Origin of the sequence: Streptomyces sp. H51 (genome assembly GCF_035656535.1) — a bacterium.
Lineage (GTDB): Bacteria > Actinomycetota > Actinomycetes > Streptomycetales > Streptomycetaceae > Streptomyces.
Map to the genome: position 1 here is coordinate 169,864 of NZ_JAYMHD010000048.1, position 56,719 is coordinate 226,582.

Genomic DNA, 56,719 nt, shown 5'->3' on the forward strand with positions numbered 1-56,719 from the left:
GGCAGCCGCCATCCGGCGCCGGCCAGCACGGGCAGCAGCGCGTGCCAGGCGAACGCGCCGAGGACCACGACCGCCCGCAGGGTCGGCCGCAGCAGCTCCAGCTCGCGGGCGAGCCACGGACGGCACGTGTCGCGTTCGGTCGTGGTGGGCCGGTTGGCCGGGGGAGCGCAGTGCACCGGCACCGTGATCCGCACCCCGTACAGCTCCATCCCGTCGTCGCGGTGCGCGGCGACCGGCTGGGAGGCCAGCCCGATGTCGTACAGGGCGGCGTACAGCGCGTCGCCGGACGGGTCACCGGTGAAGATGCGCCCGGTGCGGTTCCCGCCGTGCGCGGCCGGAGCCAGCCCGACGATGACCAGCGACGCGTCCGCCGGGCCGAACCCGGGCACCGGACGCGCCCAGTACTCCCAGTCCCGGAACGCCCTGCGCCTGACCCGCGCGACCTCCTCCCGCCAGGCCACCAGCCGCGGGCACGCCCGGCAGGTCGTCACCGCCGCGTCCAGCTCGCCCGGTGAGCGCGTCCGAGGCGCCGTCCGCGCGGGAAAATCAGGTGCCTGGGCCGAAGGCCGTCTGCCGGGCATGTGCCCTCCTCGTCGATACGCCGTTCCGGACGCCGCCCCTGCCGGATCGGCCCGACCGACCCGGCGGCATCCCGGCCGATGCGCACGACCGCTCGATAAGATGGACGGGTCGGGTCCACGCGCTTCGCGGCAGCGACTGGAGCTGCCTGTCCGGGCCGGGAGTCCCGACCGATCTGGAAGGGCACGGTCATGGCCGAACAGATCACCTGTCGCAGAATCTACGAGGAAGCCACGCCGCAGGACGGCAGGCGCGTGCTGGTCGACCGGATCTGGCCACGGGGCATGCGCAAGGAGGACGCGCATCTGGACGAGTGGCTGCGCGATGTCGCACCGTCGAACGAACTGCGCAAGTGGTACGCCCATGAACCCAGCCGGTTCGCCGAGTTCCGCCGCCGCTATCTGGCGGAACTGCGCGACGCCGGACACCGCGAGGCGGCCGGACACCTGCGTGACCTGGCAGCGCACGACAAGCTCATGCTGCTGACCGCCACCAAGGACGTCGACCACAGCCAGGCCGCCGTCCTCGCCGAATGGCTGACCCGGAACAGGTGACGGCAATGCGAGCGAACATCGTCCGGCACGAGAGCATGACCGTGAGCTACACCGTGGTGAACGGCTGGACCGTCGTCGAACTCGACGGCGACGTGGACGCCCACACCGCCCCCATGATCCGGGAAGCGGTGATCAAGCTCATCGACGACGGACACCACCACTTCGTCCTGGACCTGGGTTTCGTGCCCTTCATGGACTCGATGGGGCTGGGCGTGATCGTGGCGATCACGAAACGCATCCGGCAGCACGACGGCTCACTGCGCGTCGCGTCCGCCTCCGGCCGGACCCTGAGGATCTTCGACCTCAGCGGCCTGCGTGAGTCCTACGAGATCTGCCCCTCGACGGAGGAGGCCACACGAACCGCCCCCTCGTTCGGCAGCCTCGCACACTGGCCCCATGTCGCCGACTGAGGGGCGCATCGCCTTCGCCGTGCACCGGCGTACGACGGGTCCCACGGCGTTTCGGCCTGGCGGTGCCCTCGGAAGAGGGCTTAGCGTAATCCACAGAGCAGTCGTGGTTCCGAAGTCGTTCGCCCGCGGTCACCTTGCCTGCGGGCGCTTTGCCGTGCAGCCCTCTCCGGACCAGGGCGATCACCTCCGGACCCGCAGCACCGTGCGGGCCCGAACACCCTCGAAGGAGACAGACATGGCCAAGGGCACTGTGAAGTGGTTCAACGCGGAGAAGGGCTTCGGCTTCATCGAGCAAGAGGGCGGCGGCCCGGACGTCTTCGCCCACTACTCCAACATCACCGGTCAGGGCTACCGCGAACTGCGGGAGGGCCAGCACGTCGAGTTCGACGTCACGCAGGGCCAGAAGGGTCCCCAGGCGGAGAACATCCGCGTCGTCTGATCCGGCGGTCCGGACAAGCCCGGCACGAAGCGTGCCGGGCTTTCCGTGTCCGGCCCGGCAGGGCGCCGCCCGCAGGCGAGCGGAGAGACCGCCCGGTGCGCGGGGCGGCGAGGACCGCTCGGGGTTCCGGTGTGCCCGCTGTCGTCAGTGGGGTCCGGTCTCTCCCATCGCGTGCAGGGCGAGCGTGGAGTGGGCGTAGGCGCCGCCGGCGCGCATCTCGGCGGCGACCCAGATGGCCTCCATGATCTCTTCCGGGCTGTTGCCCTTCCGCCGCGCGAGGCGGGTGTGGCCCTGAATGCAGTACGGGCACTGCGTGACGTGGGCGACGGCGACGGCGATCAGCTGCTTGGTCTTCTCCGGCAGCGCCCCCTCGGCGAACACGGCCCGGCTGAAGTTCTCGAACGCCTCGTTGACGGCCGGAGCGAGCCGGGCGCGGCGCCGGCCGATCTCCGGGGTGGCCGGGTGGTACACGGCTTCGGTCATGGTCTCGCCTCCACATGCTGTTGCACGACGCGTCTTCCCGTCCTACCACCGGGCCGGACGTGTCGCTCCGGGCGCAGCGCGTCCGCGACGCGTCCTCCGGGCGCTGACACGCGGGGTGAGGCACCGATCGGCGCAGAGCGAAAGAGGTCCGGTCGGGTGATTCCGAGGCACTCGGGCGGGCGGCCGCGTCCGAGCCGGGCCCGGCCCGCCGGCGGTGAATCATGGAACGCCGGCCCGAGCTCTTCCACGGCCGGGGCGGCATCCGGGTCGCGTGGCCGTCAGCGTGCCGGGCCGTCGGAAGGGGCACGCAGGACCAGCAGGGCGACATCGTCGTCGAACACCTGCCGGCTCCGGCTGATCAGGGTGTCGCACAACTCCTCCAGCGGGGCCGCGGACAGACGCGCGGCCTGCTCGGCAAGGTTGCCCAGCCCGGTGTCGATGTCCTGGTCACGGCGCTCGACCAGCCCGTCGGTGAACAGCAGCAGCGTGCTGCCGCAGGGGAGCGGGTGTTCGTGGCTGAACCGGGAGACGCTCGCGTCGATGCCCACCGGGATCCCGTGCCGGGCGGGCGCCAGGTAACGCGCATCGCCGCCCGCGCCGACCAGCAGCGGCGGCAGGTGCCCGGCGTTGCTCCAGCCGAAGCTGTACCCACCGCCTCCTGCTCGGCCGCGCTCGATACGGCCGAGGACCAGGGTGGCCGTGGGCGGGTCGGTGAACCTCGTCAGCGCCTGGTCCAGCCTTGACATGACCAGGCCGGGCGGTTCGCACCGGTCGAGAGCGATGGCGCGCAGCATGTTGCGGACCTGTCCCATCAGCGGGGCGGCCTCGACGTCGTGGCCGGTCACGTCGCCCACCACGACACAGGTGGCGCCGTCGGGCAGGACCATGGCGTCGTACCAGTCCCCGCCCAGCCGCACCAGTTCGGAGGCGGGTACGTAGCGGGCCGCGGCCTCGAGCGGCGAGAGGTCGGGAAGCACGGGCAGCATGCGGCGCTGGAAGTGCTCGGTGGCGCGTTTGAGGTGCTGGTACAGGCGGGCGTTCTCCAGACTGACGCCCGCGGCGCCGGCCAGAGCCGTCAGCAGGTCCTCGTCGTCGTCGTCGAAAGGCGTACCGTCCAGCTTGTCGGCGAGGTAGAGGTCGCCGTAGACCGTGCCGCGCACCAGGAGCGGGACGCCCAGCAGCGTCCGCATCACCGGATGCCCGGGCGGGAAGCCGATCGAACGGGGGTGCGCGGCCACGTCCGCCACCCGCAACGGCCGCCGGTCGTCCACCAGGGTGTGCAGCAGCCCGTGGCCCTGCGGCAGGCCCATGGCGGCGCGGGCCGCCTGCGGGTCGTCGATGCCTACGGTGACCAGGTCGATGACCTTGCCGCTCTCCGAGAGCACGCCCAGCGCCCCGTACCGCGCGGCCACGAGGTCGGTGGCCGCTTCCACGATGCGGTGCAGCACCGTGCGGGTGTCCATGTCGGTGCTGACCGCCCCGATCGCGTCCAGCAGGCGCCGCAGCCGGTGCCGGTCCAGCGCGAGCTGCGGCGACCACGCGGTTCCCCGGTCCCCGGCCTGGCCCCGCCCCCGCTGCTGCCACGGGCTGTGAGCCATGGTGCTTCCTCCCGGCGCCGTCGGACGCCGTCGTTGTTCCGCCCTGCTTTGTCACATTACGCGCCGAACCGGGCCTTGAGCAGGCCATTGTGGGGCGCCTGTCCGTGCCCGTCAGTGCCCGCCCGTCCGCGCCCGTCCGTGCCCGTTCGAGGAAGTCGCTGCACCCGGCTTCCCCCTGCCGCGCGGCCCTACACGCGGGCCATGTGCGGGACGCGAGGACGGCGGGCGATGCGCGTGGCGGGCCTCGGCGGCCGGTCCGGACGGCCGGACATCATGCTGTTCGTCCTGGTTTGGGTGTCGGGCGGTCCGGGGAAGCCCCACCTGCCCGTGCGAACCGGCGGCCGGGGAGCCGGGACGGAGGTGATGGCGTGGCCGCGGTGTCCGGCAGGCCGACACGTGCGTGGCGCCGTGCGGCGGAGGACCTCAGCCCCGGAGCGTTCGACTTCGTCATGGCCACCGGCATCGTGTCCATCGCGCTGGCCGAGCACGGCGCGTCGGTCTCCGGCACGGCCCTGCTGTGGATCGCGGCCGTGGCGTACCTGGCGCTGTGCGCGGGCCATGCGTGGCGCCTGGTGTTCCGGTGGGAGCGTTTCCGCAGCGACCTCCTCGGGCCTGGCGGCTTCGCCTTCCTCACCTTCGTCGCTGCCTCCGACGTGCTGGCCGGACGCCTGGTGCTCGACGGGTACTACGCCGCGGCCACGGCACTGACGGCGGTCGGCGCGGCCGGCTGGCTGGTCCTCGGCTACGGTGTGCCGCTGCTGCTGATCCGCTCCACGCGTCCCCTGTCGCTGCGACAGGTCGACGGCACCTGGTTCGTCTGGGTGGTGGGCACGCAGTCCGTCGCGGTCGCCACCGTCGCGCTCGCCCCGCACGGCGGCGGCCGGGCCCTGGGCGTCCTGGCCTCGTCGTGCTGGGCCGTCGGGCTGCTCCAGTACCTGCTGGTCGCCGCGCTGGCACTGGCCCGACTGCTGCTGGAACCCGTCGAGCCGAGGGAACTCGTCCCGCCCTACTGGGTGTTCATGGGCGCCGCCGCGATCAGTGTGCTGGCCGGTGCGCGGCTCCTGCGCCTCCCGCCCGCGGACGCGCTGCTGCCCGGGGCGTTCGTGCTGGGCGTCTCGGCCGTGGCGTGGTCGTTCTGCACCTGGCTGATCCCGCTGCTGATCGCTCTGGGCCTGTGGCGGCACGTCCTGCGCCGCGTGCCGGTGCGGTACGAGACGGGTCTTTGGAGCATGGTCTTCCCGGTCGGCATGTACGGGGTCGCGACCCGGGAACTGGGCGAGGCGGCGGGCTTTGGCTGGATGACCGCGGCCGGTGCGGGCGAGGTGTGGGCGGCGCTGGCGGTGTGGGCGGCGGTCTTCGCCGGGATGCTCGCCGCGCTCGTCATCGGGCCGCGGGATCCCCACCGGCCGGGAACCGACTGACGGGCTGGACGAGCACGGCGGCGGCGGTCCGGTCCCACGACAGGGACCTCGCGCGCCCCACTCCCATGCTCGTTCCACGCACCGGCCTGCGTGCTCCGGCCCTCCTCCCTGGTCCGGCCGGTCACCAGCACCTTCGCGATCATCGAGTCGTAGCAGGGCTGGATCCGGTCACCCTGCTCCAGGCCGGTGTCGATGCGGACGCCCCGACCGCCCGGCCACTTCAGCCGGGTCACCTGCCCCCGCCCGGACACGCAGCGCCTCGGCGCCCGGTGCCGAGTGGACGGCGACGGCCTCGATGCCCAGGTCGTGGCAGGCGCTCACGAGGCGCACGGCTGTCCCACCGCGGTCGGCGACCAGGACCCGGGGCAGGGGTGCCGTCCGTGTGCTCACGGATCACTCCACGGTGAGAAGGGTCTGGCCCGCGTCGACCGTCTGCTCGTTCTCGACGAGGACCGCGGCGACATGGCCGGACGCCCCGGCCTGGACCTCCTGGAACATCTTCATGACCTCGATCAGTCCGACCACCGTGCCCGCGTCCACGGTGTCGCCGACCTCCACGTAGGGCGGCGACCCGGGGTCGGGGCGGCGGTAGAACACACCGGGGCACGGTGCCGCAACGGCCGTTTCCTCACTCATGCGCGGTCCTTTCAGGTTCGGCCCGGTCCGCCGGACCGGGTTTCAGCCGTCGGGCGCTCGGTGAGCACCCCCGGACGGCCCGTCATGCCGCCACCCCCTCGACCGGGACACCCGCCTCCACGACCGTCTGCCGGACCGTCGCCGCGGGTTCGACAGCACGGTCACCGTCGCCGCGCGGACCGATACCGCCCGCCGTCAGGTCCGCCGTCATGCCCGCCGGATTTCCGGCCTCGGTGTGCGGCCGGCCGCTCCTCGGGAATTGCCGCACCTGATCGAGTGCGAAATCCATGTCGGTCCCGGTGATTTTCCGTCCGATGACTGCGGTGCCGTTCTCTTCGTCGCTCGACTCCGGACAAAGGCCGCCGACGACGGTGTGCCTCCGCCCCTGCTGCTCGACGCGGAAGACGGTGCCGAACGCCGGTGCCGGGCCGAGCGGGATCCGGCGCCGGCCGAACCCCTCCGCGGCGCGGTGACCGGGATGGGCGCCGACCGTGACGCCGTGCCGCTCGGCGGCCGTGCGGACGGTCCGCAGCATGACCGTGGGATCGCCCGCGCACAGGCCGCAGGCGAAGTCGGCCGCGGTGATCAGCGGGAGGGTCTTCTTGCCAGGTCCCATGATCCGGTTGCCGAAGCTCTCGCCCATAGCGCGGTCGATATCGATCGCGGAGATTCCTGTCATGCGCGATTCCCTCCCGATCCGAGGGCGCGCTCGGTGCCGCCCGGCGAGGGGTACCGGGAGATATTGATATTGAGCCAATTGTTGCACAGCACGAATCGCGGCACGCCTTTTACGCCCGGCGCACACAGACACCGCATTGTTGCGCCCCTGGGGCGGACGCATACTTGGGGAGGAGGTCTCGGAGACCACGCTCCGTGCGTACGAGCATCCGGTGAGGCGGCGGGCATGACCTACGAAGAAGTCCGAGCCGGGCAGCAGACCCCTCGGGATCCGCCGGACGACCAGGTCTCCGCCGGGCCGCCGTCCGCGCGGCCGTACCCGCCGAGCGACGCCGCGGTGCTCGACTGGCTCTTCGCCGACCACCCGGTCGCCCTCTCGGTGTACGACACGTCGCTGCGCTGCGTACGGCGCAATCCGGCCATGGCCCGGCTCACCGGTGCCCCGGCCCACGACACCTGGTTCGGGCGGCGCGTGACGGAGATCCTTCCCGGTCCGCAGACCGCCGCCTGGGAGGCGCGCATGCGGCAGGTGCTCGCCACGGGCGACCCTGCCCCGGCCACGCGGATCCGCAGCAGGGTGTCCGCCTCCGCGGGAAGCGAGCGTTCCCTCTCCGTCGCCGCCCATCCGCTGCGCGGTCCGGACGGCACCGTCACCGGCCTGTGCCTGACCGCCGAGGACGTGACCGAGCGGAACGGCTCACCGGACCGGCTGGCCCTGCTGAACGAGGCCGGTACCCGCATCGGCAGCACCCTCGACGTGCGGCGCACCGCCGAGGAACTCGCCGAGGAGCTGGTGCCCCTGCTGGGCGAGTGGGTGAACGTCGACCTGCTGGACACCCTGCTGAAGGGCGACGAGCCCGGCCCCTTCACCGGGCAGGTCGCCCTGCGCCGGGTGGCCAACCACTCCGTACGCCCCGGCGCCCCCGAGGCTCTGCTGCAACCGGGCGAAGTGGACTTCTATCCGCCCCACTCGCCCGCCGTGCGCAGCATGACGGCCGGTCGTCCGGTGGTGCACCTGCTCACCGATCCCGCCGCGCAGGCCTGGCTGAGGGATCAGCCGCCGCGCGCCGACAGCGTCCGGGAGCACGGCTACCGGTCGATCATGAGCCTGCCGCTGCGGGCCAGGGGCACCGTGCTGGGCGTCACCGTGCTGCTGCGCTCCCGGGAGCAGCCCTTCACCGACGAGGACCGGCTCCTGGCCGAGGAGCTGGCGGCGCGGGCCGCCGTGTGTCTGGACAACGCGCGCCGCTTCGCCCGGGAACGCTCGGCCGTGCTGACACTGCAGCGGAGCCTGCTCCCCAGTCGGCTGCCGCCGCTGATGGCGGTCGAGACCGCCTCCCGCTACCTGCCCGCCAACGGGGCCGGCGGCGCCGGGGGCGACTGGTTCGACGTGATCCCGTTGTCGGGCGCCCGGGTGGCGCTCGTGGTCGGCGACGTCATCGGCCGTGGCCTGGGCGCGGCGGCCACGATGGGCAGACTGCGCACCGCGGTGCGCACGCTCGCCGACGTGGATCTGCCGCCGGACGAACTGCTGACCCACCTCGACGACCTGGTCGACCGGAGCGCCCCGGTCGACGACGGCTCGTCCGCGGACGCCGCCGAACTGGGCGCCACCTGCCTGTACGCCGTCTTCGACCCGGTCTCCGGCACCTGCGCGGCCGCCCGGGCGGCCCATCCGCCGCCGTTCGTGGTCACCCCCGACGGCGAGGCCGGGCTGGTCCGGCTGCCCCCCGGCCCGCCGCTCGGCCTGGGCAACGGGGTGTACGAGTCGGCCGAGTTCGAGCTGCCCGAGGGCAGCCTGCTGGCGCTGTACACCGACGGGCTGCTGGAGCCGTCCGACGCCGACCTGAGCCTGCGGCGTCTCTGTTCGGCGCTGTCGCACCCGCCGGACGCGCTGGAGGCGGTCTGCGACCACGTCGTCGAGACGGTCGTGCCGTCGGCCCACGCGGACGACGTGGCGCTGGTCGTCGCACGCACCCACACCTTCGACGCGGAGGAGGAGGCCACCCTCGACGTCCCGGACGACCCGGCCGCCGTGGCGACGGCGCGCGCCTGGGCCGGGGAACGGCTGGCCCGGTGGAGGCTGGACGAGCTCGGCTTCGTCACGGAACTGGTGGTCAGCGAGCTGGTCACGAACGCGCTGCGGTACGGCGAGCCGCCGGTCCGGCTGCGGCTGCTCAACGTCGACACGCTGATCTGCGAGGTCACCGACGGCAGCAACACCGCCCCGCACCTGCGCCGGGCGCGGCTGTCGGACGAGGGCGGCCGGGGGCTGATGCTGGTCGCCGAGCTGACCCAGCGGTGGGGCACCCGGCAGACCCGTCGCGGCAAGACCATCTGGTGCGAGCAGAGCCTGCCCCGGAAAACGGCCGCCGCCCGCGCCCGCTGACCACCGGCGGACCGGCACCGCCCACCGCCTTCGCACGTGCTCGCCGCTGTGCGCCGCACACCCTGAACGGCATCGGGCGCCCCCGGAGGAGCACGCGCCTGAACCGCCGGCCCGCCGCGTGTCCGCGGTGAGCCGGCGGTCCGGTGGGGGGCCGGCGGACCGGACCCGGGTCCCCGGGCCCGGTCGCGGAGAGGTCAGGAGCAGGCGCCTCCGTTCAGGGAGAACGCGGTGGGGGAGGGGTTGCTCCCGCTGAGCGAGCCCTGGAGACCGAAGCTCACCGACGCCCCCGGCGCGATCTTCCCGTTCCAGCCCGCGTCGGAGGCGACGACGTCGGCTCCGCTCTGGGCGACGGTCGCGTTCCAGGCGTTCGTCACGCGCTGGCCGCCCGGATAGCTCCAGGTCAGCTTCCACCCGTCGACCGCGGTCGAGCCGGTGTTCTTGACGGTCACCGTCGCGGTGAACCCGTCGCTCCAGGCGTTGTCCACCTTGTACGTCACCGCACAGGCCGCCGTGGGCTCCTCACCGCCGCCGGACGTCCGCTCGGCGGCGTAGGCGGCGAGCCAGGCCAGCGGGGCGTTCCAGTTGACGGCCACCTCGTTGGTGGAGTACGAGCCGATGTCGTCGATGTAGCAGGCGGCGGGCGCGCAGCCGGCCAGCTTCTCCTGCGCCACCGGGTCCTGCAGACCGCTGTTCGGGCCGCCGGCGAGCGAACCCGCCGGCGGGTTCGGCAGTGAGGCGTCCAGCTGGTGCGCCCAGAAGCGGTGGTGCTGGTTGTGCGAGGACGTCTCGCCGTACCCGGTCACGTACGACCGGCCGAGGGCGTTGCGGCCGAGCAGGTAGTCCATCGCCTCCAGGACCCCGGCCCGGTAGCGGGCGTCCCCGGTCAGCTCGCCGGCGACGGCCATGACGACCGCGTTGTCCGCGAGTTCGCTGTTGGAGCCCCAGAAGTAGCCGTCCTTGGGAATGGGCACCGCGTAGCCCTGCCCGGCCATCGTGGACAGGTAGCCGTCGGCGGCCGAGGTCACCGAGGAGCGGATGCGGGCCAGGTCGGACGCGGGCAGCCCGTTGGGCACGGTGGCCAGGGTGAGCCGGCCCAGCGCGGCGGTGTCCGCCCAGCCGAAGCCGTACGGGGTGAAGGCGCCGGCGGAGGTGTGCCAGGACGAGGAGGTGACCGCGTCCCGGTAGGCGCTCTCGCCGGTCGTCGCGTACAGCTCGGCGGCCGCCCAGTAGAACTCGTCGCTCACCTGGGTGTCGCCGTAGGCTCCGCCGCCCGTGCTGTCCGAATCGGGCGCGTACATCGCGGGGTTGGCCTGCGCCGCCGTCCAGGCCTTGCGGGCGGCCGCCAGGCAGCGGTCGGCGAACGCGGCGTCGTACGGCCGGTAGACGCGGGCGCACTGCGCGGCGGTCGCCGCGAGGTTGAGCGTCGCCGCCGTGGACGGCCGGTGCAGCTCACGGACCTGCGCGTCCTGGTCGGGGCGGGTCGGCAGCGCGGTCCAGGCGGCGTCATGCACCTTGTGGAACGCCATGCCCGCGTACGGCTTGCCGTCCGGCACCTGCATCCGCATCAGGAACTCCAGCTCCCAGCGAGCCTCGTCCAGGACGTCCGGCATGCCGTTGCCGCGCTCGGGGACACGCAGGGTGGAGTCGCCCAGCGCGGCGTCGGTGCCCGCGCGACGGGCCCGCTCGAAGGAGTTGACGACGAGCCAGGTGGAGATGCCTCCGTTGACCACGTACTTGCCCTGGTCGCCCGCGTCGTACCAGCCGCCCCGGACGTCCCGGGTGTAGTCGCAGACCCCGGACTGGCAGGGGACGGAGGTGTCGCCCTTGTTCGGCGCGACGCCGAGGTGCCCGGCCGGGTGCGCGTAGGCGGAGCCCACCAGGGAGGACTCGATGGCGATGCCGCTGCGCTGGTGGTAGAAGAACGCCATCGAATCCGAGCGCAGCCCGTCGTAGAGGCCGGCGCGGATGTCGAACGGGTCGCTGGTGCTGCCGTCCACCGACAGGACGTACCCCGTGCCCGTCTCCTGGTACGAGGAGAAGTCGGCCACCTGGACGGACTGCCCGGAGGGCGTGTCCGCGCCGCGCGGGACCGTCGAGCCGGAGGCGACCACCGTGCCGGAGGCGCTGCGCAACTGCCAGGTGAGCGCCGACGACGACGTGGTGACGACGGTGGCGCGCTTGGGGCCGTCCGGAAGATACCCGACCTGGTTGACCCGGACGGCCGTGGTCGCCGCCGCGGCGTCGGCGAGTCCCGCGGCGGCCGGTGCGGTCAGCAGACCGCCGAGGAGGAGGGAACCGGCCAGGAGGACCGTGGGGAGGGTTCTGCGCCTGCGTAACGACACGGAGGGGGGCATCAGCGGCTCCTGAGTCACTGTGGGGTGGCTCCCGGGGCGGGGGTGCTTGGGAGCGCTCCCATGGTGGACTTCCCGGGGGGTGAGTTCAAGAGGTGGCGGAGGTGAGCCGACGTGACCTCGTCTGCCGTGGGCGCGGTCACGGGGCCGGTGTCCGCCCCTCGGTGAGGGGCGGTCAGGGGGGCGCGCGCGGCCGGATCGCGTCGCCCGGCGCGCTCCGCACCTGGCTTCGGGCGGGGGCCGCCACTTCAGGCGGAGTCCCTCACCTCGGGCGGAGTGCCTCACTTCAGGTAGGGGCCGTCGCTGCCGATCTTGCCGGGGCCGTTCGGCACGTACACCCGGAGATTGCCCTTGCCCGGCGCCGCGACGGACAGGGTGCCGTTCGGGACGGTCTTCACGTCCCCGGTGACGGCGTCGGTGCAGGTGCCGTTCGGGATGCCGGTGTCAGCAACTTGCTGCAAGTTCTTGCATCGGCAGGGAAGCTACAGGTGTATGACAGCCGGGTGAAGGGATGCGACCGAGGGCGGACACGCGGCAGCGGCGGTGAGGCGGCCCGGTGGGACCGCACCGCGCGGTGGGCGCCACCCGCCGCCGGGGCGGCGGGTGGCGGTGGGCTTCCCGCGCCGCCGGGGCGGCGGGTGGCGGTGGGCGTCCCGGTTAGCCGGAGACCGCCGCCGACCAGCCCTGGTCGACCGTCTCCCGGGCCTTCTCCAGTTGGGCGTCCGTCGGGAACCGCGGCGTTCCCTCGACCGTCGGCAGCCGTGCGGCGGCGGCCTTGTCGAGAGTGTCGTTCCGCCTCATGGCGTCCATGAGCACCGGCCGGGCGTAGGCGCGCAGCCGCAGGTTCTGGCCCTCCGGGCTGAACAGGTACTCCTCCCACAGGCGGGCGGCCGCCGGGTGCGGGGCGTTCTTGTTGATCGCCTGCGCGAAGTACTGGGCGAAGGTGCCGTCGAAGGGGATCGCGACCTGCCAGTTCACGCCCTTGTCGCGGAGCTGGTCGGTCAGGTGGAGGTTGATGTAGTCCCAGTTGATGCTGATGGGGGTCCGGCCGCTCTCGACCGTTGCCGAGTTGGCGTGGACGGGGTTGAAGCGGCCGGTCCTCGCGAGCTCCGCGAAGTAGTCCAGACCGGGCCGGACGTTCCCGAACGACCCGTTGTTCGCCAGCGCGGCCGCGTACACGCCGGCGAAGGCGGTGGCCGACCGGGTCGGGTCGCCCACGAGTGCGACCCTGCCCTTGTGGCCCGGCTTCAGCGGATCGGCGAAAGTCGCCGGACAGTGCTTGATCCGGTCGGCGTTGCAGCCGATGGAGATGTAGCCGCCGTAGTTGTTGTACCAGCGGGCCTTCGCGTCCTTCTGGTTGCGGGGGATCGCGTCGTAGGCGGCCACTTCGTACGGCGCGAGCAGGTGCTGCGCCGCGGCGTTCCGCGCGAACGTGTCGCCGACGTCGATCACGTCGGGTGCCGTCGGCCGTTTCCCCGCCTTCCTCAAGGTGTCGATCTCGTCCTCGCTGTGGCTCTGCGGATCCACGACCGTGACCTTGATCCCGTACTTCTTCTCGAAGCCGCTGATCAGGGCGCCGTAGTTGGCCCAGTCGCGCGGCAGCGCGATCGCCGTGAGCGCGCCCTCCCGTTTCGCCGCGGAGACCAGCGCGGACATGCCGCCCATGCTCTCGGCGGACGTGGCCGCCGACGGCTTCGCGGGTCTGGCGGCCGTCGTGCTCTCGCAGGCACTCAGGCCCAGTGCCGCGAGGGCGAGACAGCCGAAGACCGCGGCCGCTCGGGCGCGCGCTGTAGTCACGATGGCTCCCGGGCATGAGGGAACGGGGTGACCTCGACCGGCTGCGGGTCGCGCCGCCGGGTCCGGAGCGGCGAACCCTCCGCCCGCGCCATCCGGCTCCCTGGGGTCCGCTGTGCCGACGAAACGGTCATCGAGGCCAGGGTACCCGGCCGCCCCGAGCGCTGAATGTCCCCCGGGAAGCCCGCGATCAGGGTCTTTCCCGGACGGGAGGCGGCGTGCGTACGCCTGTGCACGCTCTTCTCACCCGGCCGTTTCGTCCCATTCGCCCAACAGGATCTCGCCGAGGTCCTCCGCCTCCGGCATGGCGGCGTGGTGCAGCGGCTGTTCGGCCCAGATGACCTTGCCGGTGGGTGTGTAGCGGGTCCCCCAGCGTTCGGCGAAGCGGGCGACCAGGAAGAGCCCGCGGCCGCCCTCGTCGGTGACCTTCGCCCGGCGCAGCCGCGGCGAGGTGCTGCTGCCGTCGGAGACCTCGATGATCAGCGTGCCCGCGGCGGAGTCGTCTTTCGGCACCCTGCGGAGCAGCCGTACGGTGATGGGCCCGGCCGCGTAGCGGATGGCGTTGGTGATCAGCTCGCTGAGGATGAGTTCGGCGGTGAAGACGACCTGCTCCAGCCCCCACTCCGTCAGCCGGCGGACGCAGGCGGCGCGTACCGGGGCCACCGCCGCGGGGTCGCGGGGCACGTCCCACTCGGCGACCTCCTCCGGCCCCAGCCGGCGGGTGCGGGCCACCAGCAGCGCGACGTCGTCCCGGGGATGATCGGACAGCATGGACTGCACCACCGTCGCGCAGGTGGCCTCCGGCGTGCGGTCGGGCCCGGTCAGAGCATCGCGCAGCGCCTCCAGACCGGCGTCCAGGTCCCGGGTGCGGTCCTCGATCAGTCCGTCGGTGTAGAGCACCAGCCGGGAACCCTCGGGCACGGTGAACTCGGCGGTCTCGACGGGCAGTCCGGCGCCGAGTCCCAGGGGCGGGGAGACGGGCAGCGGGGGGAAGTCGACGGTTCCGTCGGGCCGGACCACCGCCGGTCCCGGATGGCCCGCGGTCGCCACGGCCAGCCGCCCGGTGACGGGATCGTAGACGGCGTACTGGCAGGTCGCTCCGGTGATCACCGCCTGCCCGTGATCCGCGTCGGCCACCTCCTCGGCGTCGATCTGCGCCACCAGTTCGTCCATGCGGCCCAGCAGCTCCTCCACGGGCATGTCGAGGCCGGCGAAGTTGTGCACGGCGGTGCGCAGCCGGCCCATGGTCGCCGCGGCGTGCAGACCGTGGCCGACGACATCGCCGACGACCAGCGCCACCCGGGTGCCGGACAGCGGGACGACGTCGAACCAGTCCCCGCCCACCCCGGCCTCGGCCGGCAGGTAGCGGTAGGCCACGTCCAGGGCGGACAGCTCGGGCAGCGCGCGGGGCAGCAGGCTGTGCTGCAGGGTGACGGCCATGGCGTGTTCGCGGGTGTAGCGGCGGGCGTTGTCGACGCACACCGCTGCCCGCGCGGCCAGCTCCTCGGCGAAGGACACGTCCTCGTCCTCGAACGGCGGGGAGCCCTTCGCGCGCCAGAAGTCGACCACTCCCAGCACCACGCCGCGGGCCCGCAGCGGAACCACGAGCAGGGAGTGGATGCCGTGATCGAGGATCCGGCGGGCACGTTCGGGTTGCTGCTCCTGCCAGACGTGGGAGGCGCTCAGGTCTTTGATCATGACCGGCCGGCCCTCGGTCATCGCCGTGGAGAAGGGGTGGGCCGGGACGAACCGGATCAGGTCGTGGACGCGGTACAGGGGATGGTCCGGGTCGGGAGCGCAGACGGCGGTGCGGCGCAGCTCACTGATCCCGGCGGCCGTGCCGGAGGCCTCCTCGCCGCACAGGACCGGGTCCAGGAGATCCACGGTGGCGATGTCGGCGAACCGGGTCACCGCCACCTCGGCCAGTTCCTCGGCCGTGCGCCGCACGTCGAGCGTGGTGCCGATGCGCAGTCCGGCGTCGTAGAGCGACTGCAGCCGCTCGCGTGCCACCTCCGCCCGGCCGGAGAGGGCCCGCAGCTCGGTGGTGTCCCGGAGCGTCACCACGCTGCCGGCCGGTCCGTGCGGTGCGGTGAGCCGCTTGCTGACGGCGAGCAGCCGGTCGGCCGCCAGGTACACCTCGTCGGTCGCGGGGCGGTCGGAGGCCAGCAGTCCGGCGAGGTCCTCCTCCAGCCCCAGACCGGCGATGAGCCGCCCCTCCGCGTCCGCCGGCAGGTCCAGGAGCCGTCGCGCCTCGTCGTTGGCCAGCAGCAGCCGGCCGTCACCGCCGACGATCAGCACTCCTTCCCGCACCGAGTGCAGCACCGCGTCGTGGTGCTCGTACATCCGGGTCATCTCCGTCGGGCCCAGGCCATGGGTCTGCCGCCGCAGCCGCCGGCTGACCAGGCCCGAACCGCCTGCGGCGAGGGACAGGGCCGCGGCGGTGCCGCCGAGGATGACCGGCAGCTGCCGGTCCACCCGGTGCTGCACCCGGTCGACCGTGACGGGCACGGAGACGATGGCGATGACCGAGCCGTCGGGGCCCCTGACGGGAACCGCCGAGATCACGGAGAGTCCCAGTGAGCCCTTGAACGTACTGGTGAACGGTTTGCCGGTGGCCGCCGCGGCGTAGGGCCCGATGACGCGTTTCCCGATCTGCCGCGGGTCGCTGTGGGCGAGGGTGACCCCGTTCAGCCCGTACACGATGACGGCGTCGACGCCCGCGGCCTTCCGGGTCGCCTCGGCGTGCGGCTGGAGCTGCGCGGTCGGGTGCCCGCTGCTCAGCGCCGTCGCGATGCCCGGGGAGTTCGCGAACGTCTGCGCGACGGTGAGCGTCCGCTGGCGGGCGTCGGCCATGACGTCGCGTCGAGCCTGCACCACGAGCGCCACCAGGGCCGCGGCGACGAGCAGCATCACGACCGCCAGCTGGAGCAGGAAGACCTGGCCGGCGAGGCTGTGCACGTTCAGGAGTGACCCCGGCCGCCGCACCTCTCCTCGCCGCCCGCTCTTACCGTTCTGCCCGGAATATTCCGGAACTCCGTTCATATTCCCTTTCTATCGTTTTTGGGTGGCCTACCACCAAGCGGCCGGACCGGGCCGCGCGCTGGCGCGACCCCGCGGCACCGCGCGGGCGACGGCGGGAGGCCACGGGCGGCGCCGGTCAGCCACCGAGCGTTCCCGGCGTCGCCTGCTCGGCCCAGATGACCTTGCCGTCCTTGGTGTAGCGCGTGCCCCAGCGCTCGGCGAACTGGGCCACGAGGAACAGGCCCCGTCCGCCCTCGTCGGTGCTGGCCGCGTAGCGCAGATGCGGCGAGGTGCTGCTCTGGTCGGAGACCTCGCAGACGAGCGCCCGGTCGCGGATCAGCCGCATCCTGATGGGTCCGGCGGCGTGGCGTATGGCGTTGGTGATCAGTTCGCTGCAGATCAGCTCCGTGGTGTCCACGAGGTCCTCCAGTCCCCACTCCGTGAGCCGGGCGGAGACGGCGGCGCGTACGCGGCGGACGTCGGCGGGGTCGCGCTCCACGTCCCACTCGGCGACCCGCCCGGGGCCCAGCACCCGGGTACGGGCGACGAGCAGCGCGATGTCGTCCCTCCGGGACTCGGGGAGCAGGGCCTCCAGCACGGCGTCGCAGGTCTGCTCGGGCGAGAGGTCCGCGCCCTCCAGCGTCTCGCGGAGCAGCCGCAGCCCGGCGTCGACGTCCAGGTCGCGGCGCTCGACGAGGCCGTCGGTGAACAGGACGAGCCTGCTGCCCTCGGCCAGCCGCAACTCCGCGCACTCGAAGGGCAGCCCGCCGATGCCGAGGGGAAGGCAGGACGGCAGGTCGAGGAACTCCACCGTCCCGTCGGGCCGGACGAGCGCGGGCGCCGGATGGCCGGCGCTGGCGATGGCGCAGTCGCCGGTCACGGAGTCGTAGACCGCGTACAGGCAGGTGGCGCCGGTGAGGGTGGTCCGGTCGCCGGACGCGATCGCGTCCTGGTCGATGAGGGTGGCCAATTCGTCGAGGTGGCTGAGGAGTTCGTCGGGCGGCAGGTCCAAGGGGGTGGAGAAGTTGTGCACGGCGGTGCGCAGCTGCCCCATGGTGGCCGCGGCCTGCAGTCCGTGCCCGACGATGTCGCCCATGACCAGCGCCACCCTGGCGCCCGGCAGCGGGATGACGTCGAACCAGTCGCCGCCGACCGCCTGCGCGGGGAGGTAACGGGACGCGACCTCGACGGCGTTCTGCGCGGGCAGCGCGCGGGGCAGCAGCCTCCGCTGCAGTGCCACGGCCAGGCCGTGCTCGCGGGTGTAACGGCGTGCGTTGTCGAGGGACACGGCGGCTCGGGTGGCCAGTTCCGCCGCGAGGGAGAGATCGTCCTGATCGAAGGGCTCGGGCTTCTCGGAGCGCCAGAAGTGGACCACGCCCAGCAGCACGCCGCGGGCGGACAGCGGCGCCGTGATGAGCGAATGGATCCCGTAGCCGATGACCCGGGAGCCCCGGCCGGGGTCCAGTTCCACCTCCTGCCATTCCGTGGAATCACGCAGATGAGGCACCAGGATCGCCAGGCCGCTCTCGACGGCGCGCGCCTGCGGCGAGGACGGCGCGAAGGTCATCAGGTCGCCGACGGCGAACAGCGGGGCGTCGTCGCGGATGCCGCTGAAGGCCGCGCGCCGCATCCGCTTGCTGCCGGTGCCGAAGCCGTTCATCCCCGGTTCCTCTTCGTTCAGCACGGATTCGGCCAGGTCCACGGTGACGTAGTCGGCGAAACGCGGAACCGCGACCCGCGTCAGCTCCTCGGCCGTACGGGTCACGTCGAGGGTGGTGCCGATGCCGCCGGTCGCGTCGTAGAGCAGCTTCAACCGCCACCGGACCAGCTCCACCCGCTGCGACGCCTCGCCGATCATCGCCATCACCTGCTCCGTGCCGACCTCCTCCTCCCCGGCCACCGTGGCGACCGCGAGCCGCGCGGACGCGGCGCCCACCGAGCCGGCGAGCTGGGCTTCCGCGTGATGCACCAGCGCCGGCGGCGCTTCGGCGGCCGGCGAGTCGGGTCTGCCTCCGGGGTAGGAGCCCAGCGCCCGCCGGGCGCCCTCCGGTCCGAGGAAGCGCTCCAGCAGGGTCTGCAGTTCGCCGACCGTGGCACGGACCCGCCAGTGCCGCTGCCGCACCGGCTCTTCGAGGACTTCCACGAACTGCTCCGCCTGCGCCCGCTCGGCGGCGTCCGGCCGGTCCGCGAGGGAGACCGCGACGTACCCGCCGAAGTTCAGCAGCACGCTCCAGAACATCGCATGGCTGATCGGGTCCAGTCCCGTCACGCCCAGCAGATGCCGCGGCCGGAGCAGCCCGATGCCGAGCGGGCCCTCCCGCAGGAACGAGGCGGACAGCAGCCTGGCGTCCGCGAAGGTCGGCAGCACCAGGGTGTACGTCCACACCGCGAACCCCGCCACCAGGCCGACCAGCACGCCCCGGCGGGTACCGCCCTTCCAGAACAGGCCGCCCAGGATGGCGGGCGCGAACTGCGCCACGGCCGCGAACGACACCAGGCCGATCGACACCAGTGCCGTCGCCTCCCCGGCCAGCCGCAGGTACGCGTACCCGAGCAGCAGGATCAGCACGATGCTGGCCCGGCGAATGCCCAGCACCAGCCCGGCGAGGTTGTCCCGGTGCGTCAGCCGGGACGGGGTGCGCAGCAGCAGCGGCAGCACGAGGGAGTTCGACACCATGGTGCTGAGCGCGATCGTCTCGACGATGACCATGCTGGTGGCCGCGCTGAGGCCGCCGATGAAGACGAACAGCGCGAGTGCGTCCTGCCCTCCGTCCATCGGCAGGGTCAGCACGTAGGTGTCGGCGTCGACGGCCGTTCCGAACCGCAACAGCCCGGCGGCCGCGATCGGAAGCGCGAAGAGGCTGATCACGAGCAGGTACAGCGGGAACAGCCACGTCGCCCGTTTGAGGTGCCTCTCGTCGACGTTCTCCACCACGCTGATCTGCCACTGCCGGGGCAGCAGCACGATCGCCAGCATGGACAGCACCGTGAGCCACACCCACGCGCCGTAGCCGGTGTGGTCCCGCAGCATGAACAACTGGGTGAAGCCGGCGTCCGCGGCCCGGGAGAACAGGTCGTCGAGCCCTCCGAACATCCAGAAGACCACGAAGAACCCGGCCGAGAGGAACGCCACCAGCTTGACCACGGACTCGAACGCGATGGCGGCGACCATGCCCTCGTGCCGTTCGGTGGCGTCCAGATGGCGGGTGCCGAAGACGATGGTGAACGCGGCGAGCACCAGCGCCGCGTACAGCCCCGTGTCCTGGAGCAGCGGGATGTGAGTGACCTCCGGGGCGGGGGTGACGGCGGGGTGCCGCCGGATGACCGCGAAGGTGACGGAGACCGCCTTGAGCTGCAGCGAGATGTAGGGAACGACCCCCACCACGGCGATGATCGTCACCAGGCAGCCCAGCGCGGTGCTCTTGCCGTACCGGGCGGAGACGAAGTCGGCCAGCGAGGTGACCCGGTGCCGGTGGCTGATCCGGATGATCCTGCGCAGCACCAGCCAGCCCAGCGCGAGCATGAGGGTCGGCCCCAGGTAGACCGGCAGGAAGCCGACTCCGGCCCTGGCGGCCCAGCCCACGCTGCCGTAGTACGTCCACGAGGTGGCGTACACGCCGAAGGACAGCGCGTAGACCGTGGCGTTGTTGATGACGCTCCGACCGGAATCCGCCCGCCGGTCACCGTAGAAGGCCACTGCGAAGAGCAGGCCGAGATACCCGGCCGACACGGCGACGATGAACCAGGTCTGGAGCACGGTCTACCCCGATCTGCCGCCGATCACGGCGACCAGACCGATCACGATCGCCCAGACGAGAAACAGGTAGGCCGCGAGAACGGGCACGCCGAAGACCTGGCCCAGGTGATCGAACCGCGCCAGGAACGGCGGAACGATCAGCACGAATCCCGCCGCCGCTACGGCCGCCAGGCGCAGACCGAGCTGCTCGTCGTCCCGCGACCCCGCCATGAGCCGCCTCCGCATCCTCGATGTCACGTCTGCGATGTACTGCGGAATGTGCGCGATGTCGCACCGCGGCGTCGAACCGCGACGCGGTGACGCGGTGACGCCCACTCTGCTCAGTGCAACACGGCACCGGGACGCCCGCTACCTCGCCGAACCGCCCCCGCTGCGGGTGGCGGCAACCCCAGCCGCGCGCCGGCTGCGGTTTCTCCCCGCTGCGCCACGTCGATCGCAACCGTGGCCGGCCCGGAACCCCTGACCTCGGTGTCATATCCGGACGGCCGGCGGGCCCTCCGGAGCCGGTGGGCCCGCTGCCACCGGCCGGGAGCCCGGTACTAGAGTGTCTCCGCTGATGAGGGGGGCTTCGTCGCGCGACCGCCGCGTGCCCGTAAGGGTGAGCCACCGGTCGGCCGCGGGCTTGCCGACGCCCGAGAGTCGGCCGCGCCGCACCGTTCCGATCGGTACGTGAAGGCGCAGGACACCAGGGGGGTAAATGGCTCGTCATCACGGTTCGCGGTGTGGTCTCCGCAGGCGGACGGTGTCGGCCGTACGGCCGTGTCCGGCCCCGGGGAGTGTCCCGTGCCGGTGAACCTGCCCGAACGCATCGGCCCTTACCGGCCCCTCCGGCACCTCGGAACCGGCGGCATGGGGACGGTCTACTACGCGACCGACCCCGACAGCGGACGTCCCCTCGCCGTCAAGGTCCTGCACCAGGGCTTCGCCGACGACCCCGGGCACCGGGCCCGCTTCCGCCGGGAGACCACCATGCTCCGCAAGGTCACCGGACCCTACCTGGTCCCGCTGGTCGACGCCGACCCCGACGCACCGCTGCCCTGGCTGGCGACCGCCTACGTCCGGGGCAACACGCTGCACCAGCACGTCCGGGACAGCGGGCCGCTGCGCGCGGACAACCTGCTGACCTTCGCGGCGGCCGTCGCCCACGCGCTGGCCTGCGTCCACGCCGCGGGGGTCGCCCACCGCGACCTGAAGCCGACGAACGTCCTCCTCGCCGCCGACGGTCCACACGTCGTGGACTTCGGCATCGCCCACCACCTGGACGCGACCGCCATCACGGCGGCATCGGTCACGACCGGCACTCCCGGCTGGATGGCACCGGAACAGCTCACCGACGGCACCACCCTCCCGGCCTGCGACATCTTCTGCTGGGGGCTGCTCGTCGCCTACGCCGCGGCAGCGGCCCACCCCTTCGGGGCCCCCACCGGGATCAACCACCGCATCATCAGCGCCGCGCCCTCGCTCCAGGATGTGCCCGACGCCCTGCTGCCCCTGGTCCGTGACGCCCTGCACAAGGACCCCGCCCAGCGCCCGACCGCGGCGGAGACCGCCGAGCGGGCGGCCGCCGTGTACGGGCCGACGGGGACCGTCGTCTTCCCGACCGTGGCCTACACGCGCTCCTTCGAAGGCGCCGAGACCGCCGTCACCGTGCCGCTGGACCACATGCGCTGGAACGTCCCGCTGCCCGCCGAGCCCTCCGCCGCCGAGGAACCTGCGGGCGAGAGGCCTGTGGGCGAGGGCCCTGCGGGCGAGGAACCTGCGGGCGAGGGGCCCGTCGGCGATGGGGAACCGGTGGGCGAGGAGCCCACGGGCGATGAGGGCGCCGCCGCTCGGCCGGCCCCCTCGCAGCCCCCTGTCCCGCAGGTGCCAGGAAGGCCGGCGCCCCCGGCGACCGCGCAGGACGTACGCCGGGGCGGTCCGCCGGTTCCCCCTGCCCCGGGAGCCGTACCCGCCGGACGCCGTACCCGACGACGCCGGGCCGTCGTCTGCACGGTGGCCGCCGCCGCGGTACTGGGCGCCGTGGCCGGTGCCGTGGCGGCCGGTCACGGCGGGAACGGAGACGCCGCCCGGCACCCCGCCGGCGGCCCCACGGCGGAGCCGAAGCGGACGGCGGCGAGCCGGCACCCGGTCACCGCGCCGCCCTCCGCGTCCGCGTCCCCGAGTGCCGAGGAATCGCCCACACAGCAGCAGCCGCGGCCGGTGGACCTCTTCGGGGGCCTGCGGGTCGTGCTGCCCGCCGGCTCGGCGCTGGAGTTCTCCCGTTCGGGGGACGGGAACGCGGACAGCGGAATGCCGTGGGACACCCCGGACACCGCGGACACCGCGGACGCCTCGGACACCTCGGCGACGACCGCCGCGACCGGCGCCGACTTCGTCCTGCACGGGGACCCCGACACCGGCGTGCGCCTCATGTACTCCCCGAGCCTGACCCTCGACCAGATCGAGCAGGGCCGGACGGACTCCGGCTCCATGTGGTCCGTCGAGAGCGAGGGCAGCGACACCGTCACGGACGAGTCGGTGGTCTCGGTGAAGGACGGGCCGCCGACCGGCATCGGCGGCAAGAAAGCCATGAGCTGGACGTTCGGCACGGACGTGCTCCCCGACTACGACGGCTCCCGCAAGAGCAGCCACCGCGTGTGGTGGCTGCCGTACAGCAAGTACCTCCTCTACACCTACGGAAAGCACGACAAGGCCGCCGAGGCCGCCGTGAACGGACTGATCGAGGGGATCGCCTTCGAGGCCACGCAGATGCCCCGCGACTGCGCGGACGCCGTCGTGGCACTGGACAAGGCCGCCGCCGACGGTGAACAGACGGACGACCACGGCGCCCTCACCAACTGCTACGACGCCGCCGTGAACGGCGCCGAACAGCTCGACCCGGGGACGCTGCGCACCAGGACGGAAGCCGCCTGCGTCGCCCTCGTCGAGGCCTACCGCGGATACGGTTCCTACCCCGGGTACGACGAGGCGAAGGCCTACAAGGAACTGCGCCCCTGGTGCGACCTCCCCGGGGCGGTCAGTGATCCGCGCCTGCCGGACTGGGCCCTCTGACGCCGCCCCCCACGTGCCGCCCCGGCGGCTCCGGCACCGGCGTCGTTGCCCCACCGGAGTGTGCGCGGGTTCACTGAAGCCCTCGGCGTCCCAGCCGGTCGCGCAGCCGGTCCCAGGGGCCCCAGACGGCGGAGGTGAGCTTGGTCAGGGCCGGTGAGCCGGGCGCGTCGGGGCGTGGCCGGGTGGGTCCGACGGCTTCCGCCCGGCGTGCCCCGGCCCCCGCGTCGCGCAGGACGGCAACCGGGCTCATGGCCTGCAGGCGGGGGAACAATCGCTGTTCCAGCCCCACCACGTGCTCGGTGACGCCCGAGACGAGGCACAGCAGGAGATGGGCGTACCGCTCGCTGCCGGCCGGGACGTCCGCCAGGGACTTCAGCGTCCGCTGGATGCGTTCGTCCACGGCGAGCAGCTCGTCGACCCCCTCGTCCCCGTCCACGACGTAACGGTCCACGAGCGGATACAGACGCTCCTTCTCCGCCACCAGATGGCTCACCAGGCTGCTGCCGGCCTGTTCCACGAGTGACGTGCGCTCGTCACTTCCGGGTGGGGCGGACCGCACCCGGTCGAGGAGGCTCTGGATCCGGCGGTGGTCCGCCGCGAGCTGTTCGATGATGCTGATGCCGCTGTCACTCCCCACTCGAACTCCCTGAAAGGTGAGGCGCCGGCGGTCCCCGGCAACTGTCGGCCCTGGATGCCCGCCACACCGCCCTTTCATTCCGGGACGAGGCGCGGCCGGTTGAGGAATGCGGCCTTCGGGTATCCGAGCGCCCGTCGCGCGAGCCGTCGGGCCGCGCGGCGCGCACGAAGGGCCGGGCGGAAGAGGAGTGTGCGGGCGTGCTACTACGGCGGCGCAGGGAGAAGATGAGGGGAAGGGCACGGCAGACGGCCTTCCGGGCATACGTCGCGACCGACCGTCGGTTGCCGGTGTCGGAACTGGCCGGCCAACTGCTGCGCAAGGCCTTCCCCGATCACTGGTCGTTCCTGCTGGGGGAGATCGCGCTCTACAGTTTCCTCGTCCTGGTGCTGACCGGGACCTATCTGACGCTCTACTTCGATCCCAGCCTCGCCAAGGCGCCCTACACCGGCTCCTACGAGCCCTTGCAGGGGCTGCTCGTCTCGAGGGCGTACGAGTCGACCCTCCACATCAGTCTCGACGTGCGCGGCGGTCTGCTGATCCGTCAGATGCACCACTGGGCGGCACTCGTCTTCGTCGCGGCCATCGGCGTCCACATGCTGAGGATCTTCTTCACCGGCGCCTTCCGCAGGCCCCGGGAGGCGAACTGGATCATCGGCGTGACCCTGTTCCTGCTGTCCCTGCTGGAGGGCTTCTGCGGCTACTCCCTGCCGGACGACCTGCTGTCCGGGACCGGTCTGCGCACCGCCAACTCCATCGTCCTGTCGATCCCGGTCGTCGGTACCTACCTGAGCTTCCTGTTCTGGGACGGCCCCTTCCCCGGAACCGCGATCGACCGGCGTCTGTACATCGTCCACGTGCTCTTCGTCCCCGGCGCGCTCCTCGCCCTGATCACGCTGCACCTGATCTTGGTGATCTATCTGAAGCACACGCAGTGGGCCGGACGCGGAAGGACCAACCGCAACGTCGTCGGCCAGCCGATGTTCCCCTCGTTCACCGCCAAGTCGGTCGGGCTGTCGCTGATGGTCGCCGGTGTGACCGCCCTCATGGGAGGGATCGCACAGATCAACCCGGTCTGGCTCTTCGGGCCCTACGTGCCCGACCAGGCCTCCACCGACGCCCAGCCCGACTGGTACGTCGGATTCCTCGAAGGAGCCCTGCGGCTGATGCCCGGCGTCGAATGGAACGTCGCCGGCCACACATTCATGTGGAACGTCCTGCTGCCCGCCGTCGTGCTGCCGCTCCTCCTGTTCGTGGTGCTCTACATGTATCCCTTCTTCGAACGCTGGGTGACCGGGGACATGGTGGAGCACCACTTGTGCGACCGGCCCCGGGACCGGCCCACCCGGACCGGACTCGGCGTGGCGGCCGTCGCCTGGTACGCGGTGCTGCTCATGGCCGGCGGCAACGACGTGCTGACCGTCTGGTTCGGCATCTCCGTCAACGCGCTGACGTGGATCTTCCGGGTCGCCGTGTTCGTCCTCCCGGTCCTTTCCTTCCTGGTGACCAAGCGGGTCTGCCTGGCCCTGCAGCGGCATGACCGGCAGTTGCTGGAAGAGGGCGAGGAGACCGGTGAGGTGTACCAGGACCTGGCGGGCGGGATCAGCGAGCAGCATGAGCCCCTGGACCGGGAAAAGCGGTACAAGCTGCTGGTACGAGACATCCCGCGGCCGCTGAAACAACCGGGGGAGCGGGCACCGTTGCGGAGCAGGATCCAGGCGTCCCTCAGCTCCTGGTACTACGGCGAGCGAGTCGAGATGCCGGCCACGGCGGAGGAACGCCTCCAGGTCAGCGCCCGCACCTCCGACCCGGTGGCGGGCGGCATCGGGGAGGAGGAAGAGACGGGCTGAGTTCCTGTTACGTCGCCCCCGTGAGCGGGCGGCTCACCGGGCGGAGGCACCGCTGAGCCGCCCGCCTCACTCGCTCTCGCGTCCGCCGTACTGGAAGACCAGGCCGAGGATTCCGAGCCCCAGGACCCCGAGACCCATCAGGATCAGCCAGTCACCGTAGACGATCCCGTTGGCGACCAGCGTGGCGCCGACGGCGGTCACCACCGGGTGCCGGCTGTGCGGGGGGAAGAAGTCGATGCGGCCACTGCGCTCCTGGATCTCCGCGTCGGAACGGTCTTCGGGACGGGAGCCCTTGCGCCGGTGGTTGACCATCGAGAAGAAGGCGATCACCGACGCCATGAGGAAGGAGACACCGAGTGCCGCGATGCCTACCGGCTCCCGCGCGAACCAGGCGTAGGCGATGTCGGTGACCAGGAAGAAGACGGCCACGCCGGCGAAGAGGTATGCCTCGGACTTCATTCGCTCTGTGTCCCTAGGGTGTCGGGGGTCGGCTCCACGGTTCCGTGCGCCTTCGGGGACAGTCGCGCCGTGACCTCCGGGTGGTGCAGGTCGAAGGCGGGCGAGTCGGAACGGACCCGGGGCAGGGCGGTGAAGTTGTGCCGGGGCGGGGGACACGAGGTGGCCCATTCGAGCGAGCGGCCATATCCCCAGGGGTCGTCCACGTCCACCTTCGGCGCGTGCCGTGCCGTCTTCCAGACGTTGTAGAGGAACGGCAGGGTGGAGAGCCCGAGCAGGAAGGCGCCGATCGACGAAATCGTGTTCAGGGCGGTGAAGCCGTCGGCGGCCAGGTAGTCGGCATAGCGCCTCGGCATCCCGCTCTCGCCCAGCCAGTGCTGGACGAGGAACGTGGTCTGGAAGCCGACGAACAGGGTCCAGAAGTGGATCTTGCCGAGGCGTTCGTCCAGCATGCGGCCCGTCAACTTCGGCCACCAGAAGTAGAAACCGGCGAACATGGCGAAGACGATCGTCCCGAACAGGACGTAGTGCAGGTGAGCGACGATGAAATAGGTGTCGGTCAGATGAAAGTCGAGGGCGGGTGAGGCGATGAGGACGCCGCTGAGTCCCCCGAGAAGGAATGTGACGAGGAAGCCCAGTGCCCAGAGCATGGGCGTCTCGAAAGAGAGAGTGCCCTTCCACAGGGTCCCGATCCAGTTGAAGAACTTCACGCCGGTGGGCACGGCGATCAGGAAGGACATGAAGGAGAAGAACGGCAGAAACACCGCGCCGGTGGCGAACATGTGATGGGCCCACACGGTGGCCGACAACATGGTGATCGCGATGGTCGCGCCGACCATACCGACGTAGCCGAACACCGGCTTGCGGCTGAACACCGGCAGGATCTCCGTGACGACGCCGAAGAACGGCAGCGCCACGATGTACACCTCCGGATGGCCGAACCACCAGAAGAGATGCTGCCACAGCAGGGCTCCGCCGCTCGCCGAGTCGAAGATGTGCGCGCCGTACTGCCGGTCGGCCATCAGAGCCAGCAGGAGGGCGGTGAAGGGGGGAAAGGCAAGCAGCACGAGGATGGAGGTGAACAGCACGTTCCAGGTGAAGATCGGCATCCGGAACATCGTCATGCCCGGACAGCGCAGACAGACGATCGTGGCGATGAAGTTGACGGCCCCCAGCGTGGTGCTGACACCCGAGAGCACGAGCCCCATCGCCCACACGTCACCGCCGTGGCCGGGAGTGTGCACCGCGTCGTTCAGCGGGGAGTAGGCGAACCAGCCGAATCCCGCGGGACCGTCGCTGAAGAGGAACCCGGACAGAACCGTGAGACCCCCGAAGAGGAACAGCCAGTAGGTCAGGGCGTTGAGCCGGGGGAAGGCCACGTCGGGAGCCCCGATCTGCAGCGGCATGATGGCGTTCGCGAAGGCGGTGAAGGTGGGCGTCGCGAAGAGCAGCATCATGATCGTGCCGTGGATCGTGAACAGCTCGTTGTACTGCTGTCTGCTGACCACCTGGAGTCCCGGCCGGGCCAGCTCGGCGCGCATCAGCATCGCCAGCAGGCCGGCGACGAGGAAGAAACCGAACGCCGTGACGAAATAGAGATTGCCGATCTTCTTGTGGTCGGTGGTCGTCAGGTAGTCCCTGATCCTGTCACCGATCTGCACGCGGGGGCTGCGGGCGGCGTCTTCCTCCTGCCCCGGCCCCGGGTGCGTCTTCGACATGAGCGCCCTCCAGGCGGTGCGCCGATGAGTCGGCATGCGTGACGAACCCGACGGGGTTAACCGCCGCACCCGGTCGGCAAACCTGTCCGTCCCACCGACCGCGCCGCAGCAGCCGCGTCCCCGACCTCACGGGTCAGTACAGCCGGCCCACGAAGCGCAGGGCCTCGGGCGTGAGGTCCTTGCGCGTGGGCTACCCGTCGACGGCCATGATCAAGTCGGCCTCGGCCAGGAGCGAGCGCAGCACGTGAACGACCCCGTCCACCCCGCCCAGCGCCAGCCCGTAGCAGTACGGGCGACCGACCCCCACCGCGGCGGCGCCCAGCGCCAGCGCCTTGATGACGTCGGCACCCGTCCGCACCCCTGAGTCGAACAGGACCGGCATGCCGTCGGCGGCGTCGAGCACGTCGGGCAGGCAGTCCAACGCGGTCAGTCCACCGTTGGCCTGCCGCCCGCCGTGGTTCGAGCAGTAGACGGCGTCCACGCCGCAGTCCTTGGCGCGGCGGACGTCGTCGGGATGGCAGATGCCCTTCACCATCAGCGGGAGCCCGGTCTCCGACCGCAGCCACTCCAGGTCCTCCCACCGGAACGGGCCACCGAAGATGGGCAGGGTGCGTACCGCTGCCTCGGTCGCGTCCTCGTCGGGCCGCAGCCTGCGGCGGAAGACCGGATCGCTGGTGTAGTTGCTCAGGCAACCGCTCGGGACCTGCGGGTAGTTCGCGCCGGCCAGGTCTCGCGGCCGCCAGCCCGTGACCCACGTGTCGAGAGTGACGGCGATGGCCCGGAAGCCGGCAGCCTCGGCGCGGTGCACCAGGCTCGCGGCCATCTCGCGATCCGGCGGTGTGTACAGCTGGAAGAAGCCGGGCGTGTCGCCGATTTCCGCCGTCACCTCCTCCATCGGGTCCGCCGACAAGGTTCCGGCGAAGAAGGGAACCCCGGTTCGCGCGGACGCCCGCGCGCACGCGAGGTCACCGTGACCGTCCTGAGCGCACACCCCGATCACCCCGACCGGCGCCATGAACAGGGGGGAGGGGAGCCTCACTCCGAACAACTCGACCGACATGTCCCGGTCGGTGGGCGCCACCAGCATCCGCGGGTACAGGCCCCAGCGCTGGAAGGCCGCGCAGTTGGCCCGCTGGGTGTGCTCGTCACCGGCGCCACCGGCCACGTATTGCCAGACCTTCGGCGTCATCGCGGCCGACGCCTTCTCCGCCAGCTCCTGGAATGTCAGCGGGTACGGCGGCTGACGGCCGTGCTGGCCATTTTCATACAATTCATCCTGATATGAGGTAAATTGTTCCATGGGCCACTGAGTACCCGTGCCCGGTGCCGTGATGCCACCGCCGGCGGGTCCGCCGGTGGCGCCGAAAGACGGGACGGCCGGGCGCTGTGCCGTGGGTTCACGTCCGACGCCGGACCGGCTCTGCGGCCCGGCGCCGTTCGTCTTCTGCGTGTTCGACAACCAGGACCTCAACCAGGTCACCCGGGAACAGCGCGCCATGGCCGGCGACCCGAAGTATCCCGCCTCGCACGAGATCCCCGACGTGCCGTACGCGGCCTACGCCCAGCTGCTCGGACTGAAGGGCATCGTCTGCGAGGACCCGGACGAGGCCGGCGCGACCTGGGACGAGGCGCCGGCGGCGGACCGGCCGGTGGTGCTGGAGTTCAAGGTCGACAACGAGATCGCGCCGATCCCGCCGCACATCATGAAGGCCCAGGGCAAGAAGGCGGCCGAGGCGGCGCTGCACGACCCGGAGAAGGCCGGCGTCACCGCCAAAGGCGTACGGCAGAAGATCACCGAGTACGCCGAGCACCTTCCCGGCCGGGGGGCGAAGTGAGCGGCCCGCGGCGGAGCGGCGGCGCGCGGCAGCCGTCAGACCGTGGTCGTCACCGGTGCGAGCGCCGGGGCCGGCCCCGCCACGGCCTGCGCGTCCGGCGCGCGGCGCCGCCGTCGCCCCGCCGGCCCGCGGGCAGCCGGGCTGATGCACGACGGCGGCGCCGCGCGGGTGACCCGCCGACCACCCAGAGCGGCGCGAGCACCGGATCGGCGGTTCCGCGGTCGCCACCCCGCTCGGGCAGTGGTTCGCCGCGGCACGGCGCTCGCCGCGGGGCCGCGGCTCCTGGCTCAACGCGGCAGCGTCGAAGCGTCGTTGAGGCGCACGGCGCACTCCAGCAGGAGGGCGTGGACGAACGCCTGGGGCAGGTTGCCGCGCAGCTGGCGCTGACGTACGTCGTACTCCTCCGCGAACAGCCCGGACGGTCCGCACGCCGCGCGGGTCCGTTCGAACCAGCGCAGCGCGCCGGTCCGGTCGCCGAGGCGGTCGGTGGCCAGCGCCATGGTGAAGCCGCAGAGCAGGAACGCCCCCTCGGCCTCGCCCAGGGGGGTGCCCGGGCGTCGGAACCGGTAGAGGTAGCCGTCCTGGGCCAGCTCGTCCTCGATGAAGCGCCGGGTCACCGCGCTGCTCGGGTCATCGGCGGACGGGAAGCCCCGGGCGAGCGGCGTGAGCAGCGCGGCCTCCGGCCCGTCGTCGTCCACGGCCCGGCGCCAGCGGCCGTCGGCGCGCAGACAGCGGCGCCGGGTCTCCGCGAAGACGGCTTCGGCGAGGTCGGCGCTGCTCCGCGCGACCCGCCCCTCGAACGCCCCGGCCACCCGGCGCAGCCCGCAGACCACACTCAGCCGGGACTGGGTCCACCAGCGTTCGTCCAGTTCCCACAGCCCGGCGTCGGGCCGCTGCCAGTTGCGTTCCACCGCGTCGATCGCGACCGTGACCGCCTGTTCGGCCTCGGGCGTGAGCCGGTCGTGGTGAGCGGCGGCGGCGAACAGCTGGAGCGCCTCCCCGAACGTGTCGAGCTGGAACTGCTCGGCCGCCCGGTTCCCGATCCGGTCGTTGCCGCCCGGGTAGCCGGGGAAGGGAAGCCGGCGCTCGCGCGGGACCCGTCCGCCGTCGACGTCGTACGCGGGGCGCAGCCCTTCGCCGTCGGCCAGGACCCGTTCGGCGGTGAAGCGCACCGCGGAGTCGAGCAGGTCGTGCGGGCCGTGGGCGGCGACCGCGACGCCCGCGTAGCTCTGGTCGCGGATCCAGGCGAAGCGGTAGTCGTAGTTCCGGCCGGTGTTCGCGCGTTCCGGCAGCGAGGTGGTGGCGGCGGCGACCATGCCGCCGGAGGAACTGGTCAGGCCGCGCAGGACGGCGTAGGCGTGCCGGGCGTCGCGCGGTGCGGCCAGGGCGGAGCAGTCGGGCACGGACCGCCGCCAGGCGTCCTCCGTCGCCTTCCACAGCCGATCCGGCTCCAGGCGCTCGTCGCGCTCCCGCTCCGACAACTCCAGGACGACGTCGTGCCGCTCGCCCCTGGCCAGCCGGAACTCCCCGCGCAGCCATGATCCGGGGCTCCACGCGGCTTCCTGCGCGCCGACGAGCCGCAGCCGCAGCCCGTCGGCGTCCGCGCTCCACACGCCGTCCTCCAGGCGCGGGTCGCGCACCCGGCCCGCGGCGAAGCCGGGCCGCAGGCCGAGGGTCAGCCGCAGTCGTGCCGCACCGCGTTCGACGCGCATCCGGCGCAGCAGCACCAGCCGGTCCGGTGAGCCCGGCATCGCCAGCGCGTCGCGGCACTCGATCACCGAATCGGCGGTCACCCAGCGACTGACCCGGATGAGAGTGCCGTCCTCGTAGTAGCCACCCCACACGTGCCAGCGGTCCACCGGCTCGACGCCGAAGTACCCGCCGCCTCCGATCAGGGCGGAGAACACCGCGTCGCTGTGCCACCGTGGGGCGCACAACCAGACGACGCGTCCCTCCGGATCCACCACCGCGCCGCGTTCCCCGTCAGCGAGAATGCCGTACTCCCGCAGCACCCAGGGCGGGCAGACGCCGTCCGCCGGATCCGTCCGTCCGCCGCTTCTCTCCTGCATGGCACGGGGGGTTTCCCGGCCGCCCCGTCGGAAAACGAGGTGTGCGTCGGGCGGCCGGCCGGCGCCGGTGCCGAGGGCGGTCCGGGTCCGGCTCTCCGCCCGGTGCCGGGTGCCCGGACTTCCTGGTGGAACGGAGCCGGACGGCCGACGTGGCGGCACCGGGTACGAACGGCAGGCGGCGAGCCGCACGCCGCAGTCAGGCGGAAGGCGTGGGCGGTACGGATGTCCGGGCGACGCGCAGCCCGCCTGCCGTGAAGGCCGAGGCGACCGCGAGGTCCACGCAGGCTGCCGTGCGCCACCGCTTGCTGTCCAGCGCCAGAATCGCCATGGTGGCCGCGTGCAGGGCATCGGGCACGACGGCCCAGGTGGCCGGCACGACCCCCGCGGCCGTTGTGAGCCCTTGCAAGACGTGGCGGGCACCCAGCAGCCGGACGACGGTGTCCGCGGCCTTACTCGCCGGCGTGCGCGGGCAGCGCCGAAGGACGGCGGCGGGAAACGCGGTGAGGGTGGCGCCCCAGGCGATCCGGGCCGCGGTCATGGCTGCCGTCGTCGACGTCATCCGGGGCTCTTCGAGGCGGAGACCGCGGGGCCGGCCGGCTCGCTGCCCTGCGGGGTGCCCGACGCAACGGTGCGGCTGTCCACGACCTCGGCCGTCAGGGCGTCGACCTGGTAGACGCGCGCCGGGCTGCCCTGGACGGTGACGATCGTCACGGACCACACCGTCCTGCCCTGTCGGCCCTTTTCCAGACCGACGTCGGTGACCTTGCCGAAGTCCGGCTGTTTCACCTTGTCCACCGCGTCGTACGGCAGGACTTTCGCCGAGCTGATCAGCGCGGCCGTGCTGGTCTTCCGGGCCGTCGACTGGCCGGAGGGCACCGACGTGCCCAGGAAGCGCCCACGGATGGCCTCGACGCGTACGGCGTGCACCGTGCCCTGCTGGTCGGCGACCCGGGTGAGCCAGACGGGGTCCGGCCCGGAGGCGTCCGTGATGCGCACCGAGAGCAGTTTCGCGCCGGGCACCTCGGACTGCGCGGTGAGTACGGCCCGGTCCCAGCCGGTCTCGACCTGCGGCAGGGCTTGGGGGAGTCGTTCGGGCGGGGGACCGCTGCAGGCCGCTCCCGTGACCAGCAAGGCGCCCGTCACCAGGAACGCGGTCACGGCCGGGCCGCTGTTGCTCCCGCTGGTCATACGTGCACTCCTCCCGCTCTGCGGTGCCCGATCTCTCGGTTCAGACGTGAGTACGCCGTCGCGGGCGACGGGAAACGGGCCGGAGCACCGATGGCGGACAAGGCGTCAGCCGTCGCCGCCCCGCGCGGGGCGGGACGTCGCCGAGGTGAGCAGCGGGGCGATGGCCAGCACCAGGGCGAGACCGACGAGCAGGCCGTACAGCGCAGGTCCGGGTCGGCAGATGCCGGAGGTGATCAGCAGCGATGTGGCGGCGGCCGGGGGGTGGTGGGCGTTGCACAGGTGGAGCAGGAAGAGGGTGAGGCCGACCGCGAGTGCCTGGGCGCCGATCTGACCGGCGGTGTCCTGATGCCGCTCGGCGACCGAAGGATGCGTCCACAGACCGAAGACGGCCAGACACGCCAGGGCCACGGCGATGGCCAGGGCGTGGCCGGCCACCGCGGTGCGCAGTCGTGCGGTCACCGATTCCGGGTGGGCCAGCAGCAGGTAGGCGGTCGGGCCGAGGGCCGTGGTCAGGGCCACCAGTCCGATGAGCCGGCCGATCGCGCCGACACCGGCGAGCAGCAGGGCGGACAGCAGCATGAGACGTACGCCGCCGAGCAGACGCGACCGCGTGTCCGCGTTCGTCATGGTGCCTCCCGAGGAACGGAATCCTGCTGGGTATCCGAACGCCGGTGGCGCCAATCGGAGGGCTGCTCACCGGCCCGGCCCGCCGGCCCCGGCATCCGCCGTCACCGTTGCCGCGGACCGGAGGCTGCTCGTCACCGGCCGGCGCCAGGGCCGTCGCGGCTACCTCGGAAGATGTGCGCGGCACGCGGAGCACTCCTCCCCGCTCGCTGACGCACCTGCCCCGGGGCCCCGCTCATCAGGCGCGGGTGCTCCGGGCGCGGGTGCTCCGGGCACGGGTGCTCCGGGCACGGGTGCTCCGGGCACGGGTGCTTTGGGCGCGGAACGTGCTCCGCGGCCGAGGGCGACACGGCCGTCCGCGTGCGCCGTGCGGACGGTGAGGCGCTCGGCACACCGGGGAGGTCCGTGAACACCCGTCCCGCGGACGCCTGAACCGAGAATCATCCGTTCCGCCCGCGGGTCCACCCGAAGCCCTCGCCGAGCGGGTGATTCCCGAGTACGCCGGAGGAATCGGGAAACCCATGGTGCAGCCCAGCAAGCCCTCCAGCGCAGAGGCTCACATGAAACCCCTGACCACTCGCCGCCCGCCAGGGAGGCCCGAGACCGACGGCGCGCTCACGTCCCCGCGGATCGACGAGGTCGTCGGGCGGATCAGCAGGCACCCTCCGGGGCGCGAGCGGGACGCGGCCCGGGAGGGAGCCATCCGCACCCTGATCCCCGTGGCCCGCCGGATCGCAGCCAAGTACCGGAACACCGGCGTCGAGGAGCAGGACGACCTCTTCCAGGTGGCCTGCGTGGGCCTGGTCAAGGCCATCGACGGCTACGACCCCGGCCACGGACACGCCTTTCTGGCGTACGCGGTGCCGACGATCACCGGAGAGCTGAAGCGCCACTTCAGGGACCGGACCGGCCTCGTGCGACTGCCCCGGGCCGTGCAGGAGGCCAGGCAGCAGGTGCGGCGCGTGCGGCGGGAGCTCGAACAGACGGGGGGCGGTTGCCCGCCCACGCTCGGGGAGATCGCCCGGGCCTGCGATCTGTCCGAGCACGCCGTGGCCGAGGCCGTCCGCTCCCAGGACGTGGCACGGCCCCGCTCGCTCGACGCGCCGTTGGAGGGACGCAAGGGCGCTCTGCCCGCGTTCGGCGAGGTGCTCGGCGACCGGGACGCCCGGATCGAGGCCGTCGCCGAACGAGTGGAACTCGCGGATGCGCTGAGGCAGTTCCCGGAGCGGGAGCGCCGCATCCTGGTGCTGCGCTTCTTCCACGACCGGACGCAGCAGGAGATCGCCGCCACGGTGGGCATCTCACAGATGCATGTGTCCCGGCTCCTCACCCGATGCCTGGCCCAGCTGCGCGAGACGCTCGGGCATCTCGGTCCGGCACGCCCCGCCGAGGGCCGTGCCGGCCCGGAAACCGCGGCAGCGGGTGCCGGGCACCTTCCCGTGCGGGCCGGTGGCGGGCATGTTCCCGTGCGGGCCGGTGGCGGGCATGTTCCCGTGCGGGCCGGTGGCGGGCATGTTCCTGCGCGGGCCGGTGGCGGGTACGTTCCTGCGCGGGCCGGTGGCGGGCATGTTCCCGTGCGGGCCGGTGGCGGGTACGTTCCCGTGCGGGCCGGTGGCGGGCATGTTCCCGTGCGGGCCGGTGGCGGCCATGGCCGGGACCGGGACCGGGACCGGGAGCCCGCCCGCGGAGACGGCCACGGCCGAGGGCGACGGAGCGCAGCCCCTGGGCCGCCTGGTGCGGGGCCCTGGAGGCAGGAGCCTGTCGGCCTCGGGCGGGAGGCTGCTCGCGGGCCGAGCCCGGCAGAGCCGTCCGGACGAGCGCTTCATCGCCCGGACCGGCAAGCCGGACCGCCGGTCGTTCACTCGGTGCCGGCGCGGGTCTCCCCGTACGGACGGCGCGGGTGTCCGGGCCTCGGCCTCCGGTCCCGGTGCCGTGCACCCGCTCGACGGGTGGTACGCCCCGTAGCGGGTTCACCGGCCGGTGGTCGCCGTCGCCGGCCGGCGGAAGCGGCTTCCCCTCGGCGTACCACCGGCGGGAGATCCGGCTCGCCCGGCTCTTCGCGGACGTCCCCGGTCTCTCCCGGACGGGCACGCGTCCCGGGCAGGCCCGGCACGTCATCGACCGGGCCTTCGAGACCGCCCCCGGCACGCGTTCGGCGGCGACGACCGCCATCCCGAGCGACGTGCGGGAGGAGGACGCTCCGCAGTCGCCTCCGAAGGCGCACGGGCCGGTGCTGCTCCCCAGCGCCCGCCGGAGCCGCCCGCGCCTGCCGTCCGGCAGGTCCTCGGCGACCTCGGTGACGGACACCTCGCGGCTCCGCCTCGGCCCGGAGGCCGAGCGCCACCCCGTCCACGGAACACGGACCACCTGACCAGGCCGGCGAAGGAGAGTGACACCGATGGCGAAGCCACCCCGCCGGACGACCCGCGAGATCCCGGCCAAGACCCACCCGCAGATCCCCGGAGCGCCACGGGCCCGCGAGACGCTCGACGTCGGCAAGCTGGAGCGGGCGCTGCGCAAGGCCGTCGAGGGCGAGGTGCGCTTCGACACGGCCTCGTTGGGCCTGTACGCACAGGACGCGTCCAACTTCCGCCAGGTGCCGATCGGCGTCGTCATCCCCCGCACCCTCGACGACGTCGTCGCCGTGCACCGGGTCTGCCACGAGTTCGGCGCCCCGATCCTCAACCGCGGCGGCGGGACCAGCCTGTCCGGGGAGACCGTGAACGAGGCCGTGGTGATCGACCACTCCAAGTACCTCACCCGGATCGGGAGGATCGACGTCGGACGACGGCTGGTCACCTGCGAACCGGGTGTGATCAACGAGGAGTTGAACCGGCACACGGGCGAGTACGACCTGGTCTTCGGGCCCGACCCGTCCACGCACTCCCGGTGCCTGATCGGCGGCAACATCGGCAACAACTCCTGTGGCGTCCACTCGGTGCAGTCGCAGCTGTACGGGCCCGGCCCGCGCACCAGCGACAACGTGCACGCCCTGGAGATCGTCACGTACGACGGCGCCCGCTTCTGGGTGGGGGTGAACGAGGAGGAGCAGCTCGACGCGATCATCGCCGAGGGAGGCCGCAAGGGCGAGATCTACGCGGCACTGCGGGACCTGCGCGACAAGTACGCCGACGCCATCAGGGCCGGGCTCCGTCCGGCCGAGCAGGTGCCGCGCCGGGTCTCCGGCTACAACCTGGACGAACTCCTGCCCGAGCGCGGCTTCAACGTCGCCCGCGCCCTGGTCGGCACCGAGAGCACCTGTGCCACCGCCCTGCAGGCGGTCCTCATGCTCACCCCGGCCCTGCTGCAACGCACCACCGTCGTCGTGGAGTACGACGACCTCGCGGACGCCGCCGAGCACTGCGAGGAGATCGTCGAGCGCTTCAGGCCCATCGGCCTGGAGGCGCTGGACGACGAACTCATCCGCGAGCAGCGGCTGCAGAACATGAACCCGGAGGACATCCAGGAGCTGCCGCAACCCGGCGGCGGAGCCTGGCTGGTGGTGCAGTTCGGCGCGGACACGGCCGAGGAGTCCATCGCGACGGCACACGCATTCTCCGACTGGCTCACCGGTGTCAAGGGCTACCACCCGGACCGGATCCGGACCGCCGGGAGCAAGCAGGAGGGCGGCAGCAGCGAACACCTCTGGGCGATCCGGGAGAGCGGCCTCGGCTCGACCGCTTTCCCGCCCGACGGCAAGGACCACTGGCCCGGTTGGGAGGACTCCGCCGTGCCCCCGGACCGGCTCGGCGAGTACGTCCGCGGCCTGCGCAAGGTGATGGACCGGCACGGCATCACCGGTGCCATGTACGGTCACTTCGGCCAGGGCTGCATCCACTGCCGGCTCAGCTTCGACCTGCGCACCGCCGACGGCATCGCCACCTACCGGGCGTTCCTGGAGGACGCCGCCGACCTGTGCGTGTCGCTGGGCGGTTCGGTCTCCGGGGAACACGGCGACGGACAGCAGCGCGCCGAACTGCTGGAGAAGCAGTTCGGACCTGAACTCCTCCAGGCGATGCGGGAGTTCAAGGCGATCTGGGACCCGCAGTGGAAGATGAACCCGGGCAAGGTCGTCGACGCGTACCGCCTGGACGAGAACCTCAAGCTCGGCGCCGACTACAACCCCCCTCGTCGCCCGATGAAGTTCGCCTACCAGGAGGACGGCGGCGACTTCGCCCACGCCACCCTGCGCTGTGTCGGCATCGGCAAGTGCCGCGTCCCGCAGGCCGGGACGACGATGTGCCCGAGCTACCAGGTCACCCGCGAGGAGAAGCACACCACCCGCGGCCGCGCCCGCCTGCTCTACGAGATGCTGAGGGGGGAGGTGATCACCGACGGCTGGCGGTCCAAGGAGGTGTACGACGCCCTGGACCTGTGCCTGGCCTGCAAGGGCTGCACCAACGACTGCCCCGTCAACGTCGACATGCCCACCTACAAGGCGGAGTTCCTCTACCACCACTTCAAGTCGCCGAACCGCCGACGCCCCCGCTACGCCTACGCTTTCGGGTTCATCGACCAGGCGGCCAGGATCGCTTCCCGCATCCCCAGGGTCGCCAACCTCGCCACCCACACGCCCGGACTCGCGCGCCTGGTCAAGCTCGTGGCGGGCATCGACCGACGCCGCCCGCTGCCCCGCTTCGCGCCCATGACCCTCCAGGAGTGGTTCGCCCGCCGCGGCGGCACGGCGAACCCCGGCGGCCGCCCGGTCGTGCTCTTCCCGGACACCTTCAACAACCACTTCCACACGGACGTCGGTGTGGCCTGCGTGGAGGCGATCGAGGCCGCGGGCTGGCAGGTGATCATGCCCGAGCGGCACATCTGCTGCGGCCGTCCCCTGTACGACTACGGCTTCCTGGACGCCGCCGAACGCTACCTCCACCGGGTCCTGGACGTCCTGCGCCCCCATGTGCGCGCCGACACCCCGATCGTCGGCATGGAACCGAGCTGCCTGGCCGTGTTCAAGGACGAGCTGCCCAAACTGCTCCCGCACGACGACGACGCGGGACGACTGACCAAGAACGCCTACCACTTCGCGGAGTTCTTCCGGGTATTCGGCATCGAACCGCCCGGGCTCGACGGCGCCGCGCTGCTGTGGGGCCACTGCCACCACCGCGCGACCGGCGGCATGGACCCGGAGCGGGAACTGCTCGAGCAGATGGGCCTCGACGTGCGGAACCTCCAGGGCGGCTGCTGCGGTCTCGCCGGCTCCTGGGGTTTCGAGTCCGGCAAATACGAGATCTCCATGGAATGCGGTGAACAGGCACTCCTGCCCGCTGTGCGCGACGCCGACCGGGACTGCCTGGTGGTGGCCGACGGCTTCTCCTGCAAGACACAGATCAAGGACGCCGGCACCGGAAGGCAGGCACTGCACGTCGCCGAGGTGATGAAACTCGCCCGCGAGAAGGGCAGGCGGGCGGTGACCCCGCTCCCGGAACGGAGCGTCGCGTCCCGGCCGAAGCCCTCCTTGCGCAAGCAGGCCCTCACGGCCGCGGCCGTGACCGCGTTCGGGGCGGCGGCGACCGTGGCAGCAGCCCGCAGCGCACGACGATGAGGCGAGGGCGTCGGACCGAGTGCGCCGACGCCTGCCTCGCCGACACCTTCGAGGCCGGAGATCAGTGGTGCCTGGTCTTCATCAGCATGACCAGGACGGTCACGGCCAGAATCCCGAACATGACGGCGAACCACGGGAACAGCTCTTCCGCTCCCGCCGCCACGTAAAGGGTGTGTCCGTAGGGGAAGTTCATGGGGATCGCCTTCTGGGGATCGCCTTCTTCTGCCATGCCCCCGGGTACCCCCCGACCGGTCCCCATGCTCATCACTGCGAGTCCCGCCGCGTCCGGGACGGTCGTCGGTGACTGCCCCGTGGCGGGGGCCCTGGGCGCAGACGGCCACCGACGTCTAGAATGTCAATTCTAGAGGGGGTCATCCAGTGAGGAGATTCCCCTGCGACCGCCGATCGCGCCCGAGCAGGACGCCGGCGGTCGGCGCAGCCCAGAGGAAGCGGGCCGCGCGGGCAGTACGACCGGATCCGGCCCAGTGACCAGGAGCAGTGCAGCATGACAGAAGCACCCCCCACAGCCCTCGTGATCGCCGGCAGCAGCGGCATCGGCGCCGCCTCGGCACGCGAACTGGCAGCGCGCGGTCACCGGGTGGCGGTGCTGGCGCGCGGGGAAGGGACGGTCGAGCTGGCCGGAGAGCTCGGTGGCCTCGCCATCCGCGGCGACTACACCGAAGCCGGGGTCATCGAGGCGGCCGTCGAGCAGGTGGTCTCCGCCTGGGGCCGGCTGGACGTGCTGATCAACAGTGCGGGCCACGGCCCCAGAGGGAAGCTCGAGGAGCTGACCGACCAGGACCTGGCCGCCGGATTCGACCTGTACTTCTATCACGTGGTGCGGGCCTGCCGGGCCGCCCTGGCGCCGATGCGCGCACAGGGCGGAGGCAGCATCGTCAACATCTCCTCGGCCAGTCCGACCGAGCCCTCGCCCCGCTTCCCCACCTCGATGGTGGCCCGGGCGGCGATGACGACCTGGTCGAAGCTGTGGGCGGACGAGGTCGCCGCGGACGGCATCCGGATCAACAACGTGCTCCCGGGGTACACCGTCGCCGACCCGGAGGCCGTTCCGGCCGCATGGACCTCCGCGATTCCGCTGGGCAGGGCCGCCGCCCATCAGGAGGTCGCGCGCACGGTGGCCTTCGTGGCCTGCGACGCCACCTACACCACCGGGCAGAACCTGCGCGTCGACGGCGGACTCACCCGCGGAGTCTGACCTCCCCGCCGGGCGGCTGGAGACTCCTACCGACGCTCCTCTGCCGCCCGGCGGGCGAAGTCGTCCACCAGGCCCTCCAGCGCCCGCGCGGCCAGATCGGCGTACTCCCCGAAGTCCAGGTCCAGATGCACCTCGGAGTTCGCGTGGACGAAGAAGCCGTCGGTGACCGCCAGGCTCAGCACCGTGAGCTTGGCGGGCATGTCGGGGAAGCGCTCGGTGACCTCGTCGGGGAGGGACTCGGCGATCCGCCGGACGTTCACCTTGAACATCTCCGCCCGCATACGCAGGTACGCCGCACGGACCTCGCTGTCCTCACCCAGACCGCCGAGGCGCTTGCTCAACGCCCAGACCGTCGCGGCCTTGAGCAGGGCCTCCTCCTTCGTGTACTGCTCCGGATCGGCACCGGTCAGGCCGGTGATGCCGCGGGACAGTTTGCGGCGCAGCCCCTCGGGGGCGGCGTGGATCTCCATCCACACCTCGTAGCAGTGCTCGAGCAGGGCGACGAAGAGTTGCTCCTTGTTCTTGAAGTGCCAGTAGACCGAGCCGATCGGCAGGCCGGATGCCGCACTGACGGCCGCCATGGTCGTGCCCTGGTAACCGTGTTCCACCGCCAGGTCCAGCGCCGCCTGCAGGATGTGCTCGCGGCTGCGGTCCGAACGCGCCTGCCGCGTGCCCTTCATGACGCCGCCCCGCCGCGTGTCCTGCTCCATGCCGCCCCCTGTCGCCGCCTGCCGTCCGCGCCCCACGTCGCCGGTACGGCCATTCTAGAACCCGCCCACCAGAGGCGGCGGGACCGCAGGGGAGTCGTTCCGGCAAGGCATGCGGCATGAGCCCGCCCACGGCCGGGCGGACGGCGGCGGGACGGTGCGTGGGAGCCGTCGCGAGGTGGACCGGACGGTCGCGACCACTCCGGTGCCGGACTCGCCGTGCACCGTCCCGCCGGGGGCGAAGCCGTGGGCTCCGTCAGGCGACGCGGGTGACGCAGGCGGCCTCCAGGACCCGGGCCACGACGTCGTCGAGCTGCTGGGACAGGCATTCGGCGGCGATCACATGGTCGGGGCGGACGACGACCGCGCCGACCGGCCGCGCGTCGAACCAGGCCTGCAGGCTCGACTCACCGCCGAGGTCGCCGACGACGGTGACGCCGGCAGCGGCCTGCTTGCGCGCCCAGGGCAACTGTGCCTTCGGCACCACCTGAACGAGGCGGGCGCCGAACCGGTCCAGCGCGGCGCGGGTCGAGGCCGACAGGAACGCCGTCGGGTCGTTGTTCCAGGTGAGGATCCGCCAGCCCTGCCCGGTCGCGTCGTCGAGCAGCATCTCGACGCCGTCGGCGTCGGTGGCCGTCGGCTGGGGGAAGATCGACCCCGCCAGCCGGGGAACGTCGCGGTCGGGCAGCGACTTGGACGCCGGCAGCGGGGTGTGCACCAGCACGCCCCGGTCGAACTTCGGCTGGGGCTTGAACGCCTGCCGCCGCTGGGCCTCCCGCTCCTCGGGGGTGCGGCCGGCGGCGATCCGGTCGCGCTCGGCGGCCTTCCGCGGATCGTGGTCGGTCATCTCCTTCGCCATCTGGAGGGAGACGGCCACCATCTGCGTGACGTGGCCGAGCCGTTCTGTCTCGTACGTGTCCAGCAGACCGTCGGTCGACAGACCCTTGACGACGGCGGCCAGCTTCCAGCCGAGGTTGAAGGCGTCGCGGATCCCCGAGTTCCAGCCCTGCCCGCCGACGACGGGCATGACATGGGCGGCGTCGCCGGCGAGCAGGACGCGCCCGTGGCGGAACCGCCCGGCGACACGGGCGTGGTGCCGGTAGACGCGGCGGCGGATGATGTCCAGCTCGGACGGGTCCGGCACGTGCGGTGCCAGCAGGCCGAAGACGAACTCGTCGTCGTCGACGTCGGCCTCGGTCTCGTCCTCGAAGAGCGTGAACTCCCAGCGCCGGATGCCGTGGGGCAGCGCGATGGAGGCGTAGCTGCGGGCCGGATCCCCGCCGAAAACGGCGTGGGGCGTGCCGATCGGGTCGTTGGCGACGTCGATCACGATGCCGTCGGTCGGCCGGGTCTCGCCCTCGAACGAGATGCCCAGGCGCTTGCGGGTGGGTGAGGCCCCGCCCTCGGCGGCGACGGCGTACAGCGCGCGCACCGTCTCGCCGTTCGCGAGGGTGGCGACCACGCCGTCGGTGTCCTCGGTCAGGTCGACGACCTCGGCGCCGAAGCGTACGGAGGTGTTGGGGAAGCGGTCGAGCCCGGCGAGCAGCACCTGGTCGACCAGCGGCTGCACGAAGCCGTTGCGGCGCGGCCAGCCGAACTCGCGCGTCGTCGGGTTCACTTCGGAGAGGACCGTCCCGTCACCGTTGATCATGTAGATCTTCTGGTCGGGGATGGTGTGGGGGAGCACCTCTTCGACGAGGCCGGCGGTCTGCATCGCCCGAAGTGCCTCGTCGTCGATGCCCACGGCCCGGGGGTAGTCGATGAGTTCGTCCGCACGCTCCAGGACGAGGACGTCGACGCCCTGCTGCCCGAGCAGGTTGGCCAGGGTCAGGCCGACGGGGCCCGCCCCGACGACGAGGACATCGCAGGCGTTGTTCATGAGTCGCTCCGTACGGATCGTGCCGAGTCCAGCCCGGCGATGGTGTCGCCGAACGCGCGGTTCAGCAGGACGAGATCGATGCCGAGGCCCGTGTAGTCGACCAGGCCGTCGGCGAACAGGCCGGCCGCGTACTCCGGCCGGCCGGAGTAGATGCCGAGGGTGACGCCGTGCGCGGTCGTCACCTCCCGGAGGTACGCGATCGCCTCGCGCACGGGGCCGTCCTCCCAGTCGCCGCGCCCGGGCAGGCCGTAGGAGACGGCCAGGTCGGCCGGCCCGATGTAGATCGAGTCCAGGCCCGGAGTCGAGACGATCTCCTCGGCGCGGTCGACTCCGGCCTTCGTCTCTATCTGCGCGATGGCGGACACCGCCCGGTTGCCTGCCTCGGTGTACGGCTCACCCGGGTACAGGGCCGGCCGGGACGGTCCCAGGCTGCGGTTGCCGACCGGCGGGTACTTGGTCGCGGCGACCAGAGCCTCGGTCTGGGCGCGGGTCTCGACGGTGGGCGCGACGATGCCACGGGCCCCGCTGTCGAGGAGCCGCAGGACCGGGGCGGGATCGAGCGAGCCCACCCGCGCGTACGCGTACGCGTTCTCCCGCGGGATCGACCGCAGGATCCCGCAGGCCGCGTCGAGGCCCAGTTCGCCGTGCTGGAGGTCGAGGATCACGCCGTCGTAGCCGGCGGCCGTCGCCCACTCCGGCATCGAGAACGAGGGCACCGTCTGGTGGTACAGGACGCGATTTTCGCCGAGAGCCGCCCGCTTCACTGTGCCGACCCCTCTCGCGCGGCCAGGCGCGCGGCGTGCGCCGCGGCCGCCCGGCCGCCGAAGACCGGCACGATCTCCCGGCGGGAGAACAGCCACCGGCCGTCGACCCTGCGGTAGCGCTCGCGGAACTCCCCGACCGACGCGGGCAGTGTCTGCGGTTCGTTCGTGTCACGGAAGGTGAGGTACTGCACCGTTCCCTCGACCTCCTCCCCGTCCCACACCAGGCGGATCCCGCCGATGAAGTGACGGCCGACGACGTCCGTCTGCCGGGCGCGCCTGGCGCCCCAGGCCTTCATGGCCTCGCGGTCCATGTCGCCCAACGGGCCGACCGAGACGCCGTCGTCGGTGTACAGCTCCCAGGTGCTGTCCGCCCGGTTGTGGTCGAGGCGGTAGAGCATCTCCGCGATGAGCTGCTCGATCTCGACGCGGGTGGTCGCGTCGACAGGACGGTAGTCACTCATGTTCAGCCTTTCGAATCCGCGGTCGCGACCACGCGCCCCAGCCCGGTGATGGTGGCGACGCACTCCACGTCGGCGGGCCACGGCTCGATGTAGCCGATGGACCCGGACAGCAGCACCTCGCCGGCGCGCAGCGGCTCGCCCGTGCGGATCGCGGTCTCGGCCAGCCAGACCACCGCGTTGACCGGGTCCCCGAGCACGTTGCTGCCGGTGCCTCGGGTGATCTCGGTGCCGCCGCCCGTGATGACCATCTCCACCTCGGCCAGGTCGACCTCGCCGTACGGGTGCCGCTCCTCGCCGAGGACGACGCCGCTGCAGCCGGCGTTGTCCGCGATGGTGTCGACGATCTGCCCGACCGACCCGCCGTAGCGGAAGTCGACGACCTCGAAGGCGGGGGTCACGTAGTCGATCGCGGCCTCGACGCTTTCGCGGGCGGCCTCCAGGATGTCGCTCTTCAGCACGAACGCGACCTCGGCCTCGATGAGCAGGCGGTTGTACGCGGACAGTGGAAGGTGCGTTCCCGAGGCGTGCACCATGTCGTCGTGGATGACGCCGTAGTCGGGCTCGTCGATGCCCACGCGCTGCTGCACGAGGGCGTTGGTCAGGCCGACCTTGCGGCCCACCCGCCGCACGCCCAGTTCGCGCTCGCGGAGGGCTGCGAACTCGGCGGAGATCGCGTAGGCCGCGTCGAGATCGCGCTCGGGGAGCCGGGGGCTCACGTACGGCACGGTCCAGACGCCGCGCTTCGCCTCGAACAGCTCGCGCGCGATCCGGTTGATGGTCTCCCGGGTGACGCTCACTCCGGTCCTTTCGTCAGGCATGCTTCTCCAGGAAGGCGACCGCCGCGGCGTTGAACTCCGCGGCCCCCTCCCACTGCGGCCAGTGCGCGGCACCCCGCACCAGCAGGTACTCGCCGTCCGGGATCAGTCCGCACAGGCGTTCGCCCTCGGCCTCGTCGCCGGTCGGCTCGTTGTCGGTCCACACCATCAGGGCCGGGACCGGGACCGCCGCGAAGTCGTCGTCCGTCACGCGGTTGCGCCGGCGCCGCTCCGGCTCCCGCAGGGCGGACACGTGCGCCATGCTGAACCCGTCGCGGGCATAGATCGCCTGGCGGACGCGTACGAGCTCGTCGGTGATCTTCCGCGGATCGTGGATCACGACCTGCAGGCGCTTCTTCACGTTCTCGAAGGTCGGCTCGCTCACCGCCTGGGCGCTCACCGACTGCGTCCTGTCCAGCCGCTGCTCCCCGACGACCCGCCCGCCCGGCGCGGACAGGATCACCGTGCGCAGGCGGCCGGGGTGTTTCGGCGCGAACTTCAGCGCGAGCCAGCCGCCGAGCGACTCGCCGGCGAGGTGCACGCGCTCCAGCGCCAGTGCGTCGAGCAGGGCGAGCAGGTGCTCCTCGTAGTCGCGGATCTCCAGCGGATGGTCGGACAGCGAGGTGTAGCCGTGGCCCGGGTAGTCGTAGCCGACCACCCGGAAACCGGCTTTCGCGAACGCGCGGACGTTCTGCGTCCACGCCTCGATGTGGCCGCTGGTGCCGCTGGCGAGCACGACCGTCTGTGCGTCGGGAGTCGCTCCGGCGATGTCGAGCACCCGGGTGCGGTAGCCGCCCGCGTCCACGTACCGCAGCGTGTGCTCCAGGTCCGCGATCTCTTCCCACAAGGTCGCGAAGTGCGTCTCGTTCACCTGGCTCATGCGGTCACCGCCGCCTGGACGGCGAAGCCGGCGCCCCACTTCTCGACCGCCCAGTAGCGGTCGACGGCGAAGCGGTAGGGGCCGGCGGTCGACAGCGCCGCGTAGGCGGCGATCCAGCTGCGCATCTCGTGCGCGGCCGAGCCGCCCTCCGCCACGAACCAGCCGTTCTCCCAGCCGTCGACCGGGCCGAGGTCGCCGGAGCGGAACACATCGAGCACGAGCGAGTCCCACTCCTCGTTCAGCGGGTCGCTCGGAGCCTTGCCGTCGGCTATCGCCCGGATGCCCTCGACGATCTTCCGCTCGCGCTCGTTCCGCTCCTCCGGCGAGGGCGCGTACGCGACCAGGCGCTCCCGCACGGTGCCGGGGGCACCGTCCCAGCGCGGGATCGGCGGGTTGTGGGAGATGCCGCCGGAGGCGAGGAACAGCACCTTCCTGTCCATCGCCTGGGCGGCCCGGCCGAACGCCTCGCCCGTCAGGCGCACCCGCCGCATGGGGGAGAGGGGCAGGCCGAGGGCGTTCACGAACACCGGCACGATCGGCTGCGTGAAGCCCTTCCCGAACACGAAGTCGAGCGGCTGGACCACGCCGTGGTCGACCTTCATCCGCTCGCTGCGGCCGATGTCGATGCCCTCGGCCAGCACCGACGCGTGGAGGGCCCGAGCGGCGTCACCGTCGACGGGGAGCGGCCCCGCGGTGGTGCCGTAGTCACCGATGCCCTCGGCGGCCGCACCGATCACCCATGGAGTGATCAGCGAGTAGAGCTGGCCGTTGAAGTGGTCGGGGCCGAACACCACGACCAGGTCGGGGTCGTACTCGGCGACGAACTCCCTGACCTCGTCGATGGCGGTACTGATCTCGGCGAACGTCTCCCCGCCAGGGTCGACGTTGCCGAAGGACGGCGCGTGGGAGAGCGCTGCGACGGCCAGCGGCATGGAACGGTTCCTTTCTCGGGAAATACGGTGGACGGCCGCTACGCGGACGTACGCGAGAGCTCGGGCTCGGGCTGGGCGGTCGGAGCGTCGGAGCGGCGCCGGCTCAGGTGCAGGGCGAGGATGCAGAGGCCGGCGACGAGCATGGGCAAGGCGAAGACGGTGAAGGCCGCCGTCATGCTCATGCCCGCGTCGAAGGCCGCGCCGCCGGCGACCGGCGCCACGATGCCGCCGAACCGGCCGACGCCGATGACGACACCGAAACCGGTCGAGCGGGCCAGCGTCGGGTAGAGCGTCGGGACGATGGCGTAGAAGGCGGCGGTGCCCGAGCAGACGAAGAACGAGGCCAGGAACAGGGTCCACCAGGCGGTCGGCATCTGCGGGCCGGCGATGCCGAACAGCGACAGGGCCGCGGTGGCCAGGGTCAGGAAGACCGGGGCGAGGAGGCGGACGTTGATCCTGCCGCCGAGGAACCCGAAGAGTACGTTGCCGAGGATGCCGCCGATGCTGAAGGCGGTGACGAGCTGCGGGGCCAGCGCCGGGTTGTGATTGGCCGACGCCACGGTGCTCGGTGCCCAGTTCGTCATGAAGTAGAAGCTGAGCATGTACGCGACGTACCCGACGATCATCAGCAGCGTGTAGAAGCCGGTCCGGCCGGTGAACACCGTGCGCAGCGAGCCCTTCGCCGTGACGCCCGTCGACTCGGGCTCCGGGAGCGCTTCGAGGGCGGGGCGGCGCATCTTCGCCAGGAGCGCGTTGAGCCGCTGCAGGGAGTCGGCGCGGCGGCCCTCGGAGAGCCAGGCGAGCGACTCGGGCAGCAGGGCGTAGGTGGCGATCGCGGCGATCGCGCTCAGGGCGGACCCGACCCACCAGCCGAACTGCCAGCCGCGTGCGTCGAGCATCGGGCCCACGATCATGGCGCCGAGCAGCCCGCCGATGTTGATCGCGGCGGCGTACACGGCCATCACCAGCGAGTACACGCGCTTGCCCGTGTACTCGGCGAGGATGACGCCGACCACGGCCACCAGGCAGCCGACCCCGACGCCGGTGACGATGCGGCTCACGACGAGGGGCCAGGTCCCGGTTTCCGGCGTAGCGAACGGGCCGATGAACATGCCCGCCGCGATCGTCGCGGCGGCGATGACGCCCATTTTGCGTCTGCCGATGCGGTCGGCGAGCGGCGCGACGATGATCGAACCCACCAGCATGCCGATCAGGGCGCCGGACATCACGAGTCCGAGCTCGGCCTTGGAGACCCCGAATCCCTTCTCGATGTACGGGGCCGCGAACGACGTGAGCGAGACGTCGTAGCCGTCGAGCACCACCAAGGTGATCGCGATGACGATGGCGCGGATCTGCAGACCGCTCATCTTCTCTTGAGGGATGTGGTCGGTGGTCCTCATGGAGGTCTCCCTGTTTCGGGACAGAGCGGACCCGTGCCATCGCAGCGGCCCGCGGGGATGAGGTGGACCGCGTACCGGAGCGCGTTCCGTGGATGAAACCTAGAAGTTACGTTCTAGAATCGCCATTACGATGGCGAGCGCCTGCCGTCGGTGTCAAGGGGTGGCGTTCATTTGGTAGAACTGCAGTCCTACGAGCGGTGAGGCGGGCCGATGGTCACGAGGCGGAAGACGCACCAGGCGTCCGAGGTGTCGAAGCGGGCGATACTCGAGGCAGTGCTCTCGCGCGCGGTCGAGGCCGGGTACGAAGGCACGACCATGGCCGACGTCGCCCGTGTGTCCGGCCTGCCGATCGGTTCCGTCTACTGGCACTTCCAGAACAAGGAGCAGCTCTTCGTCGAGTTGCTCGACTACTGCTTCGACGTCTGGCGGCGGACCCAGGCCTCCGTGGGCGACCTGCGCGAGCTGCTGCGGCGCAGCATCAGCACGTCCGCGGCGGCGTCCGGAAACCTCGCCGACCCGGCCGCCGCGTTCTGGAGCATCGGCCTCGTCTTCGCCTTCGAGCGGCGGCTGGAGGACAACCTCGCCCGGCAGCGGTACCTGGCCATCCGCAAGGAGATGTTCGAGTTCATGGCGTCCCGGCTGCGCGCCTCGTACCAGGGGGTGACGGACGAGGTGGCGGCGGAGCTGGCGCACGACGTGACGGTCATGGGGCGCGCCCTCACCGACGGCTTCCGAGTGGCCGCGGCCGCCGGCGACGACACCGACTTCGATCGGTACGCCGACCTGGCGGCCGACGCGCTCGAGGCCCTGGTCTCCGCTCGCCTGCGGGAGCACGCGGAGAGCGTCTGACGCCTTTCGGGTCCGGCACGGCGCGGTGCCGGCCGGGTGCGGGCCCGCCCGGACAGGCGCCTGGCCGGTGGCGCCGCAACGGCCTGATCCGCGCGTAAGTGCGGGCAGGCCGCCTTCCCTCCGAAGTGAAGCGATGTTCCTCGCGACCTTCGAGTCGGGCGCGTGCCGGTTGTACAGTGAGACCGCCTTTGACCTGCATCAAGCAGGCAGGGAGCCGTCTTCCAGGAGTCCAACATGCTGCGCACTCTGTTCAAGTCCAAGATCCACCGCGCCACCGTCACCCAGGCCGACCTGCACTACGTGGGATCCGTGACGATCGACGCCGAGCTGCTCGACGCCGCCGACCTGCTGCCCGGCGAGCTGGTGCACATCGTCGACGTCACCAACGGCGCCCGGCTCGAGACGTACGTCATCGAGGGGGAGCGCGGTTCCGGGGTCGTCGGGATCAACGGGGCCGCGGCCCATCTCGTCCACCCCGGGGACCTGGTGATCATCATCAGCTACGCTCAGGTGACCGACGCCGAGGCGCGGGCGCTGAAGCCGCGGGTCGTGCACGTGGACCGCGACAACCGGATCGTGGCCCTGGGCGCCGACCCGTCGGAACCGGTGCCCGGCTCGGACCAGGAGCGCAGCCCGCAGGCCGTACGGGCCTGATCCGCCGAGTCACCCGGAGCGTGTCCATGAGCGACATCGAGATCCGCGACGACCGGGCGGCCGGCCGCCTGGAAGCCGTCGTCGGCGGCGCGGACGGCGAAGTCGCCGGCCGCATCGAGTACTTCGTCCTCGAATCGCCGGGGCGCGCCCTGGTTCCCGTGCACACCATCGTGGAGCCGGCCCACGAGGGGAAGGGCGTCGCGGGCACACTGGCGCGCGAGCTGTACGTCATCGCCGCGCGCGAGGGCGTCGCCGTGGCGCCGCTGTGCCCCTACGTCACCAAGTGGGCCGAGCGCCACCCCGATCAGGCCCCGTCCGCCGCGCCGGAGCTGCGACGGGCGGCCGAGGAGTGGCTGGCGGCGCACCCGGGACGCTTCTGACCCCGGGTCGGCTCGCCCGGGCCCACCCGGGCTCTTTCCGTCCCGCGGGCGGGTGAGTGGCGGCGCGGCCGTCGGGTAGGCGGGGGAGTAGTCCAGAGCCGAAGTCGACCGACTGGCCGGAGGACACGATGACCGAGCCGTACCCCGATCCCGTTCCGCCGGAACCCGCGCCGGACCCGGAGCCGACGACCCCGGACCCGTACCCGTCGCCGGTGCCGGCACCGGAGCCGCCGCCCGGGCCGATGCCCACGCCGCCGCGGCCGCCGGGTCCGCCGCCCGGCCCCCGCCCGGTACCGGAGCCGTCGCCGTCCCCGATCCCGCCCGGCCCCGAGCCGGTCCCGAACCCGGAGCCCGGACCGCCGTTGAGCTGAGCCGGGCCGACGCGGACCGGGCCGGGCACGGCGGACGGCGGACGGCGCCATGCCGTCCGCCGTGCCCGGTACGTCGGCCGTCACACCTCGGCTACGCCTCGACCTCCGACCGGTCCCCGCCCCACAGCGTGTGGAACGAGCCCTCCCGGTCCGTGCGCCGGTAGGTGTGCGCGCCGAAGAAGTCCCGCTGGCCCTGGGTGAGCGCGGCGGGCAGGCGGTCGGCGCGCAGGGCGTCGTAGTAGGCGAGGGCGGCGGCGAAACCGGGGGTCGGCACGCCCTGGCGGGTCGCGGCGATCAGGACCTCGCGCCAGTCGTCCTGCGCCTCGGCGATCTCCCGCGCGAACGTCTCGTCGGACAGCAGGCTCGGCAGGTCGGCGCGGGCGTCGTACGCGGCGCGGATGCGGTCCAGGAAGGCCGCGCGGATGATGCAGCCGCCGCGCCAGATCGCGGAGACCGCGCCCAGGTCGATGTCCCAGCCGTACTCCTCGCTGCCCGCCGCGATCTCGTGGAAGCCCTGCGTGTACGACACGATCTTCGACGCGTACAGCGCCTGCTCCACGCGGTCGGCGAAGGCGGCGGCCTCCGACTCGCCCATCGGCGACGCCTTCGGGCCGGCCAGCCCCCGCGAGGCCTCGCGCAGCTTCGCGTGGCCGGACAGCGAGCGGGCGAAGACCGCCTCGGCGATCCCGGACACCGGCACACCGAGGTCGAGGGCGATCTGGACGGTCCAGCGTCCGGTGCCCTTCTGCTCGGCCTGGTCGACCACCACGTCCACGAACGGCTTGCCGGTCGCCGCGTCCACGTGGGACAGCACCTCGGCCGTGATCTCGATCAGGTAGGAGTCCAGGCGGCCGCGGTTCCAGGTGCGGAAGATCTCCGCGATCTGGGCAGGGGAGTACCCGGCGACGTCCCGCAACAACTGGTACGCCTCGCCGATCAGCTGCATGTCGGCGTACTCGATGCCGTTGTGCACCATCTTCACGAAATGGCCGGCGCCGTCGGGGCCGACGTGCGTGACGCAGGGCGCCCCGTCGGCCGCCTTCGCGGAGATCTTCTCCAGCATCGGGCCAAGCGAGTCGTACGACTCCTTCGGCCCGCCCGGCATGATGCTCGGCCCGTTCAGCGCGCCCTCCTCACCGCCGGAGACGCCCATGCCCACGAAGTGGATGCCCTGCTCGCGCAGTTCGCGTTCCCGGCGCCGGGTGTCGGCGAAGTGCGCGTTGCCGCCGTCGATGATCATGTCGCCGGGCTCCAGCAGCGGCGCGAACTCCCGGATCACCGCATCGGTCGGCTCGCCGGCCTTCACCATGACGACCAGGCGCCGCGGCCGCTCCAGCGCCGCCACGAACTCCTTCGCGGTCTCGGCCCCGACGAAGTCACCCTCGTTGCCGAACTCCTCCACCAGGGCGTGCATGCGCGCCGCCGTCCGGTTGTGCACCGCGACGGTGTATCCGTTGCGGGCGAAGTTGCGGGCGAGGTTGCGGCCCATGACCGCGAGACCCGTGACGCCGATCTGCGCTGAACTGCTCATTCGGTTGGCTCCTCGAGGATCCTGTATTCGGCATTCGTAGCCGGTGTTGCCGGTCTTGCCCGCCCAGTATTGCCGCACGGACATCCTGGCCCGCGGGGAGGCCGACCGCACGTACCGGCCGTTCGTGGCTTCCCCCGATACGCAACGCGGGCCCCACTCGCCTCAGCCGGTTCGCGTCCGGGGGCGATTTCCGGGCGCCCGGGCGGCAGAGCGGCCGAAATCCCGTCTTGTCATGGCCTGTTCGTGGCGCTTACTTTTGGCCCTCCTGACGCAGTCGTAGGGGGCTTTTCATGGCCGCACGCGGCCGGCACCGCCGGTACCAGCCGAACAGGATCAACCGCGCCTCACTCACCGTCACCGCAGGCGGCGCCGGTATGGCGCTCCCGCTGATCGGCACCGGCACCGCGCACGCCGCCGACCTGGCCACCTGGGACAAGGTCGCCGCGTGCGAGTCCACGAACGACTGGCACGTCAATACCGGCAACGGGTTCTACGGCGGACTGCAGTTCACCCAGTCCACCTGGGAGGCGTACGGCGGCGCCAAGTACGCCCCGCGCGCCGACCTGGCCACCAAGGACCAGCAGATCGCCGTCGCGGAGCAGGTGCTGGACGGACAGGGCCCCAGCGCCTGGCCGGCGTGCTCGGTGCGGGCCGGGCTGACCAGGGGCGGTGACACGCCCGACGTCCACGTCCTCGGCGGCTCCACCGAGGCGAAGCAGGCGGATCGGTCCACGACGAAGACCTCCGACGTGCGGCCGCAGACCACGCCCCAGTCCCGGGCGGGCACGGCCGAGATGTACACCGTGGTCCGCGGCGACACCCTCTCCACGATCGCCGAGACCGAGCACGTCCAGGGCGGCTGGCAGCGGCTGTACGCCGGCAACCGCCGGACCATCGGCGCGGACCCCGACCTGATCCTGCCCGGCCAGCGGCTGAACCTGCGCGCCAAGGCCGCGCCGGCCACGCACACCGGCGGCGACGCCACCAAGTCCCCGGCGAAGAAGGCGAGGAAGGCGTCACCGGCCACCGAGGAGAGGACCACCGCCGGCCACTCCCTGGTCGCCCCGGTGAGCGGCCACCTCGGCACCGGGTACCGCGTGGCCGGTTCCTCCTGGTCGAAGGGCTACCACACCGGCATCGACTTCCCCGTGGTCACCGGTACGTCGGTGAAGGCGGTCGCGGCCGGCCACGTGGTCACCGCCGGGTGGGCAGGCGCGTACGGCTACCAGGTCGTCATCCGGCACGCCGACGGCCGCTACACCCAGTACGCGCACCTGTCGGCGATCTCCGTGAAGGCCGGGCAGAGCGTGAGCGGTGGCCAGCGCATCGGACGTTCCGGGTCCACCGGCAACGTCACGGGCCCGCATCTGCACTTCGAGGTGCGGACGGGGCCCGGCTTCGGGTCGGACGTCGACCCGCTCGCCTATCTCAGGGCCGGCGGCGTCAGGATCTGACGCGCTCCCGGCGCCGCACCGGCAGGACCGGCAGCATCGGGATGTAGGCGCCTCCGTAGAAGGGGCCGTGGTAGCGGGAGCCCACAGCGGTGTCGTCGGCACCCTCGGCCGTCACGGCCCCGACGGCGTCGTCGCCCGTGGCGGCGGAGGGTACGGCGGCCGGCTCCTCCTCGACCGCGATCTCCTCGCGCAGCGCCGGCGCCGGCTGCTCGGGAAGCACGGTGAGCGGTTCCTCCGCGGGCAGCGGCCGGACGGACACCTCCTCCGCCACGACCGGTTCCGCCGGCACCGGCTGGAACGGCACCGGCTCGACGGGCACCGGCTCGACGGGCACCGGCTCCGTCGGCACCCGCCGGACGGGAGCCGGTAGTGCCGACACCTGCGCGGCAGGCTCGGCCGGCCGTGGTTCGGGCAGCGGCGGCTCGGCCGGCCGTGGTTCGGGCAGCGCCGCCTCGTTCTCGGCGGCGGTGCGCGTCATGCGCTCCGTCGTCAGCAGGATCAGGCCGCCGGCCGCCACCACGCCGCAGCTCAGGGCGAGCGCGGTGCCCGTGGTGCCGTACCGGAAGGTCTCGCCGAACATCGTGATGCCGACCGCGGCGGCCACCACCGGGTTCACCACCGTCAGCGTCGCCAGCGGGGCAGCCAGACCCGCGCCCCGGTAGGAGGCCTGCGACAGCAGCACGCCCGCGGTGGCGAAGACGCCGATCACGGCCAGGGTCGGCAGGTCCGCCAGGGAGCCGTCGTCGGACCAGTCGACCGCCACGGTCTTGGTGAACACCGACGACATGCCGAAGGCGACGCCGGACGCGGTGGCGAGCAGCATGCTGCGCACCGCGGGGTGCCGGTGGGCGGCCCGCCCCGCGATCATCAGCGTCACGACCGCGCCGCCGGACACCACCGCCACGGCCACCCGCTGCGCGGTGCTCAGCGACTGCGCCTCCGCCGCGCCGACCAGCGACAGCAGCCCGGCCAGACCCACCGTCGCCATGATCGCGCCCCGCCAGGCGGCCGAGCCGGCCCCGCGGCCGACGAACAGCGCGGCCATGGGCAGCGCGAACACGATGGTCAGCGCGCCCAGCGGCTGCACCAGGCTCAGCGGCCCGTAGGCGAGGGCCACCACGTGCAGCAGCCCGCCGAGACCGTTCAGCGTGATCGCCGCCCACCAGCCCGGCCGGCCCAGCGGCGCGTACCGCCGGTCGGGAGAGGACACCGCGACGTGCTCCTGCACGATCGCCCCGCCCGCGTACGCGACGGCGGAGACGAAGGACAGCAGCACGGACAACGCGAGGGCGCTCATGAGCTGCTCCTCTGCGTGGGGCGGGGGCGGTGAGCCCTGCGCGACGAACGGTCGGCCATCATGACCAACACGATGCCGTCTCCGGCTGTTCCCGTCGTCGTCCCTGAGCACGCATTGGGTCCTACTGCCGATGGAGTACGAATCGGACCCAGTCCTCCCTCAGGTGGGTGACACCAGGTGCGGCCCCCCTGACAGCCTCCCCTACGGGCCTTGGTACTACTGCGTGTCGTGGACCTCGACCCCGGACTCACCGCGCTCCGGCCGCTCGGCGGCTACTTCGTCCTGCGCGCGGGCGGCACACCGCCCGGGACGCCGGCGCCGCTCGCGGACGTCTACGCCGACCGGCCGGTCCGGTCGGGCGACCCCCTGGGCTTCCGCGTCGAGAAGGTCAGGGGCGCGCTGCGTGCCCCCGAGCCCCGGGTCGCCGCCTCGGTGGCCCAGCAGGGGCTCGCCGCCCGGCTGTGGTCGGTGACGCTGGGCTGCGCCGCCCTGTACGGGCGCATCCCCGACCCCGACCCGCGGCTGCTGCACTGGGACCCCGCCGCGGGCGTCCCCGACGACCTGTGGCTGCGGGAGGTGCGCCCGCTGCCCGCGGACCCGGCGACCGTCGCCGAGGCCGTGCTCGGTGCCCACCTCGAGCCGCTGGCCGCGGCGCTGCGCGCCCGCCACCGGATCGCGTCCGGCCTGCTGCGCGGCAACGCCGCCTCGGCCCTGGCGGGAGCCGCCCGCCAACTCGACCGGTGGGCCCGCGCCCACGGCCACGCCGACGCGGCGGCCCGCGCCCGCTCCCTCGCCGCCGGCCTGCTCGCCCACCCCCTGCTGGCCGGAACCGGCACCCTGGCCGGGACCGCGTTCCGGCGGCGGAGTTGCTGCCTGTACTACCGGGTACCCGGAGCGGGCGTGTGCGGTGACTGTTGTTTCCCACGAGCCCCGCGCTCTTCCGCACGCGGCACCTCATGAGTGACCATGAACCGGACCGGCCGCTGAGACCAGGGGGTTGCGGGTGCGAGTGGGACTGCTGACCCGGGAGTACCCCCCGGACGTGTACGGCGGCGCGGGCGTCCACGTCGAGTTCCTCGCCCGGGAGCTGGCCTCCCTGGTGGACCTGGAGGTGCACTGCTGGGGCGAGGGCCGCGGCGTGGGCGTCGTACGCCACCGCTCCTGGGCCGCCCTCGACACCGCCAACGACGCGCTGCGCACCTTCTCCGTGGACCTGGCGATGGCCGCCGCCGTCGAGGGCCGCGAACTGGTGCACTCCCACACCTGGTACGCCAACCTGGCCGGCCACCTCGGCAAGATGCTCCACGGCATCCCGCACGTGATGACCGCCCATTCCCTGGAGCCGCTGCGCCCCTGGAAGGCCGAGCAGCTCGGCGGCGGATACGCGCTGTCCGGCTGGGCCGAGCGCTCCGCGATCGAGGCGGCCGACGCGGTGATCGCGGTCTCCGGCGCGATGCGCGACGACATTCTCGCCTGCTACCCGGCCCTCGACCCGGCCCGGGTCCACGTCGTGCACAACGGCATCGACACCACGCTCTACCGGCCCGACCACGGCACCGACGTCCTGGACCGGATCGGCCTCGACCGCGGCCGCCCCTACATCCTGTTCGTGGGCCGCATCACCCGGCAGAAGGGCGTGCCGCACCTGCTGCGGGCGGTACGGGACATCGACCCGGCCGCGCAGGTGGTGCTGTGCGCGGGCGCCCCGGACACCCCCGAGATCGACCGGGAGTTCCGCGACCTGTTCGCGGAGCTGAGCCGGGTGCGCGAGCACGTGCACTGGATCCCGCAGATGCTGCCGCGCCCCGAGGTGGTCCAGCTGCTCACGCACGCCGCCGCGTTCGTCTGCCCCTCGGTCTACGAGCCGCTCGGCATCGTCAACCTGGAGGCGATGGCCTGCGGCACGCCCGTCGTCGCCTCCCGGGTCGGCGGCATCCCCGAGGTCGTGGAGGACGGCAGGACCGGGGTACTCGTCTCCCCGGGCGACGACTTCGAGGCGGACCTGGCGCGGGCGCTGGACTCGGTACTGGGTGACCCGGAGGC

At 72.3% G+C, this 56,719-nt stretch carries 47 protein-coding genes and 4 pseudogenes (2 of these 51 running past the window's edge); 18 read left to right on the forward strand and 33 right to left on the reverse strand.

The window, feature by feature from the left end; all coding sequences use genetic code 11:
• On the reverse strand, positions 1–581 hold the 5' portion of the coding sequence (locus VKA29_RS14330) for a uracil-DNA glycosylase (protein ID WP_324785897.1). 214 nt of this gene lie to the left of the window's left edge; only the first 581 of its 795 coding nucleotides appear in the window; it begins with the start codon at positions 579–581; its stop codon lies off the left edge, out of view.
• Between the two features lie 189 nt (positions 582–770).
• Here VKA29_RS14330 and VKA29_RS14335 point away from each other — a divergent pair, with 189 nt between their 5' ends.
• The 3 genes from VKA29_RS14335 (at position 771) to VKA29_RS14345 (ending at position 1,982) form a co-directional block, all read left to right on the forward strand.
• Complete coding sequence (locus tag VKA29_RS14335) at positions 771–1,133, forward strand: DUF488 domain-containing protein (RefSeq protein ID WP_324785898.1); 363 nt, start codon at positions 771–773, stop codon at positions 1,131–1,133.
• Between the two features lie 5 nt (positions 1,134–1,138).
• A complete protein-coding gene (locus VKA29_RS14340) occupies positions 1,139–1,543 on the forward strand; it encodes an STAS domain-containing protein (protein ID WP_324785899.1) in 405 nt (134 codons plus the stop codon).
• A gap of 235 nt (positions 1,544–1,778) precedes the next feature.
• Entirely contained in the window at positions 1,779–1,982 is a 204-nt protein-coding gene (locus VKA29_RS14345) for a cold-shock protein (protein WP_324785900.1), read from the forward strand.
• A 144-nt stretch (positions 1,983–2,126) separates the two neighbouring features.
• Here the strand turns inward: VKA29_RS14345 and VKA29_RS14350 are convergent, their stop codons facing one another.
• Together VKA29_RS14350 and VKA29_RS14355 are read right to left on the reverse strand one after the other, a co-directional pair.
• Complete coding sequence (locus VKA29_RS14350) at positions 2,127–2,465, reverse strand: carboxymuconolactone decarboxylase family protein (protein ID WP_324785901.1); 339 nt, start codon at positions 2,463–2,465, stop codon at positions 2,127–2,129.
• Between the two features lie 278 nt (positions 2,466–2,743).
• Positions 2,744–4,063, reverse strand: coding sequence for a GAF domain-containing SpoIIE family protein phosphatase (locus tag VKA29_RS14355; RefSeq protein ID WP_324785902.1), 1,320 nt, complete (start codon positions 4,061–4,063; stop codon positions 2,744–2,746).
• Between the two features lie 368 nt (positions 4,064–4,431).
• On the opposite strand from VKA29_RS14355, the gene VKA29_RS14360 reads away from it, so the two are divergent.
• On the forward strand, positions 4,432–5,484 hold the full coding sequence (locus tag VKA29_RS14360) for a tellurite resistance/C4-dicarboxylate transporter family protein (protein WP_324785903.1): 1,053 nt from the start codon (positions 4,432–4,434) through the stop codon (positions 5,482–5,484).
• A 98-nt stretch (positions 5,485–5,582) separates the two neighbouring features.
• On the opposite strand, the pseudogene VKA29_RS36970 reads toward VKA29_RS14360, so the two are convergent.
• The 4 genes and pseudogenes from VKA29_RS36970 to VKA29_RS14375 all read right to left on the reverse strand — a co-directional run.
• Positions 5,583–5,735, reverse strand: a pseudogene (locus VKA29_RS36970) (hypothetical protein); the annotation flags it as partial.
• A gap of 1 nt (position 5,736) precedes the next feature.
• Positions 5,737–5,874 (reverse strand): annotated as a pseudogene (locus VKA29_RS36975) (biotin carboxylase N-terminal domain-containing protein); the annotation flags it as partial.
• A gap of 3 nt (positions 5,875–5,877) precedes the next feature.
• A complete protein-coding gene (locus VKA29_RS14370; RefSeq protein ID WP_324785905.1) occupies positions 5,878–6,120 on the reverse strand; it encodes an acetyl-CoA carboxylase in 243 nt (80 codons plus the stop codon).
• An 82-nt stretch (positions 6,121–6,202) separates the two neighbouring features.
• Positions 6,203–6,799: a LamB/YcsF family protein gene (locus tag VKA29_RS14375; RefSeq protein ID WP_324785907.1), complete on the reverse strand. Its 597-nt coding sequence runs from the start codon at positions 6,797–6,799 to the stop codon at positions 6,203–6,205.
• 225 nt (positions 6,800–7,024) lie between these two features.
• Between VKA29_RS14375 and VKA29_RS14380 the strand changes: the two genes are divergently transcribed.
• Complete coding sequence (locus VKA29_RS14380; protein WP_324785908.1) at positions 7,025–9,187, forward strand: SpoIIE family protein phosphatase; 2,163 nt, start codon at positions 7,025–7,027, stop codon at positions 9,185–9,187.
• Between the two features lie 194 nt (positions 9,188–9,381).
• Here the strand turns inward: VKA29_RS14380 and VKA29_RS14385 are convergent, their stop codons facing one another.
• The 6 genes from VKA29_RS14385 to VKA29_RS14410 all read right to left on the reverse strand — a co-directional run bounded on the left by VKA29_RS14385 (position 9,382) and on the right by VKA29_RS14410 (position 20,320).
• Complete coding sequence (locus VKA29_RS14385) at positions 9,382–11,541, reverse strand: glycoside hydrolase family 9 protein (protein WP_324785909.1); 2,160 nt, start codon at positions 11,539–11,541, stop codon at positions 9,382–9,384.
• A 278-nt stretch (positions 11,542–11,819) separates the two neighbouring features.
• The gene (locus VKA29_RS14390) at positions 11,820–11,999 is read right to left on the reverse strand and encodes a hypothetical protein (RefSeq protein WP_324786093.1); all 180 of its coding nucleotides are present in this window, start codon (positions 11,997–11,999) and stop codon (positions 11,820–11,822) included.
• Between the two features lie 196 nt (positions 12,000–12,195).
• The gene (locus VKA29_RS14395) at positions 12,196–13,335 is read right to left on the reverse strand and encodes an ABC transporter substrate-binding protein (RefSeq protein ID WP_324785910.1); all 1,140 of its coding nucleotides are present in this window, start codon (positions 13,333–13,335) and stop codon (positions 12,196–12,198) included.
• 240 nt (positions 13,336–13,575) lie between these two features.
• The gene (locus tag VKA29_RS14400; protein WP_324786084.1) at positions 13,576–16,242 is read right to left on the reverse strand and encodes a SpoIIE family protein phosphatase; all 2,667 of its coding nucleotides are present in this window, start codon (positions 16,240–16,242) and stop codon (positions 13,576–13,578) included.
• A gap of 247 nt (positions 16,243–16,489) precedes the next feature.
• On the reverse strand, positions 16,490–20,110 hold the full coding sequence (locus VKA29_RS36980) for a SpoIIE family protein phosphatase (RefSeq protein WP_420718492.1): 3,621 nt from the start codon (positions 20,108–20,110) through the stop codon (positions 16,490–16,492).
• A 3-nt stretch (positions 20,111–20,113) separates the two neighbouring features.
• A complete protein-coding gene (locus tag VKA29_RS14410; protein WP_324785911.1) occupies positions 20,114–20,320 on the reverse strand; it encodes a hypothetical protein in 207 nt (68 codons plus the stop codon).
• 573 nt (positions 20,321–20,893) lie between these two features.
• Here VKA29_RS14410 and VKA29_RS14415 point away from each other — a divergent pair.
• Positions 20,894–23,161 (forward strand): serine/threonine-protein kinase, encoded by a 2,268-nt coding sequence (locus tag VKA29_RS14415; RefSeq protein WP_324785912.1) that lies wholly within the window; start codon positions 20,894–20,896, stop codon positions 23,159–23,161.
• 70 nt (positions 23,162–23,231) lie between these two features.
• Here VKA29_RS14415 and VKA29_RS14420 read toward each other — a convergent pair whose 3' ends face one another.
• The gene (locus VKA29_RS14420; RefSeq protein WP_324785913.1) at positions 23,232–23,798 is read right to left on the reverse strand and encodes a hemerythrin domain-containing protein; all 567 of its coding nucleotides are present in this window, start codon (positions 23,796–23,798) and stop codon (positions 23,232–23,234) included.
• A gap of 224 nt (positions 23,799–24,022) precedes the next feature.
• Here VKA29_RS14420 and VKA29_RS14425 point away from each other — a divergent pair, with 224 nt between their 5' ends.
• On the forward strand, positions 24,023–25,645 hold the full coding sequence (locus tag VKA29_RS14425) for a ubiquinol-cytochrome c reductase cytochrome b subunit (RefSeq protein WP_324785914.1): 1,623 nt from the start codon (positions 24,023–24,025) through the stop codon (positions 25,643–25,645).
• Positions 25,646–25,711: 66 nt separating this feature from the next.
• On the opposite strand, the gene VKA29_RS14430 is transcribed toward VKA29_RS14425, so the two are convergent.
• The 3 genes from VKA29_RS14430 to VKA29_RS14440 all read right to left on the reverse strand — a co-directional run bounded on the left by VKA29_RS14430 (position 25,712) and on the right by VKA29_RS14440 (position 29,119).
• On the reverse strand, positions 25,712–26,104 hold the full coding sequence (locus VKA29_RS14430; RefSeq protein WP_324785915.1) for a cytochrome c oxidase subunit 4: 393 nt from the start codon (positions 26,102–26,104) through the stop codon (positions 25,712–25,714).
• Positions 26,101–27,819: a cytochrome c oxidase subunit I gene (gene ctaD, locus VKA29_RS14435; protein ID WP_324785916.1), complete on the reverse strand. Its 1,719-nt coding sequence runs from the start codon at positions 27,817–27,819 to the stop codon at positions 26,101–26,103. Before ctaD ends, VKA29_RS14430 begins: the two co-directional genes overlap by 4 nt.
• A gap of 190 nt (positions 27,820–28,009) precedes the next feature.
• Positions 28,010–29,119, reverse strand: coding sequence for an alpha-hydroxy-acid oxidizing protein (locus VKA29_RS14440; protein WP_324785917.1), 1,110 nt, complete (start codon positions 29,117–29,119; stop codon positions 28,010–28,012).
• A gap of 112 nt (positions 29,120–29,231) precedes the next feature.
• Between VKA29_RS14440 and VKA29_RS14445 the strand changes: the two are divergent.
• Positions 29,232–29,654 (forward strand): annotated as a pseudogene (locus tag VKA29_RS14445) (thiamine pyrophosphate-dependent enzyme); the annotation flags it as partial.
• Positions 29,655–29,941: 287 nt separating this feature from the next.
• Here VKA29_RS14445 and VKA29_RS14450 read toward each other — a convergent pair.
• From VKA29_RS14450 to VKA29_RS14465, 4 genes are all read right to left on the reverse strand, one after another.
• Complete coding sequence (locus VKA29_RS14450) at positions 29,942–31,723, reverse strand: glycoside hydrolase family 15 protein (RefSeq protein ID WP_324785918.1); 1,782 nt, start codon at positions 31,721–31,723, stop codon at positions 29,942–29,944.
• A gap of 196 nt (positions 31,724–31,919) precedes the next feature.
• Positions 31,920–32,282: a hypothetical protein gene (locus VKA29_RS14455; RefSeq protein WP_324785919.1), complete on the reverse strand. Its 363-nt coding sequence runs from the start codon at positions 32,280–32,282 to the stop codon at positions 31,920–31,922.
• A complete protein-coding gene (locus VKA29_RS14460; RefSeq protein WP_324785921.1) occupies positions 32,279–32,911 on the reverse strand; it encodes a hypothetical protein in 633 nt (210 codons plus the stop codon). Before VKA29_RS14460 ends, VKA29_RS14455 begins: the two co-directional genes overlap by 4 nt.
• A gap of 105 nt (positions 32,912–33,016) precedes the next feature.
• Positions 33,017–33,538: an HPP family protein gene (locus VKA29_RS14465; protein ID WP_324785923.1), complete on the reverse strand. Its 522-nt coding sequence runs from the start codon at positions 33,536–33,538 to the stop codon at positions 33,017–33,019.
• A gap of 557 nt (positions 33,539–34,095) precedes the next feature.
• Between VKA29_RS14465 and VKA29_RS36985 the strand changes: the two are divergent.
• Positions 34,096–34,836: pseudogene (locus VKA29_RS36985) on the forward strand (sigma-70 family RNA polymerase sigma factor); the annotation flags it as partial.
• On the opposite strand, the gene VKA29_RS14475 reads toward VKA29_RS36985, so the two are convergent.
• Positions 34,837–35,184, reverse strand: coding sequence for a hypothetical protein (locus VKA29_RS14475; protein ID WP_324785925.1), 348 nt, complete (start codon positions 35,182–35,184; stop codon positions 34,837–34,839).
• Between the two features lie 278 nt (positions 35,185–35,462).
• Between VKA29_RS14475 and VKA29_RS14480 the strand changes: the two genes are divergently transcribed.
• Positions 35,463–35,906, forward strand: coding sequence for a hypothetical protein (locus VKA29_RS14480; RefSeq protein ID WP_324785926.1), 444 nt, complete (start codon positions 35,463–35,465; stop codon positions 35,904–35,906).
• A gap of 27 nt (positions 35,907–35,933) precedes the next feature.
• Positions 35,934–39,086 (forward strand): FAD-binding and (Fe-S)-binding domain-containing protein, encoded by a 3,153-nt coding sequence (locus tag VKA29_RS14485; protein ID WP_324785927.1) that lies wholly within the window; start codon positions 35,934–35,936, stop codon positions 39,084–39,086.
• Between the two features lie 61 nt (positions 39,087–39,147).
• Here the strand turns inward: VKA29_RS14485 and VKA29_RS14490 are convergent, their stop codons facing one another.
• Entirely contained in the window at positions 39,148–39,315 is a 168-nt protein-coding gene (locus VKA29_RS14490) for a hypothetical protein (protein WP_324785929.1), read from the reverse strand.
• Positions 39,316–39,591: 276 nt separating this feature from the next.
• Between VKA29_RS14490 and VKA29_RS14495 the strand changes: the two genes are divergently transcribed.
• Positions 39,592–40,302, forward strand: a complete 711-nt coding sequence (locus VKA29_RS14495) for an SDR family oxidoreductase (protein ID WP_324785930.1) — start codon at positions 39,592–39,594, stop codon at positions 40,300–40,302.
• A 26-nt stretch (positions 40,303–40,328) separates the two neighbouring features.
• Here VKA29_RS14495 and VKA29_RS14500 read toward each other — a convergent pair whose 3' ends face one another.
• From VKA29_RS14500 to VKA29_RS14535, 8 genes are all read right to left on the reverse strand, one after another.
• The gene (locus VKA29_RS14500) at positions 40,329–41,012 is read right to left on the reverse strand and encodes a helix-turn-helix domain-containing protein (protein WP_324785931.1); all 684 of its coding nucleotides are present in this window, start codon (positions 41,010–41,012) and stop codon (positions 40,329–40,331) included.
• Between the two features lie 253 nt (positions 41,013–41,265).
• A complete protein-coding gene (locus VKA29_RS14505) occupies positions 41,266–42,888 on the reverse strand; it encodes a bifunctional 3-(3-hydroxy-phenyl)propionate/3-hydroxycinnamic acid hydroxylase (RefSeq protein WP_324785933.1) in 1,623 nt (540 codons plus the stop codon).
• Positions 42,885–43,604 (reverse strand): HpcH/HpaI aldolase family protein, encoded by a 720-nt coding sequence (locus VKA29_RS14510; RefSeq protein ID WP_324785934.1) that lies wholly within the window; start codon positions 43,602–43,604, stop codon positions 42,885–42,887. The genes VKA29_RS14505 and VKA29_RS14510 overlap by 4 nt, the downstream gene beginning before the upstream one ends.
• Positions 43,605–43,648: 44 nt before the next feature.
• Positions 43,649–44,113 carry a nuclear transport factor 2 family protein gene (locus VKA29_RS14515; protein WP_324785935.1) on the reverse strand — a complete coding sequence of 155 codons (465 nt, stop codon included), beginning with the start codon at positions 44,111–44,113 and terminating at the stop codon, positions 43,649–43,651.
• A gap of 2 nt (positions 44,114–44,115) precedes the next feature.
• The gene (locus VKA29_RS14520; protein WP_324785936.1) at positions 44,116–44,931 is read right to left on the reverse strand and encodes a 2-keto-4-pentenoate hydratase; all 816 of its coding nucleotides are present in this window, start codon (positions 44,929–44,931) and stop codon (positions 44,116–44,118) included.
• A complete protein-coding gene (locus tag VKA29_RS14525) occupies positions 44,924–45,808 on the reverse strand; it encodes an alpha/beta fold hydrolase (protein WP_324785937.1) in 885 nt (294 codons plus the stop codon). Before VKA29_RS14525 ends, VKA29_RS14520 begins: the two co-directional genes overlap by 8 nt.
• Positions 45,805–46,740 (reverse strand): 3-carboxyethylcatechol 2,3-dioxygenase, encoded by a 936-nt coding sequence (locus VKA29_RS14530; RefSeq protein WP_324785938.1) that lies wholly within the window; start codon positions 46,738–46,740, stop codon positions 45,805–45,807. The genes VKA29_RS14525 and VKA29_RS14530 overlap by 4 nt, the downstream gene beginning before the upstream one ends.
• A 38-nt stretch (positions 46,741–46,778) precedes the next feature.
• Positions 46,779–48,140, reverse strand: coding sequence for an MFS transporter (locus VKA29_RS14535; RefSeq protein ID WP_324785939.1), 1,362 nt, complete (start codon positions 48,138–48,140; stop codon positions 46,779–46,781).
• Positions 48,141–48,350: 210 nt separating this feature from the next.
• Here VKA29_RS14535 and VKA29_RS14540 point away from each other — a divergent pair, with 210 nt between their 5' ends.
• From VKA29_RS14540 to VKA29_RS14550, 3 genes are all read left to right on the forward strand, one after another.
• Positions 48,351–48,989: a TetR family transcriptional regulator gene (locus VKA29_RS14540; RefSeq protein ID WP_324785940.1), complete on the forward strand. Its 639-nt coding sequence runs from the start codon at positions 48,351–48,353 to the stop codon at positions 48,987–48,989.
• A gap of 234 nt (positions 48,990–49,223) precedes the next feature.
• Positions 49,224–49,643, forward strand: a complete 420-nt coding sequence (gene panD, locus VKA29_RS14545) for an aspartate 1-decarboxylase (RefSeq protein WP_324785941.1) — start codon at positions 49,224–49,226, stop codon at positions 49,641–49,643.
• A 26-nt stretch (positions 49,644–49,669) separates the two neighbouring features.
• Complete coding sequence (locus VKA29_RS14550; RefSeq protein WP_324785942.1) at positions 49,670–50,023, forward strand: GNAT family N-acetyltransferase; 354 nt, start codon at positions 49,670–49,672, stop codon at positions 50,021–50,023.
• Positions 50,024–50,485: 462 nt separating this feature from the next.
• Here the strand turns inward: VKA29_RS14550 and gndA are convergent, their stop codons facing one another.
• Complete coding sequence (gndA, locus tag VKA29_RS14555) at positions 50,486–51,925, reverse strand: NADP-dependent phosphogluconate dehydrogenase (RefSeq protein ID WP_324785943.1); 1,440 nt, start codon at positions 51,923–51,925, stop codon at positions 50,486–50,488.
• Between the two features lie 290 nt (positions 51,926–52,215).
• On the opposite strand from gndA, the gene VKA29_RS14560 reads away from it, so the two are divergent.
• Complete coding sequence (locus VKA29_RS14560; RefSeq protein WP_324785944.1) at positions 52,216–53,379, forward strand: transglycosylase family protein; 1,164 nt, start codon at positions 52,216–52,218, stop codon at positions 53,377–53,379.
• Here the strand turns inward: VKA29_RS14560 and VKA29_RS14565 are convergent.
• Positions 53,369–54,676 carry a DMT family transporter gene (locus VKA29_RS14565; RefSeq protein ID WP_324785946.1) on the reverse strand — a complete coding sequence of 436 codons (1,308 nt, stop codon included), beginning with the start codon at positions 54,674–54,676 and terminating at the stop codon, positions 53,369–53,371. The genes VKA29_RS14560 and VKA29_RS14565 overlap by 11 nt on opposite strands.
• A 228-nt stretch (positions 54,677–54,904) precedes the next feature.
• On the opposite strand from VKA29_RS14565, the gene VKA29_RS14570 reads away from it, so the two are divergent.
• Both VKA29_RS14570 and glgA read left to right on the forward strand, forming a co-directional pair.
• A complete protein-coding gene (locus VKA29_RS14570) occupies positions 54,905–55,636 on the forward strand; it encodes a (2Fe-2S)-binding protein (protein WP_324786086.1) in 732 nt (243 codons plus the stop codon).
• 43 nt (positions 55,637–55,679) lie between these two features.
• On the forward strand, positions 55,680–56,719 hold the 5' portion of the coding sequence (gene glgA, locus VKA29_RS14575; protein WP_324785947.1) for a glycogen synthase. It continues 124 nt past the right edge of the window; only the first 1,040 of its 1,164 coding nucleotides appear in the window; it begins with the start codon at positions 55,680–55,682; its stop codon lies beyond the right edge, outside the window.

Coding starts and splice junctions, on each gene's coding strand:
- VKA29_RS14475 (WP_324785925.1), bottom strand. CDS start 35,184: ATGGCCGCCACCGGCCCGCACGGGAACATGCCCGCCACCGGCCCGCAC.
- VKA29_RS14505 (WP_324785933.1), bottom strand. CDS start 42,888: ATGAACAACGCCTGCGATGTCCTCGTCGTCGGGGCGGGCCCCGTCGGC.
- VKA29_RS14455 (WP_324785919.1), bottom strand. CDS start 32,282: ATGACGTCGACGACGGCAGCCATGACCGCGGCCCGGATCGCCTGGGGC.
- VKA29_RS14520 (WP_324785936.1), bottom strand. CDS start 44,931: ATGCCTGACGAAAGGACCGGAGTGAGCGTCACCCGGGAGACCATCAAC.
- VKA29_RS14410 (WP_324785911.1), bottom strand. CDS start 20,320: ATGGCGGGGTCGCGGGACGACGAGCAGCTCGGTCTGCGCCTGGCGGCC.
- ctaD (WP_324785916.1), bottom strand. CDS start 27,819: ATGTCGAAGACGCACCCGGGGCCGGGGCAGGAGGAAGACGCCGCCCGC.
- VKA29_RS14375 (WP_324785907.1), bottom strand. CDS start 6,799: ATGACAGGAATCTCCGCGATCGATATCGACCGCGCTATGGGCGAGAGC.
- VKA29_RS14345 (WP_324785900.1), top strand. CDS start 1,779: ATGGCCAAGGGCACTGTGAAGTGGTTCAACGCGGAGAAGGGCTTCGGC.
- VKA29_RS14530 (WP_324785938.1), bottom strand. CDS start 46,740: ATGCCGCTGGCCGTCGCAGCGCTCTCCCACGCGCCGTCCTTCGGCAAC.
- VKA29_RS14465 (WP_324785923.1), bottom strand. CDS start 33,538: ATGACGAACGCGGACACGCGGTCGCGTCTGCTCGGCGGCGTACGTCTC.
- VKA29_RS14350 (WP_324785901.1), bottom strand. CDS start 2,465: ATGACCGAAGCCGTGTACCACCCGGCCACCCCGGAGATCGGCCGGCGC.
- VKA29_RS14460 (WP_324785921.1), bottom strand. CDS start 32,911: ATGACCAGCGGGAGCAACAGCGGCCCGGCCGTGACCGCGTTCCTGGTG.
- VKA29_RS14430 (WP_324785915.1), bottom strand. CDS start 26,104: ATGAAGTCCGAGGCATACCTCTTCGCCGGCGTGGCCGTCTTCTTCCTG.
- VKA29_RS14370 (WP_324785905.1), bottom strand. CDS start 6,120: ATGAGTGAGGAAACGGCCGTTGCGGCACCGTGCCCCGGTGTGTTCTAC.
- VKA29_RS14535 (WP_324785939.1), bottom strand. CDS start 48,140: ATGAGGACCACCGACCACATCCCTCAAGAGAAGATGAGCGGTCTGCAG.
- VKA29_RS14515 (WP_324785935.1), bottom strand. CDS start 44,113: ATGAGTGACTACCGTCCTGTCGACGCGACCACCCGCGTCGAGATCGAG.
- VKA29_RS14355 (WP_324785902.1), bottom strand. CDS start 4,063: ATGGCTCACAGCCCGTGGCAGCAGCGGGGGCGGGGCCAGGCCGGGGAC.
- VKA29_RS14560 (WP_324785944.1), top strand. CDS start 52,216: ATGGCCGCACGCGGCCGGCACCGCCGGTACCAGCCGAACAGGATCAAC.
- VKA29_RS14335 (WP_324785898.1), top strand. CDS start 771: ATGGCCGAACAGATCACCTGTCGCAGAATCTACGAGGAAGCCACGCCG.
- panD (WP_324785941.1), top strand. CDS start 49,224: ATGCTGCGCACTCTGTTCAAGTCCAAGATCCACCGCGCCACCGTCACC.
- VKA29_RS14440 (WP_324785917.1), bottom strand. CDS start 29,119: ATGGAACAATTTACCTCATATCAGGATGAATTGTATGAAAATGGCCAG.
- VKA29_RS14500 (WP_324785931.1), bottom strand. CDS start 41,012: ATGGAGCAGGACACGCGGCGGGGCGGCGTCATGAAGGGCACGCGGCAG.
- gndA (WP_324785943.1), bottom strand. CDS start 51,925: ATGAGCAGTTCAGCGCAGATCGGCGTCACGGGTCTCGCGGTCATGGGC.
- VKA29_RS14550 (WP_324785942.1), top strand. CDS start 49,670: ATGAGCGACATCGAGATCCGCGACGACCGGGCGGCCGGCCGCCTGGAA.
- VKA29_RS14425 (WP_324785914.1), top strand. CDS start 24,023: ATGAGGGGAAGGGCACGGCAGACGGCCTTCCGGGCATACGTCGCGACC.
- VKA29_RS14565 (WP_324785946.1), bottom strand. CDS start 54,676: ATGAGCGCCCTCGCGTTGTCCGTGCTGCTGTCCTTCGTCTCCGCCGTC.
- VKA29_RS14450 (WP_324785918.1), bottom strand. CDS start 31,723: ATGCAGGAGAGAAGCGGCGGACGGACGGATCCGGCGGACGGCGTCTGC.
- VKA29_RS14380 (WP_324785908.1), top strand. CDS start 7,025: ATGACCTACGAAGAAGTCCGAGCCGGGCAGCAGACCCCTCGGGATCCG.
- VKA29_RS14525 (WP_324785937.1), bottom strand. CDS start 45,808: ATGAGCCAGGTGAACGAGACGCACTTCGCGACCTTGTGGGAAGAGATC.
- VKA29_RS14485 (WP_324785927.1), top strand. CDS start 35,934: ATGGCGAAGCCACCCCGCCGGACGACCCGCGAGATCCCGGCCAAGACC.
- VKA29_RS14490 (WP_324785929.1), bottom strand. CDS start 39,315: ATGGCAGAAGAAGGCGATCCCCAGAAGGCGATCCCCATGAACTTCCCC.
- VKA29_RS14495 (WP_324785930.1), top strand. CDS start 39,592: ATGACAGAAGCACCCCCCACAGCCCTCGTGATCGCCGGCAGCAGCGGC.
- VKA29_RS14400 (WP_324786084.1), bottom strand. CDS start 16,242: ATGCTGCTCGTCGCCGCGGCCCTGGTGGCGCTCGTGGTGCAGGCTCGA.
- VKA29_RS14540 (WP_324785940.1), top strand. CDS start 48,351: ATGGTCACGAGGCGGAAGACGCACCAGGCGTCCGAGGTGTCGAAGCGG.
- VKA29_RS14340 (WP_324785899.1), top strand. CDS start 1,139: ATGCGAGCGAACATCGTCCGGCACGAGAGCATGACCGTGAGCTACACC.
- VKA29_RS14385 (WP_324785909.1), bottom strand. CDS start 11,541: ATGCCCCCCTCCGTGTCGTTACGCAGGCGCAGAACCCTCCCCACGGTC.